The 41,561-nt window shown below is 73.8% G+C and carries 34 protein-coding genes and 1 pseudogene; 16 read left to right on the plus strand and 19 right to left on the minus strand.

All coding sequences use genetic code 11. The annotated features are described in order from the left end of the window. Both ACFWUQ_RS16830 and ACFWUQ_RS16835 read right to left on the minus strand, forming a co-directional pair. Window positions 1-255, minus strand: a pseudogene (locus ACFWUQ_RS16830) (hypothetical protein); the annotation flags it as partial. A 252-nt stretch (window positions 256-507) separates the two neighbouring features. Next, complete coding sequence (locus ACFWUQ_RS16835; protein WP_384538464.1) at window positions 508-3,618, minus strand: BTAD domain-containing putative transcriptional regulator; 3,111 nt, start codon at window positions 3,616-3,618, stop codon at window positions 508-510. Window positions 3,619-3,750: 132 nt separating this feature from the next. On the opposite strand from ACFWUQ_RS16835, the gene ACFWUQ_RS16840 reads away from it, so the two are divergent. The 3 genes from ACFWUQ_RS16840 (at window position 3,751) to ACFWUQ_RS16850 (ending at window position 5,865) form a co-directional block, all read left to right on the plus strand. Then, window positions 3,751-5,007: an amidohydrolase family protein gene (locus ACFWUQ_RS16840; RefSeq protein WP_384538465.1), complete on the plus strand. Its 1,257-nt coding sequence runs from the start codon at window positions 3,751-3,753 to the stop codon at window positions 5,005-5,007. Window positions 5,008-5,167: 160 nt separating this feature from the next. Then, window positions 5,168-5,452, plus strand: coding sequence for a type II toxin-antitoxin system VapB family antitoxin (locus ACFWUQ_RS16845; protein ID WP_384538467.1), 285 nt, complete (start codon window positions 5,168-5,170; stop codon window positions 5,450-5,452). Then, window positions 5,449-5,865, plus strand: coding sequence for a PIN domain nuclease (locus ACFWUQ_RS16850; protein WP_384538469.1), 417 nt, complete (start codon window positions 5,449-5,451; stop codon window positions 5,863-5,865). Before ACFWUQ_RS16845 ends, ACFWUQ_RS16850 begins: the two co-directional genes overlap by 4 nt. A 41-nt stretch (window positions 5,866-5,906) precedes the next feature. Here the strand turns inward: ACFWUQ_RS16850 and ACFWUQ_RS16855 are convergent, their stop codons facing one another. Then, window positions 5,907-7,160 carry a serine hydrolase domain-containing protein gene (locus ACFWUQ_RS16855; protein ID WP_384538470.1) on the minus strand — a complete coding sequence of 418 codons (1,254 nt, stop codon included), beginning with the start codon at window positions 7,158-7,160 and terminating at the stop codon, window positions 5,907-5,909. Between the two features lie 77 nt (window positions 7,161-7,237). Continuing rightward, window positions 7,238-7,477 (minus strand): hypothetical protein, encoded by a 240-nt coding sequence (locus ACFWUQ_RS16860; protein WP_384538472.1) that lies wholly within the window; start codon window positions 7,475-7,477, stop codon window positions 7,238-7,240. Between the two features lie 180 nt (window positions 7,478-7,657). On the opposite strand from ACFWUQ_RS16860, the gene ACFWUQ_RS16865 reads away from it, so the two are divergent. Both ACFWUQ_RS16865 and ACFWUQ_RS16870 read left to right on the plus strand, forming a co-directional pair. After that, entirely contained in the window at window positions 7,658-8,383 is a 726-nt protein-coding gene (locus ACFWUQ_RS16865) for a dienelactone hydrolase family protein (RefSeq protein ID WP_384538474.1), read from the plus strand. Between the two features lie 408 nt (window positions 8,384-8,791). Continuing rightward, window positions 8,792-9,646, plus strand: a complete 855-nt coding sequence (locus ACFWUQ_RS16870; protein WP_384538475.1) for a trypsin-like peptidase domain-containing protein — start codon at window positions 8,792-8,794, stop codon at window positions 9,644-9,646. Window positions 9,647-9,921: 275 nt separating this feature from the next. Here the strand turns inward: ACFWUQ_RS16870 and ACFWUQ_RS16875 are convergent, their stop codons facing one another. After that, window positions 9,922-10,368 carry an NUDIX hydrolase gene (locus ACFWUQ_RS16875; protein WP_384538477.1) on the minus strand — a complete coding sequence of 149 codons (447 nt, stop codon included), beginning with the start codon at window positions 10,366-10,368 and terminating at the stop codon, window positions 9,922-9,924. A gap of 1,043 nt (window positions 10,369-11,411) precedes the next feature. Here ACFWUQ_RS16875 and ACFWUQ_RS16880 point away from each other — a divergent pair. The 6 genes from ACFWUQ_RS16880 (at window position 11,412) to ACFWUQ_RS16905 (ending at window position 20,320) form a co-directional block, all read left to right on the plus strand. Further along, window positions 11,412-12,335, plus strand: a complete 924-nt coding sequence (locus ACFWUQ_RS16880; protein ID WP_384538479.1) for a hypothetical protein — start codon at window positions 11,412-11,414, stop codon at window positions 12,333-12,335. Between the two features lie 588 nt (window positions 12,336-12,923). After that, window positions 12,924-13,871, plus strand: coding sequence for an LLM class F420-dependent oxidoreductase (locus ACFWUQ_RS16885; RefSeq protein ID WP_384538480.1), 948 nt, complete (start codon window positions 12,924-12,926; stop codon window positions 13,869-13,871). A gap of 74 nt (window positions 13,872-13,945) precedes the next feature. Next, window positions 13,946-14,731, plus strand: a complete 786-nt coding sequence (locus ACFWUQ_RS16890; RefSeq protein ID WP_384538481.1) for an SDR family NAD(P)-dependent oxidoreductase — start codon at window positions 13,946-13,948, stop codon at window positions 14,729-14,731. Between the two features lie 120 nt (window positions 14,732-14,851). Then, on the plus strand, window positions 14,852-15,973 hold the full coding sequence (locus tag ACFWUQ_RS16895; RefSeq protein ID WP_384538483.1) for an LLM class flavin-dependent oxidoreductase: 1,122 nt from the start codon (window positions 14,852-14,854) through the stop codon (window positions 15,971-15,973). A gap of 1,135 nt (window positions 15,974-17,108) precedes the next feature. Beyond that, entirely contained in the window at window positions 17,109-18,848 is a 1,740-nt protein-coding gene (locus ACFWUQ_RS16900; protein WP_384538485.1) for an amidohydrolase family protein, read from the plus strand. Next, entirely contained in the window at window positions 18,845-20,320 is a 1,476-nt protein-coding gene (locus ACFWUQ_RS16905) for an aldehyde dehydrogenase family protein (RefSeq protein WP_384538487.1), read from the plus strand. Before ACFWUQ_RS16900 ends, ACFWUQ_RS16905 begins: the two co-directional genes overlap by 4 nt. Window positions 20,321-20,430: 110 nt before the next feature. Here the strand turns inward: ACFWUQ_RS16905 and ACFWUQ_RS16910 are convergent, their stop codons facing one another. After that, window positions 20,431-21,519 carry a DNA alkylation repair protein gene (locus ACFWUQ_RS16910; RefSeq protein ID WP_384538489.1) on the minus strand — a complete coding sequence of 363 codons (1,089 nt, stop codon included), beginning with the start codon at window positions 21,517-21,519 and terminating at the stop codon, window positions 20,431-20,433. Between the two features lie 314 nt (window positions 21,520-21,833). On the opposite strand from ACFWUQ_RS16910, the gene ACFWUQ_RS16915 reads away from it, so the two are divergent. Together ACFWUQ_RS16915 and ACFWUQ_RS16920 are read left to right on the plus strand one after the other, a co-directional pair. Then, window positions 21,834-23,393, plus strand: a complete 1,560-nt coding sequence (locus tag ACFWUQ_RS16915; protein WP_384538490.1) for an APC family permease — start codon at window positions 21,834-21,836, stop codon at window positions 23,391-23,393. 182 nt (window positions 23,394-23,575) lie between these two features. Further along, window positions 23,576-23,866, plus strand: a complete 291-nt coding sequence (locus ACFWUQ_RS16920; RefSeq protein WP_384538492.1) for a hypothetical protein — start codon at window positions 23,576-23,578, stop codon at window positions 23,864-23,866. Window positions 23,867-23,934: 68 nt separating this feature from the next. Here ACFWUQ_RS16920 and ACFWUQ_RS16925 read toward each other — a convergent pair whose 3' ends face one another. Together ACFWUQ_RS16925 and ACFWUQ_RS16930 are read right to left on the minus strand one after the other, a co-directional pair. Then, on the minus strand, window positions 23,935-26,340 hold the full coding sequence (locus tag ACFWUQ_RS16925) for a tetratricopeptide repeat protein (protein ID WP_384538494.1): 2,406 nt from the start codon (window positions 26,338-26,340) through the stop codon (window positions 23,935-23,937). Window positions 26,341-26,498: 158 nt separating this feature from the next. Continuing rightward, entirely contained in the window at window positions 26,499-26,930 is a 432-nt protein-coding gene (locus ACFWUQ_RS16930; protein WP_384538496.1) for a hypothetical protein, read from the minus strand. A gap of 152 nt (window positions 26,931-27,082) precedes the next feature. Here ACFWUQ_RS16930 and ACFWUQ_RS16935 point away from each other — a divergent pair, with 152 nt between their 5' ends. Further along, entirely contained in the window at window positions 27,083-28,675 is a 1,593-nt protein-coding gene (locus ACFWUQ_RS16935; protein WP_384538517.1) for a DUF4246 domain-containing protein, read from the plus strand. Between the two features lie 4 nt (window positions 28,676-28,679). On the opposite strand, the gene ACFWUQ_RS16940 is transcribed toward ACFWUQ_RS16935, so the two are convergent. From ACFWUQ_RS16940 to ACFWUQ_RS16950, 3 genes are read right to left on the minus strand one after another with little or no spacing between them, the layout of a single operon-like run. Next, on the minus strand, window positions 28,680-29,090 hold the full coding sequence (locus ACFWUQ_RS16940; protein WP_384538497.1) for a VOC family protein: 411 nt from the start codon (window positions 29,088-29,090) through the stop codon (window positions 28,680-28,682). Then, window positions 29,087-29,338: a DUF397 domain-containing protein gene (locus ACFWUQ_RS16945; RefSeq protein WP_384538499.1), complete on the minus strand. Its 252-nt coding sequence runs from the start codon at window positions 29,336-29,338 to the stop codon at window positions 29,087-29,089. Before ACFWUQ_RS16945 ends, ACFWUQ_RS16940 begins: the two co-directional genes overlap by 4 nt. Beyond that, a complete protein-coding gene (locus tag ACFWUQ_RS16950; protein ID WP_384538500.1) occupies window positions 29,335-30,171 on the minus strand; it encodes a Scr1 family TA system antitoxin-like transcriptional regulator in 837 nt (278 codons plus the stop codon). Before ACFWUQ_RS16950 ends, ACFWUQ_RS16945 begins: the two co-directional genes overlap by 4 nt. Window positions 30,172-30,300: 129 nt before the next feature. On the opposite strand from ACFWUQ_RS16950, the gene ACFWUQ_RS16955 reads away from it, so the two are divergent. Continuing rightward, complete coding sequence (locus ACFWUQ_RS16955) at window positions 30,301-30,741, plus strand: ATP-binding protein (protein ID WP_384538501.1); 441 nt, start codon at window positions 30,301-30,303, stop codon at window positions 30,739-30,741. A gap of 14 nt (window positions 30,742-30,755) precedes the next feature. On the opposite strand, the gene ACFWUQ_RS16960 is transcribed toward ACFWUQ_RS16955, so the two are convergent. The 6 genes from ACFWUQ_RS16960 to ACFWUQ_RS16985 all read right to left on the minus strand — a co-directional run bounded on the left by ACFWUQ_RS16960 (window position 30,756) and on the right by ACFWUQ_RS16985 (window position 38,911). Beyond that, window positions 30,756-31,304: a hypothetical protein gene (locus tag ACFWUQ_RS16960; RefSeq protein WP_384538503.1), complete on the minus strand. Its 549-nt coding sequence runs from the start codon at window positions 31,302-31,304 to the stop codon at window positions 30,756-30,758. A gap of 97 nt (window positions 31,305-31,401) precedes the next feature. Then, window positions 31,402-32,262, minus strand: a complete 861-nt coding sequence (locus tag ACFWUQ_RS16965) for a TIGR03619 family F420-dependent LLM class oxidoreductase (RefSeq protein ID WP_384538505.1) — start codon at window positions 32,260-32,262, stop codon at window positions 31,402-31,404. Between the two features lie 154 nt (window positions 32,263-32,416). Beyond that, complete coding sequence (locus ACFWUQ_RS16970) at window positions 32,417-33,529, minus strand: ADP-ribosylglycohydrolase family protein (RefSeq protein ID WP_384538519.1); 1,113 nt, start codon at window positions 33,527-33,529, stop codon at window positions 32,417-32,419. 540 nt (window positions 33,530-34,069) lie between these two features. Beyond that, entirely contained in the window at window positions 34,070-36,667 is a 2,598-nt protein-coding gene (locus tag ACFWUQ_RS16975) for a bifunctional FO biosynthesis protein CofGH (protein WP_384538506.1), read from the minus strand. Between the two features lie 40 nt (window positions 36,668-36,707). Beyond that, window positions 36,708-37,490: an SDR family oxidoreductase gene (locus ACFWUQ_RS16980; RefSeq protein ID WP_384538508.1), complete on the minus strand. Its 783-nt coding sequence runs from the start codon at window positions 37,488-37,490 to the stop codon at window positions 36,708-36,710. Between the two features lie 185 nt (window positions 37,491-37,675). After that, window positions 37,676-38,911, minus strand: a complete 1,236-nt coding sequence (locus ACFWUQ_RS16985) for a PLP-dependent aminotransferase family protein (RefSeq protein ID WP_384538521.1) — start codon at window positions 38,909-38,911, stop codon at window positions 37,676-37,678. A gap of 152 nt (window positions 38,912-39,063) precedes the next feature. Here ACFWUQ_RS16985 and ACFWUQ_RS16990 point away from each other — a divergent pair, with 152 nt between their 5' ends. Further along, window positions 39,064-39,915: a hypothetical protein gene (locus ACFWUQ_RS16990; RefSeq protein WP_384538509.1), complete on the plus strand. Its 852-nt coding sequence runs from the start codon at window positions 39,064-39,066 to the stop codon at window positions 39,913-39,915. Window positions 39,916-40,113: 198 nt separating this feature from the next. Here the strand turns inward: ACFWUQ_RS16990 and ACFWUQ_RS16995 are convergent, their stop codons facing one another. Continuing rightward, on the minus strand, window positions 40,114-40,326 hold the full coding sequence (locus ACFWUQ_RS16995; RefSeq protein ID WP_384538511.1) for a DUF397 domain-containing protein: 213 nt from the start codon (window positions 40,324-40,326) through the stop codon (window positions 40,114-40,116). Window positions 40,327-40,537: 211 nt separating this feature from the next. Further along, window positions 40,538-41,422 (minus strand): helix-turn-helix domain-containing protein, encoded by an 885-nt coding sequence (locus ACFWUQ_RS17000; RefSeq protein ID WP_384538513.1) that lies wholly within the window; start codon window positions 41,420-41,422, stop codon window positions 40,538-40,540. Window positions 41,423-41,561: the final 139 nt, after the last annotated feature.

A 41,561-nucleotide genomic window follows, 5' to 3' on the forward strand; every position in this document is an offset into this window, starting at 1 on the left:
CGGGGCACCGCGTCTGGCTTTCGCCCCTTGAGGCCGAGATCGTCTTCGGTGGTGCGTGGGCCAGTCCTTGGGGCGCGGGCCGGACGCGTGGTTGTCCAGCGTCTGGATCTCCTCGTCCGCGGCGTGGTTGTCGAGCGGCTTGTCCAGCGGCTTCTCGACCGGCGTGTCCAGCGGCTTGATCCCGACGCCCGAGGCGTGGTTGTCGAGGGGGCGGATGTCGCCCTCGGTCGGCAGGGTGTTCTCGTTCGTCGTCATCGAAATCTCCCGTTGGATGGGTAGGGCCCGTTCGGCGATTCCCCCGCGGACCGCCGAACGGGTGGTCCTCCAACCGACCCCGCGTCCCCCGACGCGCCGGGCCGATGCACCTATCGTGTCGGGTGGCGATAAACGAACGATGAACGCCTCGTTCATCGCCCGTCGATGCCCGTCGATGCCGTCGCGGTCCATCGAGGCCCGGCAGCCGACGCGGACGCGTCACGGCGCGGCAGTGGCGGGTGCGGAACCCGCTCAGGCCGCCACCTCCGACGCCAGCAGCGCCCGCACCTCGCCCAGTTCGGCCGATCCGAGCTGCGCGAACACCGTCTCCGCGTCCCGCCAGCAGGCCCGCGCGCGGTCCCGCTGGCCCAGCCGCCGCAGGGCCTTCCCCAGCACCGTCAGCACGGTCGCCCGCCGCCACTCGCCGCCGATCCCGCGCAGTGCGATGGCCTGTTCGGCGTGCGAGGCGGCCAGGGTGGGCCGGCGGGCGGCCAGATGGGCCTCGGCGAGCCGGAAGTGGGTCACGCCCTCCCACAGCGGCTGCCGGTTGTCGTGGAACAGCGAGAGGGCCTCGGCGAGCTGTGCCAGGGCCTCCCCGAGGCGCCCGGCCTGGGTCAGCGCGATGCCGAGCGCGTACCGGCCGTTGGCGAGGCGCAGGGTCAAACCCATCCGGTCGTATATGGCGATGCCCTGCTGCGCGAGGTCGATGGCGCTGGTGAGGCGGCCCAGCTCCACATGGATCCGCGACAGGTTGCACAGGGCGCTCGCCTCGCCGATGTTGTTGCCGTCGGCGCGGAAGTTGTCGATGGCCTCCCGCAGGTACCGCTCGCCGTCGGCGTGCCGGCCCTGGTAGAGGGCGATGATGCCGCGGTCGTTGGGCGCCCAGCAGCTGGGCAGCGGGTCGCCGGCCTCCCGGGCCAGCGCCGTGGCCTGGCGGGCCTCGTCGTCGGCCTCGGTGAACCGGCCGGTGAAGAGGTGGACCATGGTGAGGGTGGTACGGGCCCTGCCCTCGGCCCGGGGGTCCCCGGCGGCCCTGGCGGCGTCGCGCAGGGCCATGGCGGCGGATTCGTACTGCTTGGAGTTGGCCCCGGACTCGGCGAGGTCCTTGGCCGCCCACAGCAGGTCCACGGCCCGGCGCAGGACCCGCGCCTCGCCGGTCCGTACGGCGGCCTGCCGTACGCACGCCAGCAGGGGGTCGGCCTCGGCGTACAGCCAGTCCAGGGCGGCGCGCGGGTCGGCGAAGACCAGTCCGGGGTAGTGGGTGTCGGACAGGTGCGCGGGGAGCCGGTCGCCGGGGCGCTCCAGGGCGTAGACCCCGGAGGCGGTGGCCAGGTAGAAGTCCAGCAGCCGGTCCAGGGCGGCGTCGCGTCCGCCCGGCGGCAGCTCGTCGCGCTCGGCGCAGGCACGCGCGTAGAGGCGTACGAGGTCGTGGAAGCGGTAGCGGCCGGGGGCGGCGGATTCGAGGAGCGAGCAGTCGACCAGGGCCTCAAGGAGGTCCTCGGTGTCGTGCTCGGGCAGGTCGAGGACGGCGGCCGCGGCGGAGAGGGAGATGTCGGGGCCGTCGGCGAGGCCCAGGAGGCGGAAGGCGCGCTGCTGGGCGGGCTCCAGCTGGCCGTAGCCGAGTTCGAAGGTGGCTTTGACCGCGAGGTCGCCCGCCTGGAGCTCGTCGAGGCGGCGGCGCTCGTCGGCGAGCTTCGCGGCGAGGACGGAGACGGTCCAGGTGCGGCGGGCGGCGAGGCGCGAGGCGGCGATGCGGATGGCCAGCGGCAGGAAGCCGCAGGCGCCGACCACGTCGAAGGCCGCCTGGCGCTCGGCTCCGACCCGTTCGGCGCCGACGATCCGGGTGAAGAGCTGGAGGGCCTCCTCGGGGCTCATCACGTCGAGGTCGACGAGATGGGCCCCGGCGAGGCCCGCCATGCGGACCCGGCTGGTGACGAGGGCGGCGCAGCCGGCCGTGCCCGGCAGCAGCGGGCGCACCTGGGCGGCGTCCCGGGCGTTGTCGAGCAGGACCAGGACCCGGCGGCCGTCGAGGGTGGAGCGGTAGAGCGCGGCGCGGTCGGCGGGGGAGTCGGGGATGGCGGTGTCGGGAGTGCCCAGGGCGCGCAGGAAGGACCCGAGGACGGCCTCCGGCTCGGCGGGGCGGGCCTCGGTGCCCTGGAGGTCGACGTACAGCTGTCCGTCGGGGAAGTGCGGGCGGGCGGCATGGGCGACGTGCACGGCGAGGGTGGTCTTGCCGACGCCGCCGATGCCCGCGAGCGCCGAGACGGCCATGACCTGACCCGTGGCGCCGCCGGACAGGATGGCGCCGAGCTCGCCGACGAAGCTGGCGCGGCCGGTGAAGTCGGGCACGGTCGCGGGCAGTTGGGCGGGCCGCAGGTGGACGGACGCCGCGGCCGGCGCCGGGTCCTCGGTGCGGGCGAGGTCGGCGTCGGCATTGAGGATGCGCTGCTGGAGGGCGGCGAGCTCGGGGCGCGGGTCGACGCCGAGCTCGTCGGCGAGGAGCCGGCGGGTGTCGGCGTACACGGCGAGGGCCTCGGCCTGGCGGCCGCTGCGGTAGAGGGCGAGCATCAGCAGTTCGCGCAGGCGCTCGCGCAGGGGGTGCGCCGCGGTGAGTGCGGTGAGCTCGGAGACGGCCTCGGCGTGGTGGCCTACCTCAAGGTCCAGGTCGAGGCGGGTCTCCAGCAGCTGCAGGCGCCACTCCGCGAGCCGGGTGCGTTCGGTCTCGGCGTGCGGGCCGGGGACCCCGGCGAGGGGCTCGCCGTCCCACAGGTCCAGGGCGCGGGCCAGCAGCGTACGGGCCCCGCCGCGGTCCCCGCGGGCGCGGGCCGCCTCGGCGTCGGCGGCGAGGCCGCGGGCGACCCCGAGGTCGAGGGTGGCGGCGGAGCGCAGGCGGATGGCGTAGCCGCCGGACTCGGTGACGAGCTGCCCCGGGTCGAGCACTTTGCGCAGGCGGGAGGCGTACGTACGGATGGTGGCGAGGGCCTGCTGCGGCGGGTCCTCGCCCCAGATGGCGTCGATGAGTTCGGGCGCGGTGGCGGTGCGGCCGTCGCGGAGCAGCAGGGCGGCGAGCAGGGCGCGCTGCTGGGGGGTGCCGGAGGGCAGCGCCTCGGCGCCGCGCCAGGCGCGGATGGGCCCGAGGACGGCGAAGCGGGAGCCGGCGGCGGGGGCGGGGGCGGCGGGCGGAGCGGGGGTGGCGGGTACAGATGCGGCGGGCGCGGCGGGCGCGGTGGTGAACGGCCGGCCGCGGGTCGGGTTGCGGGTCGGGTCGCGGGTCGGGTCGGGCGCGGGGGTGTCGGCCTCGGTGAGGGTCCGGGCTGCTTCGGGGTGGTTCCGCTGGTGCGGGATGGCCGGTATGCCGTCCATCTGTGGTCCCCCCTGCCTTCCGTCGGTGTAAGGGCCAGTCTGCCCTGTGATGCACGTACACGTCAGCCCGTAGCGGACCCCGTGGCTCCCAAGTAGCTGACGGTTCGTCAGATTGCAGCTACCGTAGCCGGTATGGAGACCTTCCCGAAGATCATCTCGGTGGACGACCACACGGTTGAGCCCCCCCATGTCTGGCGGGACCGGCTCCCGTCCAAGTACCGGGACACCGGCCCCCGCGTCGTCCGCGCCCCCTTGAAGGAAATGACCTTCCTCGGCGGCAGGTTCGCTCCCGTCATGGGTGCCCGGGGCGACGACGGCCCGATCGGCGACTGGTGGGTGTACGAGGACCTGCACCGCCCCCTCACCCGCCTCGACACGGCGGTCGGGTACGACCGCGACGAGATCAAACTGGAAGTCATCACCTACGAGCAGATGCGCCCGGGGTCCTTCTCGGTTCCCGACCGGCTCGCCGACATGGACGTCAACCACGTCCAGTCCGCGCTCTGTTTCCCGACATTCCCGCGCTTCTGCGGCCAGACCTTCACCGAGGCCGCCGACCGCGAACTCGGACTGCTCGGGGTGCGCGCGTACAACGACTGGATGGTGGAGGAGTGGTGCGGCCCGGACGCCCGGGGCCGTCTCATCCCCCTCACCCTGATCCCGCTCTGGGACGCCGAACTGGCGGCGGCCGAGGTCCGCCGCAACGCGGCGCGCGGCGTGCGCGCGGTGGCCTTCTCGGAGATACCCCCGCACCTGGGGCTGCCCTCCGTGCACACGGACTACTGGGACCCCTTCCTGCGGGCGTGCGACGAGACCGGCACGGTCATCGCCATGCACATCGGCTCCTCCTCCCGCATGCCGTCCACCTCGGCGGACGCCCCGCCTGCGGTCGGCTCCACCATCACCTTCGCCAACTGCTGCTTCTCGATGGTCGACTGGCTGATGAGCGGCAAGTTCGAGCGCTTCCCCCGCCTCAAGATCATGTACGCGGAGGGCCAGATCGGCTGGATCCCGTACATCCTGGAGCGCGCGAACGTGGTCTGGGAGGAGAACCGCGGCTGGGGCGGCGTCGCGGACAAGGTGCTGCGCCCGCCGTCGGAGCTCTTCGCCGAGCATGTCTTCGGCTGCTTCTTCGACGACGCCTTCGGCCTGCGGAACCTGGACGCGATCGGTGCGGGCAACGTCCTCTACGAGACGGACTACCCCCACTCGGACTCGACCTGGCCCAAGTCCCGCGAGGTCGGCGAGGCGCAGATGGGGCACCTGGCCCCGGACGTGGTGGACCGCATCGTGCGCGGCAACGCGATCGACCTGCTGGGGCTGACGGCGGAGGGCCTGTGGGCGGGGGCGGGGGCGGTTCCGGCGCCGGCGCCGGCCGCCGGCTCGTAGGCGGGGCATAGTCCGGCGGCGTAGGCCACTGTCATGAACCTCCGGCATGGTTGGGGAATCGGGCCTCTCCTGGCTGCAGAAACGATATCTCTCCACATCGGTCTTGATATCGTCTAAGTGGACAGGGGCAGGTCGCCCCCGCCCGCCGAGGAGGTCCGCCATGGCCAGAACAGTCATCGACGTGGACGACGCCCTGCTGGCGGAGGCCGCCGAGATCTTCGGAACGAAGACCAAGGTGGCCACCGTGAACGCGGCCCTGCAGGACGTGGTCAACCGGCGCAAGCGGGAGGAGTTCCTGTCCTGGATCGCCGCCGGAGGACTGCCTGACCTGACCGGCCCAGTGGATTCGGCGGTCGAGAGCGACGCCGGGAGCGGGTCCGGGTCCGGGTCCGGGACCGGAGTGGAAGCGGCGGCGACGGAACACACCCAGGACAGGGCGGCATGACCGGGCGCTTCTTGATCGACAAATCGGCCCTCGCCCGGTATCCCAAGCCGGCCGTCCACGCCGTCATCCACCCCTTGCACACCGCGGGCGTGCTCGCGGTGTGCGGAGCCGTGGAGTGCGAGGTGATGTACAGCGCCCGTTCCAAGGCGGACGCGGAGCGCGTCCGTACGGGCCTGGGCGCCTTCGCGTGGCTCGCGACCCCCGACGAAGTCTGGGACCGAGCCCTGGAGGTGCAGAAGCACCTCATCGAGGCGGGGAACTGGAAAGCGGTCTCCGGCGTGGACCTGATCATTGCGGCGACCGCCGAACGCCACGGGGCGACCGTCCTGCACTACGACGGCGACTACGACATGATCGCGGAGGTCACGGGCCAGCCGATGCGCTGGGTCGTCCCCCGCGGCAGCGCCGACTGAGGAGCGCGGACCTGCGGGTCTGCGGGCCTGCGGGTCGCGGGTCAGCGGGCCGTCGGGGAGGGCGAGGGCGGGACGCTTGCGCGCAGGCGGGTCGGCGTCAGCGGGTGCTCGGGGACGAGCGCGGCGGCGATCCGCTGGGCCACGGTCTGGGCCTGGTTGCCCTCGGGGCTCTTGGGGCCCTTCGTCGTGGTGACCGAGATGGACAGCTTCTCCGCCGGCAGGTAGGCCTGCATGGCGGCGTACCCGGAGAACGACGGGTTCTGCAGGATCCAGCCGTTGAGGACGAGGACCCCCAGGCCGAAGTGCTCGGCCGCGTCGTGCGGCAGGCAGACGGTGGCGGGACAGCCGGCCGTCGGACCGCCGAGTTCCGCCGTCCCCGGGTCGAGCAGGGTCCGGAACGACGCGGCGGACAGCAACTCGCCGGTGCCGATCGCGCGGGAGGAGCGGTCGAGGTCGCAGATGTCCGTGGTGAGGACCGCACCGGGCGCCGTGGTCCAGGACGGATTCCAGTACGTGGACTCCTCGTAGGTGCCGCGCTCGGAGGTGAAGGCGTGCAGCACCGGGACGGGGATCTCCGCGGTGGCGCCGGCGGCGGTCTCGCCGAGCCCCAGCGGCCTCATCACCCGCTCGTCGAGCAGGCGTTCCAGCGGAACGCCGCTGATCTTCTCCAACGCGGCGCCGAGGAGCTGGAAGTTGGCGTGCGAATAGCTGAAGTTGGTGCCCGGTTCGTACCAGAGCGGCTGGTCGGCGGCGATGGCGATCACTTCGGCGGGGGTCCACTGCCGGAACGGCGCGGCCTCCAGGTCGGCGAGGAACTTCGGGTCCGTGACGTAGTCGTGCAGGCCCGAGGTGGAACTGCCCAGCATGCGCAGTGTGATCTTCGACGCGTGGGGTGCGTCGGGCAGCCAGCGGGCGAGGGGATCGTCCAGACCGGCCTTGCCCTCGTCGACGAGCTGGAGCAGGACGGTCGCCATGTAGGCGATGGCCACCGAGCCCGACCGGAAGTGCATGGCCGGATCGGCCGGGACGCCGGTCATGGACTCCCCGAGGGCCGAGGTGACGACCTCCTTGCCGTCCGAGGAGACCCGCAGGACCACGGAGTTCAGACCGAAGTCCCGACGCGCCCGCTCCGCGACGGCGACGACCTCCTTCGCCCGGCCCTCGGCGGGCCCCGGCGACGCGACACACGCCCGCGGCGCCCCGAGGGCGACCGCCGGCCCGGCAGCGGCCCCCGCGGGAACCGTTGCGGCCACCAGCCCGGCGATGCAGAGCAGCACCGTACGAGGACGCCTCATCCCCCCAGCATGGAACGCCCCCGCCCGACACGCACGTCGCGGCGGACGATGCCTCGCGGCGGCTCTTGATCCGGTGGCTACGCCCGCGGGGTGTGGATGAAGCCGAGGGAGGTCAGGCCTTCGGCCCGGCACAGTCGGTCGCAGGCGCCGCCGGCCTCGGTCTGGAGGAGCCGGCAGGCGGCGCCGTGGGACCGGCCCCAGTGCATCCTGGCCCGCCCCAGGACGCGGCCCGGACCTTGTCCGCGGGTCTCGGGCAGGACGGCGAAGTACTGGGGGAGGAGTCGGGGGCACCCGATCGCGTGCGGGCGCAGGTCCATGGGCCGATCGCGCCCACGATGCGGTCCTTGACGGCGGCCGCGAGGACCGGGCCGCCCCAGCCGGCCTGCATCTGGGTGTGGAGGAAGGCCGGGGCCGTCGGCGGCCACGCCTGTGGCCGCGCAGATCGATCGAGTCGAAACTCACGTGGGCGAACTCAAGGATCACTACCGTCCAGTCTCATGACGACGATTGCCACGCGCACGGTCGAGTACCCGGCCGACGGTCTGACGATGATCGGGCACCTCGCGCTCCCGGCCGGTATCGACCGCCGACCCGCAGTGCTGCTCGGCCCCGAGGGCACGGGGCTCAGCGACGTCGAGCGCCGCCGGGCCGACGCTCTCGCCGAACTGGGTTACGTGGCGCTTGCCTTCGACATCCATGGTGGGCGCTATTTGGACAACCCCGAGGAGATGCTGGCCCGTTGCCTGCCGCTGCTCGACGACCCCGACCGGATGCGGGGCATCGGCCGCGCGGCGCTCGACGTGCTGCGCGCCGAACCGCGGACCGACCCCGACCGCATCGCCGCCGTCGGCTACGGCACCGGTGGCGCGATCGCACTGGAACTCGGACGCGACGGCGTCAACCTGCGCGCGATCGGGACCGTCAACGCACTGACCACCGGCCGACCGGGCGAGGCGGCGCGCCTCCGCTGCCCGGTGTGGGCCGGGGTCGGGTCGGAAGACCCGATCATGCCGCCCGCGCAACGGGACGCATTCACGGCCGAGATGCAGGTCGCCGGCGTCGACTGGCGCCTCGTGGTCTACGGCGGCGCCCTGCACGCCTTCCACCACCCGCCGGTCGACCATCCCGTGCTCCCTGGCGTCGGTTACCACCCACGGCATGCGCAGCGAGCCTGGCACGACGTCGTCGACCTGCTCGCCGAGTGCCTGCCCGTGACGGAGTGATCCGGTCAGTCCGAACTCCGACTCACGAAGGGGCGTCCTCGCCCGCGGGTGTCGTCGCCTCGTGGAGACGCTCCTCTACCGGACCCAGGTGCTGGTCGTCGGCTCCAGCAGGCGTCTGTCGACCAGGTCCTCGGCGTTGATCACCCGTCGATGCTGTCACGACCGCGGGTCAACGCGGAGCCTCTCCGGCTTCGCGGTCCGGCCGCGCATCGCGGTGCTGGCCCAGTGGTTGCCGGCCCCTGCTGCGGTCCCGCGCAAGTCCCGGACCTTGCCCGGCAACCGGCCCGCGGCGGGGAGGCCCCCACCCCCGCCTCGACTTTCAGGCCACCCGCCCAGGCGCCGCCCTTGCGACTGGCCCCGCTCGCAAGGCATGCTTCGCCGGGGCAAAGCGGGAGGATCATCATGCCGGTGGACAAGCAGACCGCGGTGACAGCGGTGTTGTGTGCTGTCGCGGCGTTGGGGGCCTCCGCCGCCGTCGCGAAGTTGGCGCCGCCGCCCGAGGGCGTGCCCGCTGTGCGCGCGAAGGCCGCGCCGACGGATTCCCCGACGGACCCATCGACAGGCACATCGCGATCGCAAGCACCGAAACCGCAGCTCTCCGCCCGACCCGGCACCACGCTGCCACCGGCGGTCACCCCGCCGCCCGGTGGGCCCGCCGCCTTCACGGGTGCCCTCTTCACGAACGGCCTGGACAGTGATCACTTCTGCACGGCCACGGTCGTGCAGAGCCCCGGCCGGAACCTGATCATCACCGCCGGACACTGCCTCCTCGACGGGGACCAGAGCGGCGGTACGGCTGTCTTCGCACCCGCATACGCCAACGGCGTCGCTCCGTACGGCACGTGGAAGATCGAAGAGGCCTACGAGGACGACCGCTGGGCCGAGGGTACGGACGACGACTACGACCTCGCCTTCGCCCGCCTGGCCCCTGATGCCCAGGGCCGGCCGATCGAGGACGTGACGGGTGCGGCGGTGCTGGACACCAGCGGCCGCGCGGCCGAGGAGGTCACCGTCACGGGCTACCCGGCCGACCGCAAGGTTCCCCGTACGTGCACGGCCGTCGCGGTCCGCGAGAGCGACACCCAACAGCGCTTCGACTGCGCGGACTTCCCTGGCGGCACCAGTGGCAGCGCGTGGATCGCCCGCGACGGGAAGATCATCGGGATCCTCACCGGCGGGGACACGGACGACGTCTCGACCAGCACGGTCCTGGGCGAGTACGCGGCGTCGCTCTACGCGAAGGCGACGGCGCCGGGTCGGTAGCCCTGGGCACGCGTGGCCGCGTGGCCGCGTGGCCGCGTGGCCGCCTGGCGGCGGGCCGTTGGGAGCCGGGGTTTCGGGCCGCTGGGCCGCTGGGCCGCCGGGCCGCGGAGGTGCCGAGGCGTTGGGCTGCCGGGCCGCGGAGGTGCCGAGGCGTTGGGCTGCCGGGTCGCCGGATGCAACCGAGTTCCGCCGGCCGCCGGGCGCCGCCGGTCGGGCCGGGCCAGCCCCTGGCGGTCAGGCGGGGTACTGCCTCCCGGCCGGCGGCGGTCGACGCTTCAGGCCAGCAGGCCCAGGTGGACCGGCTCGGACGGGGCGTTGGCGAGGAGATCCGGCAGCCGGGGCGGCCAGAGGGGTTCGCCGAGGGTGGCCAGCCGGTCCGTGGAGAGCCACTGCCAGTGGATGCCGGGGTACTCCAGGACGGGTTCCCGGTGCGGGCCGGTGGTGACGTAGATGTGCTCGTGCTGGCGCACCGGTACGCCCTGGTGGGTGAAGTCGTGCTCCCACGTGCACAGGAGCCGCCCCGGCTCCAGGTCCGTCCACCCGGTCTCCTCGCGCAGCTCGCGCCGCACGCAGTCCTCGGGGCTCTCGCCGGGGTCTATGCCACCGCCCGGGGGCAGCCAGTGGATACCGACCTCCACGTTGTTCTCGCGGAACAGGAAGACCGATCCGGCGGGGGACAGGATGACAACGCGCGCGGCGTGACGTGGAGTTCGAGTTCGCATCAGATCAGCGTACGACGGCAGTCGCACGGAGGTGAGGGCCGCGCGCGCCTGCGCCGGCGGGGCTGTCGGGTGCGGTGGGGCCGGTACGAAGCGGCGTCGGGTCCGGTGCCGGGGCTCCGCCCCGTGCCCCGCGCCTCAAACGCCGGCGGGGCTTGGGGGTGCGGCGCGGCGGGGGCCGGTACGCAAGGGAGGGCAAGCCAGGGCCGGGACCGGGACCGTGGCGCGGTTTGGGCCCTGGGCCGGGCCCGGGGCTTCGCCCCGCCCTCTGGGGGCGCGGCGGGACCGGTATGCGAGCGGGCGCACGGGCAAGCTCGGCACTATCCGCACCGCCGCCCCGCTCCCGCCCCGTGCCTCAGACGGGGGAGGGGCTGGCAGACGGGCGGGCCGGTGCGGGATGGTCGGGGCCGCGGTCGGGGCTCTGCTTGCGCCGCGCACCTCGGGTGCCGGCGGGTCCCCCGGGAGTGCGGTGGAGCCGGTACGCACTGGGCAACTCCGGGCCGGGCGGGTGTAGGCCCGGGCCTGGGGCCGGGGCCGGGTTCGGCCCCGGGGCCGGGGCCTCGGGCCCCCTCCCCGAGCCCCGAGCCCCGCCCCCTCGCCCCGCCCCCTCGCCCCGGGCCCGGCCCCGGGCGGCGGTGGGCCTTCACCGGTGCGGCGCCGCAGGGTCGGTGCTTGAGGGTGTCGGGGGAGGCGTGTGGGGGATCGGGGGCTGTTCGATGGGGTGTTCGGGGTGGGGGGTGCATGCCGTGCGTCACAGTCGCGGGGGGTGGGTGGGGGGTCGGCCGGCCGGTGCTGTGGTGACGGGTGTGGGGACTTCGGGGGTGGTGCGGGGGCCGTTCGGGGTTGTGCGGGAGGGCGGTGCGCCGCAGGTCGGGCGTCGGGGCGCGGCTCGGGCCGCCCGCCTCGGTCGTACGCGTGTGCGGGGCCGGGGCGGTGGGGCGGCACGCTCCGGGGCCGTAGGACCCGGGGCTCGGTTCCGGCGCGGGACCGGACGCGGACGCCGTGGATCGCCGTTCCTGAAGATCGGCTCCTGTACGGTCGGTTCAATGAGCAAGCACGCCCGAGCCCGCTCCCGCGCGCCCCGCATCTCCCGTACGCCCGGAACGTCCCGGTCGGCCGGGCGTACGGAGCGTCGTTCGTCCCGCCGCGTGGCGCTCGCCGCCACCCTCGGCCTGCTGGCCTTCGGGGCCTCGTGGGCGTACGTCGCGCAGGACGCGGGCGGGATCGCCGGCGCCGCGACCGCCCAGGCCGGTACGGACGCCCGCACCCCGGACGCCGCCCGTGCCGCGCGCGACGCGAACCGCGACGCGAAGGGTGACGCCCGCAACGAAGCTCCGAGCGACGCCCGTCGTGACGCCGCCCGTGTCGCCCCCGCGAACCACCTGCAGGGCCTGACCGGCATCAGCGAGCAGACGGCCGGCCGGATCCCGGCCGAGTCCCGGCAGCTCATCCTGGTCACGGGCAAGGCCAAGGACTCCTCGGAGTCCACCGCCACCCTCTACACCCGTCCGGCCCCCGGTGCGGACTGGGTACGCGCCGACAGCTGGCCCGCCCGCAACGGCGCCAAGGGCTGGTCCACGGAGCGCACGTACGGGGACCTGACCTCCCCGCAGGGCGTCTTCGCGCTCACGGACGCGGGCGGCCTGCTGCCGAAGCCGCCCGGTACCCGGCTCCCCTACGACAAGGACGCGTCTTTCGTCGCCTCGGGCCGGGGGGTGAACGGCGAGTCGCTGGCGGGGTCCTTCGACTACGTCGTCGCGATCGACTTCAACCGCAGGCCGGGACGGTCGCCGCTGGACCCGGTCAAGCCGGAGGGCGAGCGCAAGGGGGGCAACATCTGGCTCCACGTGGACCACGACGGCCCCTCCCAGGGCTGCGTCGGCATCCCGAAGGACGCCATGCGCAAGGTGCTGGAGACCCTCGACCCGGCCGCGAAGCCCGTCATCGTGATGGGGCCGCAGGGCATGTGACGACGGGACGGGCCGCCAGCCCGTCCGCCAGCCTGTCCTGCCACCGGCGCCCGCCATGCCCGCCAGTGCCCGTCCTGGCCTCCGGCGCCCGTCCTGGCCGCCAGTGCCCGTCTTGGTCACCGGCCGCCCGTCCTGGTCACCGGCCGCCCGTCCTGGCGCCAGCGCCCGTCCTGACCGCCAATCCGCGGCCTGGCCACCGTTGTGCGTCGGGGGCGCGTGTCCGTCCTGGGCGCCCTTGGCTGCCCCGGTCCCCGCTGTGCGTCCCCGCCCCCGCTGCACGTCCTGACATCCGGCCGCTCGTACCGCGCGTTCCCGTACCCGTACTCGTACTCGTACCCATCCGTTCCGGTCACGCTGACCGGACGGCACGGGCGGGGCGCGTACTTCCGGCCGTACAGCCCTGCGGGCGCGAGCCCCGAGCCGCCTGCCCCGAGCCTCGGCGGCCCCGCCACCCCGCCCACGACGGGGCCCCGTCCGCCCCTACCCCTTGCCTGACGGTCCGTCAGCTACGACGATGGCCCGGCAACACGAAGACGGATACGAAGACGACGGCGACGGCGACGGCGACGAAGGCGAGGCGGGTCCCGCATGGCGCGCGTGTTCACGGAAGGTCGGCTGGTCTACGGGATGCAGCTCCCGATCCAGTCGCAGAGCACCATCTACGCCGAGCCCTGGGAGGCGTCGGCCACCGCCGCCGATCTCGCCGGGATCGCCCGAGCCGCCGACCGGGCCGGCTTCGGCTACCTGGCCGGCTGCGACCACGTGGCCATCCCCCGGCGCCTCGCCGGCCCCATGAGCACCGTCTGGTACGACCCCGTCGCCACGCTGTCCTTCCTGGCCGGGATCACCGAGCGCGTCCGGCTGCTGAGCCACGTGGCGATCCTCGGGCTGCGGCACCCGTTGATCAGCGCCAAGCAGTACGCCACCCTCGACCACCTGTCCGGCGGGCGGCTGATCCTCGGAGTCGGCGCCGGGCACGTCCAGGAGGAGTTCGAGATCCTCGGCGTGGACTTCGCCCGCCGGGGCGCCGTCCTCGACGAGACCCTCGACGCGCTGCGCGCGGCTCTGGGGCCCGAGGAGTACCCGGAGTTCGAGGGGGAGCTGTTCTCCTTCAAGGACCTCGGCCAGTTGCCCCGGCCCGCCCAGGAACGCGTCCCCGTCTGGGTCGGCGGCTCCTCCGCGCCCGCCCTGCGCCGCGCGGCCCTGCGCGGGGACGGCTGGCTTCCGCAGGGCGACCCCCGCCACGAGCTGCCCGGGCGGATCGCCCGGATCCGGGAGCTCCGGGCGCGGGCCGGGATCGGGGACCCCATCGAGTTCGGCGCGATCACCGAGGCCCTGTACGTGGGCGAGCCCGCCTGGGACACCGGCCGCCGCACCCTCACCGGCAAGGCGGAGGTGCTCGCCGAGTCCCTGCGCGAGTACCGGGCGCTCGGCGTCGACCAGATCCAGGTTCGCTTCCGCAGCCGCGACCGGGACGAGCTCGTCGACCAGGTCACCGCCTTCGGGGCCGAGGTGGCCCCCCTCCTCAACGACTGAACGAATGGACGGCCGTGCGACCGGACGACCGGACGGCTGGGCGCTGGCGGACGACTGAGCGACAGGAGCACACCATGGGCAAGCTGGACGGGCGCGTCGTCGTCATCACCGGCGCCGCGCGGGGCCAGGGCGAGCAGGAGGCCCGCCTGTTCGCCGCCGAGGGCGCGAAGGTGGTCCTCGGGGATGTGCTGGACGAGCAGGGTGCGGCCGTGGCCGAGGAGATAGGCGCGGACCGGGCCCGGTACGTACGGTTGGACGTGGGCCGCGAGGAGGACTGGGCGGCGGCGGTCGCGGCGGCGAAGGAGGCCTTCGGCCGCATCGACGGGCTGGTGAACAACGCCGGCATCCTGCGCTTCAACGAGCTGACCTCCACCCCCCTGGAGGAGTTCCAGCAGGTGGTCCAGGTCAATCAGGTGGGGGCCTTCCTCGGCATCAAGACGGTCGCCCCCGAGATCGGGGCGGCGGGCGGCGGCACGATCGTCAACACCTCCTCGTACACCGGCCTGACGGGTATGGCGTACGTGGGGACGTACGCCGCCACCAAGGCGGCGATCCTGGGCCTGACCCGGGTCGCCGCGCTGGAGCTGGCGGGCCGGGGCATCCGGGTGAACGCGATGTGCCCGGGGGCCGTGGACACCCCGATGGCCAATCCCGGACTGCTGGACCCCGCCGGGACGACCGACGAGGCGCGGGCGGCGATGGCGGACCTGTACAAGCGGGTCGTGCCGATGGGTCGGGTCGGGCGGCCCGAGGAGGTCGCCCGGCTGGCCCTCTTCCTGACCAGCGAGGACTCCTCGTACATCACCGGCCAGCCCTTCGTCATCGACGGCGGCTGGATGGCGGGCGTCAGCATCCTGTAGGTCTCGCCCCCGCAGACCCATCTGATGGAGCGTCAGGTATTGACGCTCGCGCCCCCGCGATGGAACAGTCGAGACATCGAATCTGACGCAACGTCAGAAATCAAAGGACGGTGAACCCCCTTGGAATTCGGGCTCTTTGTGCAGGGATACGTGGCTGAGGCGCGATCCAAGGTAGACCCCGAGGCGGAGCACAAGGCGCTGATCGAGGAGACCGAGTACGTCATCCAGGCCGACAAGTCCGGTTTCAAGTACGCCTGGGCGTCGGAGCACCACTTCCTGGAGGAGTACTCGCACCTCTCGGCGAACGAGGTCTTCCTCGGGTACCTCGCCCACGCCACCGAGCGCATCCACCTCGGCTCCGGCATCTTCAACCCCCTCGCCCAGGTGAACCACCCGGTCAAGGTGGCCGAGAAGGTCGCCATGCTCGACCACCTCTCCAAGGGGCGCTTCGAGTTCGGTACGGGCCGGGGCGCGGGCAGCCACGAGATCCTCGGCTTCCTCCCGGGCATCGAGGACATGAACCACACCAAGGAGATCTGGGAGGAGACGATCGCGGAGTTCCCCAAGATGTTCCTCCAGGAGGAGTACGAGGGGTTCCAGGGCAAGCACTGGTCGCTGCCGCCGCGGAAGATCTTCCCCAAGCCGTACGGCAAGGCGCACCCGGCCATGTGGTACGCGGCCGGCTCGCCGTCCTCGTACGCGATGGCGGCGCGCAAGGGGCTCGGCGTACTGGGCTTCAGCGTGCAGAAGGTCTCCGACATGGAGTGGGTACTGGAGCAGTACAAGACGGCCATCCAGGAGGCGAAGGCGATCGGGGCGTTCGTCAACGACAACGTGATGGTCACCTCGACGGCGATCGTCGCCGAGACCCACGACAAGGCGGTCGAGATCGCCGTCAACGCCGGGATGAACCGCTTCCAGTCGCTGGTCTTCCGCTACCACGACACCTTCCCGCGGCCGGAGGCGATCCCGCAGTGGCCGGAGCTGCTGCCGGAGTACAACGCGGAGATCATCGAGTTGCTGATCGCCGAGGAGCTGATGATCTGCGGTGACCCGGCGGAGGTGCTCGCGCAGTGCAGGCGCTGGGAGCGGGCGGGTGCGGACCAGCTGTCCTTCGGCCTGCCGACCGGGGTGTCGTACGAGGACACGATGACCACGATCAAGCTCCTCGGCGAGCACGTGATCCCGGAGATCGACACCGACCCGGTCCACCGCACGACCCGCTTCCGCGCCTCCGCCTGACGCGCCCCCCGCGCCCGCCCACCGACCCACCCCCGCCCCCCGGGCTCAACCCCGGGCCCCGGCCCCGGGACCCCCAACCCCGGGACCCCCGGCCCGGACCCCGGACCCCCAACCCCGGGACCCCCGGGCGGGGCCCGGACCCCCGACTCAGGCCCCGGGCGGGGCCCGAACCCCTGGTTCAGGCTTCGGGCTGGGGCCCGGACCCCCGACTCAGGCCCCGGGCGGGGCCCGGACCCCCGACTCAGGCCCCGGGCGGGGCCCGAACCCCTGGTTCAGGCTTCGGGCTGGGGCCCGGACCCGCGGCTCAGGCCCCGGGCTGGGACCCGGACCCCTGGCTCAGGCTTGGGGCTGGGGCTGGGGCTGGGGCTGGGGCTTTGGCCCGGGCCCGTGGCTCAGGTCTCGGGCTGGGGCCCGGACCTCCGGGTTCAGGTCTCGGGCTGGGGCCCGGACCTCCGGGTCCAGGTCTCGGGCTGGGGCCCGGACCTCCGGGGTTCGACCCGGGCGGGGGCCCGGACCTCCGGGCTCACCCCGGCTGGGGCCCGGTCCCCCGGCTGGGGCCCGGTCCCCCGGCTGGGGCCCGGTCCCCGGGCCGGACCCCGGTCCCCCGGTCTCGGTTCCGGGTCGGGGCCCGGAACGACGGTCTCCGACCCTGGCCGGGGCCCGGACCTCCGGTCTGCGGGCGGGAGCCGCAAGGTCTCCCGGACGGGGGCGGTGTCTTCCCGGACCGCCGCCGCCGTACGGGTCGGGGTCCCGCAGGCGTCGAGCCCGCGGTACCCCGGCGGTGACGGTCGGAGCGGGTACGGCAGCGGCCTGCCGTACCCACTCCGACCGGACGCACCCCCCACCCCGCCCGCAGCCGCCGACCCGCACCCGCCCGAAGCCGCCGACCCGCACCCCGGACCTCGCACCCGCCCGAAGCCGCCGGCCCGGACCCCGCATCCGTCCGAAGCCGCCGACCCGGACCCCGCCCCCGCCCGACGCAGTCGCCCCCGCACCCGCCCGCAGCCGCCGACCCGGACCCCGTGCACGCCCGACGCAGTCGCCCCGCGGCCTGCCCGCACCCCCACCCCGCCCGACGCAGTCGTACCGCCCGGCCCGACGCGAGTCGACCGGGCAGGAGGGAAACGGAACCGCCATGCTCGACCACCTCATTCGCGGAGCGACCGTCGTGGACGGCACGGGCGCCCCCGCGTACACCGCCGACGTCGGCCTCCGCGACGGCCGGATCGCCGTCGTCGCCCCGCCCGGTACCGTCACCGAGGCGGCCCGTACCGGCGAGGACGCCGCCGGCCTCGTCCTGGCCCCCGGGTTCATCGACCCCCACACGCACTACGACGCCCAGCTCTTCTGGGACCCGTACGCCACCCCCTCCATGAACCACGGCGTCACCACCGTCGCCGGCGGCAACTGCGGCTTCACCCTGGCCCCCCTCCATCCGGACCGCCCCGAGGACGCCGACTACACGCGCCGCATGATGAGCAAGGTCGAGGGCATGGCCCTCAAGGCCCTGGAGGACGGCGTCGACTGGACCTGGTCCACGTTCGGCGAGTACCTCGACGCCCTCGACGGCCGCATCGCCGTCAACGCCGGCTTCATGGTCGGCCACTGCGCCCTGCGCCGCCACGTCATGGGCGAGGACGCCGTCGGCGGGCAGCCCACCCCCGAGCAGCTCCAGCGGATGGTCGGCCTCCTCCACGACGCCATGGACGCCGGCGCCTGGGGCCTGTCCACCACCCGGTCCTCCACCCACTCCGACGGCGCCGGCGCCCCCGTCGCCTCCCGCCACGCCGACCCCGCCGAACTCCTCGCCCTGTGCCGCGCCGTCGCCGAGCACGAGGGCACGCAGCTGGAAGCGATCGTCGCGGGCTGCCTCGACCAGTTCTCGGACGAGGAGATCGACCTCCTCGTCGACATGAGCGCGGCCGCGGGCCGGCCCCTCAACTGGAACGTCCTGACCATCGACGCCTCCGTCCCCGAACGCGTCCCGCGCCAGCTCGTCCCGAGCGAGCGCGCCCGCCGGGCCGGCGGGCGGATCGTGGCGCTGACCATGCCGATCCTCACCCCCATGAACATGTCCCTGGGGACCTTCTGCGCGCTCAACCTGATCCCCGGCTGGGGCGATGTCCTGGGCCTCCCCGTCCCGGAGCGGATCGCCAGGCTCCGCGACGCGGACGTCCGCGCCGAGATGCTGCGCCGCGCCGACAGCAAGGAGGCCGGCGTCTTCCGCCGCCTCGCGAACTTCGGGCGGTACGTCATCGGCGACACGTACAGCAAGGAGAACGAGGGCCTCTCCGGCCGCGTCGTGAACGACATCGCCGCCGAACGCGGCCAGGACCCCTTCCACTGCCTGGTGGAGATCTGCGCCAACGACGACCTGCGTACGGTGCTCTGGCCCATGCCCACCGACAACGACCCGGCCAGCTGGGCGCTGCGCCAGGAGACCTGGCAGCACGAGGACGTGATGCTGGGCGGCTCGGACGCGGGCGCGCACCTGGACCGGATGTGCGGGGCCCCGTACACGACGCGGTTCCTCGGCGACTGCCTGCGCGGACGCAAGCTGGTGCCGCTGGAGCAGGCCGTACGGATGCTCACCGACGACCCGGCCCGGCTGTTCGGGCTGCGCGGGCGCGGCCGGATCACCGAGGGCTTCCACGCGGACCTGGTGCTCTTCGACCCGCGGCGGATCGACGCGGGCCCGGCGACGCTGGTCCACGACCTGCCCGGCGACAGCCCGCGGCTGGACGCGCGGGCCGTCGGCATCGTCTCCGTGCGGGTCAACGGCGTGGAGACGATCCGCGACGACGAGGTGACGGGCGCCGTGCCGGGCATCGTGCTCCGGTCCGGCCGGGACACGAGGACGGTGAGTACGCGATGAGGGACGCGCGGAGCCCCCAGCGGCTCTTCATCGGCGGCGAGTGGGTGGAGCCCGCGGGCGGGCACTACGAGGTCGTCGACCCGGCGGACGAGTCGGTGGTCGGGGTGGCGCCCGAGGCCTCGCGCGGCCAGGTCGAGGACGCGGCACGCGCCGCCGCCGAGGCGTTCGGGAGCTGGTCCCGTACGCCGCCCGAGGCGCGGGCGGCAATCCTGGACCGGGCCGCCGACATCATCCAGCGGGAGTACGAGCCGTGGTCCGCGCTGGCGCGCGCGGAGACGGGCGCTCCGACGGGGATCGCGCGCGGGATGCAGGTGGGGGTCGGGGCGGCCCGCTTCCGGCGGTACGCGAAGGGCGCCCTGGAACCGGTCGAGCGCGGTCTGCCGCCGCAGGTCACCGAAGCCGGCCCGATGGGGCGGGCGAGCGTGCTGGGCGCGCTGGAGGTGCGCCAGCCGGTGGGCGTCGTCACCTGCATCACCTCGTACAACAACCCGTGGGCCAATGCGGCGGGCAAGGTCGCCCCGGCCCTGGCCATGGGTAATACGGTGGTGGTCAAGCCCGCCCCGCAGGACCCGCTGTCGGTGTTCCGGATGGCGGAGGCGCTCGCGGAGGCGGGGGCGCCGGCGGGGGTGGTGAACGTCGTCGGCGGGCGGTCGGTGGAGGTCGGCGAGGCCGCCGTGGACTCCCCGTACGTGGACATGGTGTCCTTCACCGGTTCCACGGGCGTCGGGCAGCGCATCGCGGAGGTCTGCGGCCGGACGATGAAGCGCCAGCTCATGGAGCTGGGCGGCAAGGGCGCCGCGATCGTCCTGGAGGACGCCGACCTGGATGCGGCGGTGACGGGCATCGGGACGACCTTCTCCTTCTACTCCGGCCAGATCTGCACCGCCCCCACCCGGGTGATCGCGCACCGGGCCGTCTACGACCGGCTGATCGAGAAGCTGACGGGCTACCTGGCCTTCATGCGGGTCGGCGATCCGGCCGCCGCGGGGACCGTGGTCGGCCCGGTGATCTCGGCGGCGCACCGGGACCGGGTGGAGGCGTACATCGAGCTGGGCCGCAAGGAGGGCGCGCGGATCGCCCACGGCGGCGAGCGCCCGGTGGTCGGCGGCGGCCGGGGCTTCTACGTGGCGCCCACGCTGCTGGTCGACTGCACGAACGACATGCGGGTGGTGCGCGAGGAGATCTTCGGCCCGGTCGTCGTGGTGGTCCCCTTCGACGGGGACGAGGACGAGGCGGTGGCCCTCGCCAACGACAGCGACTACGGGCTGATCAGCTACGTGTGGTCGGGGGACGCGGCGCGCGCTTTCCGCGTGGCGCGGCGGCTGCGGGCGGGCGGGGTGGGGGTCAACACCGTCGGCCGGAACATGGAGGCCCCGTTCGGCGGCTTCAAGCGGTCCGGCGTCGGCCGGGACGTGGGCTCGTACGCCCTGCACGCGTACAGCGAGACGCAGTCGATCGTCTGGACCGGCTGAGCCGGGGCCCCGCCGGCGCCCGCGGCCCGGCGGGGCGGTGACGCGGGCCGCGGCAGGCGCGGCAGTGACGGCGCCCGCCGCGGCCCGCCCGCGGCGGGCCGCCGGGCGGCTCACCCCGCGTCCAGCACGAAGGCGGCCTCCCCGCGGACGCGGCCGTTGACCTGGAGCTGCACCAGGTGCTCGCCGGAGTGGTAGCGGCGGGTGGTGATCGGCTTGAAGGAGTGCCGCTTGGTGCCGCTGAGGGTGGCGCCCGGGGCGAGGGCGCGGGTGGCGAGCTTGAAGACCTTGGGGGTGCGGGCGCCGTTCGCCTTCGTGTGGTGCACGACGTAGTCGACCACCAGCTCCGCCGGGAGCGCGCCGGTGTTGGTGACGGCGTAGTCGAAGACGAGGTACTCGCCGACGGCGACCCGGGAGGTCGTGACGACGGGCCCCCGCACAGCGACCGGTACGTCCGGGGAGTGGCCGAGCAGGGTCAGCGCGTCGGGGCGGCCGGCTTTGACCAGGGTGCGCAGGCCGTGCCGTACGACGCGGTCCGTGGTCGCGGCGGGGGCGGCCAGCCAGCGGGCCGCGGTCTCGACCGCGAGGGCGGGATGGTCGCGGCTGATGTCGTTGAGGTGGTTGGCGACGGAGCGGCGGACGTACGCGGACTCGTCCGCGTGGAGGGCGTCCAGCACCGGCAGGGCCGGGCGCGGGTCGGCGACGAAGGCGGGCAGGCGCGGGGCCCACGGCAGCCGGGGCCGGGTGCCCTCGCTGGCGAGGCGGCGCACGTGCGGGTCCGGGTCGGCCGTCCACTGCCGTACGACGGCCAGGGCGCGGGCCGGGTCGGCGCGCAGGAAGGGGCGGACGGCGGATTCCGCGGTCAGCCGGGGCGTGAGGTCGTGCAGCAGGGCCAGAGCGGGCTCGAACACCTCCAGCCCGCGGACGGCGACGGCCTCGTCGACGGGGAAGGTCATCCAGCCGGTGAAGGCGGGGTCGGCGAGGGCGGTGCGCACGACGGCCTCGAATCCGGGCCAGTCGGCGGGGAGGTCGGCGAGCACGGCGTCGCGGACGGCGGCGACGCGGCCGCTGTACGTCAGTCCGTCGAGAGCGCCGGCGCGGGCCAGCAGGGCCGGTGCGGAGCGGCGGCCGCCCGCGCGGGCGAGCAGCCGGGCGAGAGTGGTGACGGTGTCCGCGCTGAGGAGCTCATCGGCCGTGGGCATGGGATCAGTCTCGCGGACGCGCGGCGGCGCGCGGTCCCGGGCGGCCACCCGCGGCGGTGGGACTGCCGTTACCACCGGTCACCGCAAAGTCACGAGGGAAACTTTGGAACCACGCAAAACGGACATGGCTGCGGTTTCCGTATGGTGAAAGCCCGAGCGCCGCGCCTGCTGATTCATGGACGGGCATCGAGATGAACCTTGTATTGCGGGCTCATGAACGGGATCAATCTCGGAATTCCAAGGCGTTCCCGGGCTCCCGGTTCCGGACCGAAATCCTCCAGATGTGGAAAACGCAGCGTCTAACGTCCTGACCCATGACTCAGCTGGACGTTCGGCCTCAGGCCGGAGACACGGTAAGCGGCGTCGCCGAGGGCGATGTTCGCGGCAAGGGCCTCAACAAGGGCTCCGTCGGCCTCATGGGAAGCGCCGTCATCGGCATCTCCACCGTCGCCCCCGTCTACTGCCTCACCTCGACCCTCGGCTCCACCGCCGGCGAGGTCGGGATGCAGATGCCGGCCATCTTCCTCGCCGGCTTCCTGCCGATGCTCCTGGTGGCCTTCGCCTACCGCGAGCTCAACAAGGCCATGCCGGACTGCGGCACCTCCTTCACCTGGACCGTCAAGGCCTTCGGCCCGCGGATCGGCTGGATGTGCGGCTGGGGCCTGGTGATCGCGACGATCATCGTGCTCTCCAACCTGGCCGGCGTCGCCACCTCCTACTTCTGGCTCCTGGCCGGCGAGATCACGGGCAACCCGTCGATCGCGGCCCTGGACGACAACAAGCTCGTCCACATCGGCACCTGCCTCACCCTCATCGCCGTCGCCACGGCGATCAGCTACCGCGGCATGACCGCCACCAAGGGCGTCCAGTACGCGCTGGTCGGCCTCCAGCTCGTCGTCCTCGCGGTCTTCGTCGCCATGGCCTTCCAGAAGGCCTCCGCCGGCGCCTTCGACACCGGCCTGGACTTCTCCTGGTCCTGGATGAACCCCTTCGCGGTCGAGTCCATGGCGGCCTTCACCGCCGGACTCTCGCTCTCGATCTTCATGTACTGGGGCTGGGACGCCTGCCTGGCCACCAACGAGGAGACCACCGGCTCCACCAAGACCCCCGGCCGCGCCTCGCTCGTCGCGATGGTCGTCCTGGTCGGCTCCTACCTGGCCACCGGCGTCGCCGCCCAGATGGCCGTCGGCTCCGGCGGCGAAGGCCTCGGCTTGGCCAACGAGGAGACCTCGGACAACGTCTTCGCCGCCCTCGCCGGCCCGGTCATGGGCCCCGCACTCGGCATCCTGCTCTTCGTCGCCGTGCTGGCCTCGGCCGCCGCGTCCCTGCAGACCACCTTCATCCCGGTGGCCCGCACGGTCCTCGCCATGTCGACGTACGAGGCCCTGCCGCCCGCCTACGCCAAGGTCCACCCCCGGTTCAAGACCCCGGGCCGCGCCACGGTCATGGCAGGCGTCGCCACCGGCGTCTTCTACACGGTCATGACCCTGGTCAGCGAGAACGTCCTCACCGACACGATCTTCGCGCTCGGTCTGATGATCTGCTTCTACTACTCGCTGACCGCCTTCGCCTGCGCCTGGTACTTCCGCTCCGAACTGCGCCGCTCCACCCGCGACCTGTTCTTCAAGGGCGTCTTCCCGGTGCTGGGCGGCCTGCTGCTCGCCACGGTCTTCTGCAAGACCCTCATCGACATGTGGGACCCGGCCTACGGCTCCGGCTCCACCGTCCTCGGCGTCGGCAGCGTCTTCATCATCGGCGTCGGCCTGCTCGCCCTCGGCCTGGTCATCATGCTCGTCACCGCACGCCGCAGCCCGGCCTTCTTCCGCGGCGAGGTCCTGACGAAGTCCACCCCGGCCCTGGTCGTCGAGGACTGACCCCCGCCCTTCCCGCCCCCGCTGTGTCATCCCGCGGCCCCGGATCGATCCCCCGATCCGGGGCCGCCGGCATGTGTGGACGGCGGCGGTCAGGCCCGGCCGATCCGCCCCGGGGCCGATCCGGGGCCGATCCGGGGCGGGCGGGGGGTGACCAGGGGAGCGGGCGGATCGTTGGGCGGGGCATGAATGCCATGAAGCGCACCCTGTCCGCCCTGGTCCTCACCGGCGGCGCCGCCCTCGCACTCACCCCCGCCGTCGCGCACGCCGACGAGCCCGCCGCCCAGGCGCCCCCCGTCGCCCAGCGCGTCACCGAGATCGTCGACCACCCGGGTCAGGCCGTCCAGGACACCAGGACGGCGCTCGCCGTCACGGCCGCCGCCGCCGGGTCCGCGACGAAGTCCACCAACGCCTCCCTCGGCAGTGCGGGCGGCGCCCTCGACGCCGGCCTCCCCAAGCCCCCGCAGGTCCGCTGACCCCTGCGGCGCGGTGCACCGGGGCGGACGGGCGGCACCCGGCCCCGTACGCCCCGGCGCGCCGCGCCTCACCCCTCCGCGGGCCGCGACAGCCGGTCGGCCTCGTCGTGGCGGCCGAGGTTGCGGTAGACGGCGACGAGGTTCCCGCGTGCGAGACGGGTATCGGGGTGGTCGTCGCCCAGGAGCCGTACGTAGCCCTCCAGGGCCCGCTCGATGAGGCGCAGGGCGTCGTGGTGCCGGCCGAGGTTGCTGTGGGCGCCGGCGAGGTTGTTGCGTGCCAGGAGGGTCTCCGGGTGGTCGTCGCCCAGAAGGCGCTCCCGGGCGGCCAGGACCCGCTGCGTCAGGTCGAGGGCTTCCTGGTGCCGGCCGAGGTGGCCGTAGGAGGTGGCGAGGTTGTGGCGCGCGCGGTGGGTGTCCGGGTGGTCGTCGCCGAGGAGCCGTTCGCGTGCGGCGAGGACCTCCTCCAGCAGATGGAGGGCCTCGCTGTACTGCCCGAGGTCGTTGTACGTGGCGGCGAGGTTGTTGCGCGCGGTGTGGGTGTGCGGGTGGTCCGCCCCGAGCAGGCGGTCGTAGTCCGCCACCACCCGCCGCATGAGGTGCAGGGCCTCGTCGTCGCGGCCGAGGTCGCTGTAGGTCCCGGCGAGGTGGCTGCGTACGAGGTTCGTGTCGGGGTGGTCGTCACCGAGGAGCCGGACCCGGTTGTCCAGCACCTGCTCATGCAGGTGGAGCGCCTCCTGGTAGCGGCCGAGCGCGCCGTACGCGGCGGCGAGGTTGGCGCGGACGAGGTCGATGTCGCTGTGGTCGGCGCCCAGCAGGTCCTCCGCCTTGGTGAGCAGCTCCTCCCAGTGGGTGAGAGCGGCGTGGGGGAGCCCGTCGGCCAGCAAGCTCTTGCCCGCCTGGAACAGCAGGGAATGGGCCTCGCCGTCCCAGAGGTGCCCGCCGGCGTGGTGGGCGACCGTGTCGGCGTTGGCGCGCAGGACGGCGTTGAGGTCGGCGCGGGTGCCGTCGACGGGCGGCCAGATGTCGAGCAGCGCCTCCGCGGCGGTCTGCGCGAGGACCACCCGGAGGGCTCGCCGGGTGGTCTCCCGGACGGCCCGCGCGGTGAGGGCGTGGACGCGGACCTCGTGGTGGGTGGTGCGCGAGTCGTACGTGAGCAGGGCGTAGCGGTGCAGGACCAGCAGGGTGTCGCGGACCTCCTCGGCGCGGACCTCGGCGGCGCGGACCTCCTCGGCGCGGACCTCGGCGGCGCGGGCCGGATCGGCGTCGGCTGTGTCGGCGACCGCCTCCGTGAGGTGGGCCAGGACCGTCTCGCTGTCCCACAGGGCCGCGGGATGGCCGGCCGGGTCGAGGAGCGCTGCCAGTTCCAGGACCGGCCGCGCCAGCCCGCGGGGTGACGCCGCCTCGGCCGCGGTGAGGGACAGCAGCAGGGTCGCGGTGATCGGGCGGCCGTAGTTCTCCGTGTCCGCCCACGCCGGCAGCAGCTCGGCGAGCCGGCGCTCGCGCAGCAGGTCCAGGTACGCGCCGCAACCGAGCTGCTGGTCGAGGACGTACGCCGCCGCGTGGCCGACCGCGAGCGGCAGGTGCCCCAGCTCCGCGGCCAGTCGGCCCTGGCTGCCGTCCAGGAGGTGGCCGGCCCCGTCGGCGGCCAGCCGGTGTTCGAGGTACGCCACGGCCTCGGCGGCGGTGTACACGTCCACGTCCACCCGGCGGCGCCCCTGCCCGGTCAGCCGGCCGTCCTTCAGCCGGGTCGTCGCCAGCACCCACCCGTTTCCCGGCCGCGCCGGAGGCCACCAGGGCGCCACGGCGGCGGGGTCGGTGACGTCGTCGAGGACCACGAGCCACCTGCGCCCGGTGGTGGCGAGCCAGTCCAGCAGCGCCCGGGCGTCCTGCTCGGGGTCGTCCCCCAGGGCGCCGGGGGCGCGGACCAGGCGGGCGGTCCGGGCGTAGAGGGTGGTGAGCTGCTGGATGTCGGCCGCGGGGACCCACAGGATCAGGTCGACCCCGGTGAGGACGGCCTCATGGGCGTAGGCGGCGGCGAGTTGGGACTTCCCCACACCGCCGGCCCCTGACAGCACCTGCGCCAGTACCGCGTCCTCGCCCGCCGCCCGCGCCCCGTCGACCGCCGCCCGCAGCGCGGGGCGCTGCTGGAACGAGGACGCGAGCAGCGGCGGGGCCCCCACCCGCAGCGGCCAGGTGACCTCCGGTCCGGGCAGGGTGAAGTGCTGGGTGGTCATGTACGTGGTGACGCTGCTGTGCGGGCCGAGAGCACTCCCGCTGATGTCGCGGCCGGCGGCCACCGCGTGCGCGCCCGCCGCCACGGACGCTCGCGCGGGCCCCGTCCCCGCCCCGGGCAGGGCGGGCGTCCCCGGGCCGCGTTCCGGCCGCGTCTCCTCCCGGGGGCGCCGCTCCGCGACGGATCCGGCCCCGGCCTCGGGCCCGCCTCCGGCCTCGGGCCCGCCTCCGACGCCGGGCACGCCTCCGGCCCCGGCCTCGGTTCCGGTCCCGGTCGAGGCCGCCGTCGAGGCCCCGGCGTTGGTCCCGGACCCCGGCGAGGCCCCTGACCCGGCCCCTGGTTCCGTGGCGGGCTCGGCCGCGGCGGGCAACCACCGGGGCCGACGGGGGCGCCACCGCGTCACCGGACCTCGCTGCCGTCGCCGAGGGCGCTGCCGGCGATGTCGCCGCCCGCGGCGACGCCGCCCGGCTCGGCGCGCACGTCCGCGGCCGGGCCCGAGCCCGGAGCGGGAGCGGCGGCCGGGGGCTGGGCGTGCACGCGGGAGTTCGCGCCGAGGGCGCTGCCGGTGATGCTCCCGCCCGCCGCCACACCGCCCTGCCCGGCCCGCACCACCGGTGGCGCCGGCACGGGCGGCGCGGGCGCTCGTACGAGGGCGATCACCGCGACCGTGAGGCCCGCGGCGGCCAGGACGGCCCCGATCAGGGTCCCGACCTTGTCGGCCGTGTCGAGATCGACCACCAGCACGACCACGACCAGCCCCACCGCGACCAGCCCGGTGACGACGGCGGCCGCCCGCACCGCGATACGGGCTCCGCCCGAAACACCCGCCATGGCAAGCCTCCTTGGGACCACCGACAGCCTTCCCAGGGAAGGCTAGTGCTGTGACCGGAAAGGTTCACCATGTCGCGACGCCCGGCACGGCAACTCGCCGCACTGCGCGGGCCGGATCGCCCGCGGCCACCCTCGGCCCCGTGCCGTGCGGGGTGGTCCCGGGGCCGCCGCGGGGGTGTCAGCGCCCCGGGCTATCCTTCCCGGCACCGCACACCGACCGTGAGGATCCCTCAGCAGTGACCGGCCTGTCCGCCTTCCCGCTTCCCTTCCAGAGCACCCGTTCCCCGGCGTTCACGACGCCCCGGACGTTGCGGGAGCTGCAGATGATGCAGTGCAGTTCGCACCTGCGCGCCAAGCCCGCGTGGTTCGACAAGATGAACGACGCCGACATCGCCGCCCGGTGGACGCAGGAGGCGATGGCGCAGGGCATGACCGAAGCCCAAGTGCGCTACGTCCTCGCCGAACTGGAGCACTACGCCGCCTTGCGGGACGCGCGCACCGGCATCGAAGTCTCCGCGGTCGACGGCGTCTGGCAGTCGGACACCCTCGTCGACGAGCAGCTCAGGACCCGGCTGCGCGAGGCGGTCCGGGTCCTGGAAGAGGTCCCCGAAGCGGCGCGGGACTGGCACCCCGGATCCGACGGCCAGGTGCTGGACCTCGTCCATCCCTCCCTGTTCTGTCTGGTGAGGGAGGCGAGCGGAGGTCCCGAGCAGGCGTGGCAGAACCCGACGACCCACTACGCGAAGTACGAGTTCTCGGAGCGGTTCCAGTGGCTGCCCACGGACGTCGACGTCAGCGAGGACGGAGCCGTCGCCTTCCGCTCGTACGTCAACAACGTCCACCCCGAGGAGCACCGCGCACTGGAGTCCGTCCTGCCGGACCTGTTCGCGCGCCTGCTCCCGCTGTTCGAGAACGTGCTCACCGATCTGCGGCACCCGCGGCCCCTGCGGATCGAGGCCGACCCCTACAGCTGGTACGACTCCGAGCCGGAGTACCCGCACAAGTCGTCCTACCCCGACAACGACGCCTACGTGGAGGCCCGCGACGCCTGGGACGAGGCGTACGAGGAGTGGTTCGAGAACCGCCAGCCGATCGTCCCGGACGCCCCGGAGTTCAGCCCGCCCGCCCTGCCCGACGCCTCCGCGCGCATCGACCTGCGCGGGCGCCGCCTCCAGGTCATCGTCAAGCTGGCCACCGTCCACCTCACCCCGGACCAGCCGGAGTACGCCGGCGGTTCCTGGCACGTCGAGGGCATGCTGAACGAGCGGATCGTCTCGACCGGCATCTACTACTGGGACAGCGAGAACATCACCGAGAGCCGGCTGGGATTCCGCGCCGCCCTCGACGACCCGCGCTACGAACAGAACGACGACACCGGGCTGCGCGAGGTCTACGGTCTCGAAGACGAGGACGCCCTGAACCAGGCGCTGGGCGCGGTACCGACCCCGGGAGGCCGCTGCCTGGCCTTTCCCAACGTCTTCCAGCACCGCGTAGACGCCTTCCGCCTCGCGGACCCGACCCGCCCGGGCCACCGCAAGATCCTCGCCTTCTTCCTCGTCGACCCGACGCAGCGGATCGTCTCGACCTCGGACGTACCGCCGCAGCAGCCCTGGTCCGACACCACGACCATGACGCTGGAGCAGGCCAAGGCGTACCGCGAGGAGCTCATGCAGGAACGGAAGTTCTTCGTCGACGAACACAACGAACAGCTCTACGAACGCGAGTTCTCGCTCTGCGAGCACTGAACCCCTACGGCATGGTCGAGCCCCAGGTGCGGGAGCAGAGCACGAGGCGGTAGCCGTCCGGGTCCTCGACGGTGACGCCCCACTCGTCCCAGTACGGGTTGTGCGCGGCCACCCGCGTCCCGCCGTGCTCGATGAGCCGCCGCACGAGGGCCTCGTCGGGAGCCGCGCCCAGGTAGACCACGAAGAGGTCGTCGACGGTGGGCGCGGGCGTGACGGGGTTGCCGGCATCCCGGGTGAGCTCGAAGTGCCAGCCGCCCCCGGCGGGCCCGACCATCAGCAGGTCGTGCTCGCCGGGCACGCTCTTCGTGCTGCGCCACTGCACTTCGAGGCCGAGCCCGCCGACGTAGAACCGCTCGGCGGCCGCCAGGTCGAGAGAGGGCCGGGCCACCCGGATATGGGTACGTGAATCGATCATGCGGTGGAGCGTACGACCCCCCCGAGGAAGCCCGCCCACACTTCCGGGCTGACGGCCAGCTGAGGGCCGGCCGTCACCTTGGAGTCCCGCACGTGCACGGTGTCGGCGCAGGCGGCGACCTCGACGCAGTTGTCGCCGTCGCCACTGCTGTAGGTGGACTTGTGCCAGGACAGGGCGACCTCCACGCAGCTGTCGCCCTCGCTTCCGCTGTAGCTGCTCTTGTACCACCGCAGTTCGGAGCTGTTCACAGGGAACCTCGCAATCGCATCAACAGGCCCGCGCTGTCCGCCGGGTTGAGGGCCTGGATGCGAAGTTTGGCATACCGCTGGTGGAGGAGGCTGAGGTCTTTCGGGTCGGAGAGTACCCGGCCCGACTGCTGTCCCTCGCTGTACCCCACCCACTCGTGTTCCTCGGTTTCGAGGAGACAGAAGGGACCTCCGAGACCTGCGTGCTCCGGGCTGATCGACGGCATGATCTGCAGGTCCACGTTGGGTGGCCGGGAGCACTCCAGCACATGGTCGATGAGCTGGCTGGTCACCTCTGCGCCGCCGGTCTGCCGCAGGATCACAGCTTCCTCGATGATGAAACTGAAGACCGTGTACGGAGTGCGGGTCAGGAGCTGCTGCCGGGCAAGGCGGGCCGCTATGCGCTCCTCCACATCCTCCGCCGTGGGCGGTGGAAGTACGTCGCCGATGAGGGCCCGCGCGTACGACTCGGGCTGCAACAGTCCCGGGATCGACCGGCACTCGTAGGTGTTGAGGGTGACGGCCACCTCCTCCAGTTCCGCCCACCGGCGGAACCACGTCGCCAGCCCGCGCCGCCGGGACAGCTGCTTCGCCGCGATGCCGATGACGCCGAAGGTGTCCAGCACCGCCTCCGTCTTGGTGATGAACTTCTGCGACGGGTGGCGGCGGCCCTGCTCCACCGAGCCGACGTACTGCACCGAGTAGCCGATCAGCGCGGCCAGCTGCTCCTGCGTCCGGCCCGCCCGTTTCCGCGACGCCTTGACCGTCTCGCCGAAGCTGCGCAGGTTGTCGTCCGGTTCGACCTCGTCGTCACCGCTGTCGTCGGCACTCACCATGGCGGTCACCTCCCCGACAGGAATGTTCACGCACCGTGACTTCCACTGTCCAGGGAATGGACTCGTACAGTTGGTTTGTACGAGTCCGGGTGGTGTTGAACGAGGCAGGCCACGCGGGACGTTGGAGCCATGACCGCACCTTCCGGCCCGGCCCGGACCCTCGTACGCATGTTCACTCAGCGTTTCAGCAGCACCCGCCGCGGGGCCCGCCTCGCCCGGCAGCTCGCCCTCGTGGAGCTGCACGAGTGGGGGATCCCCGAGTCCACCGAGCTCGCCGCCGACGCGGGGCTCCTCGTCGCCGAGCTCGCCGCCAACGCCGTGGCCCACGGGCGCGTCCCGGGCCGGGACTTCGAGCTCCGGATGACCCTGCTGGAGGGTGTCCTGCGCGTGGAGGTGTCCGACGCCCGGCGGGACCGGCGGCCCGCCGTGCAGCCGCACGCCTACCAGGCCGAATCCGGGTACGGCCTGCGCATCGTGGACGCCGTCGCCGCCGACTGGGGGGTCATGGACCGCCTGGTCGGGAAGACGGTCTGGGCGGAGCTCCCCCGCCGGGCACCCCGGCGTACGTAGGCGCGCGGCCCCCGTCAGAGGCGCCGGCGGGGGGCTTCGTCGTCCGGACGGTCGGGACTCGCGAAGTGGAACGGTACGCCCAGGTGGGCGGCCAGAGCCGTACCTGCCCGGGTCGCGACGGCCGCCGACGGGTGGAGCGGGCCCGCGTCGGCGCCGGCCAGGGCGCGTACGGCCGGGTCCCGGTAGACCGCGGCCAGGCAGGTCTCCCCGGCCGGTCCGTCCGATACGGCCAGCAGGTTCACGAACCAGTCGTGGACGGTGTCCCCGTCCCAGACGGCCTCCACCGCCACCACGCGGCCCGCGACGCCGTGGGCGAGGGCGGCGAGCGAGGCCAGGTCGAGCGGGGAGTCCGGCGTACGGGCCACCCGGTCCCCGAAGTGCTCGTAGCGCAGGCGGACGATCCGCTGCGCCGCGATGAGGTCGACGCCCCGGGCGCGGCCGGCCGTCCGCGCCAGCAGGACCGCCTGCAGGTAGCCGTCCTGGAGGACGTATCCGTCGACCTGGTCGCGGATGCCGGCCGGGAGCGCCGCCCACTGGTCCTCGATGTCCGCTCGGTTGGTCATGGCGTCATGATCGGCGGACCGGGGCGGATCGTCGAGGGGATTACGGCGGCCGGGGGCTTGCGGCGCCCGGCGGAGGGCGCCGTGCCTCCGGCGGGCGTCAGAGGTACTGCGCGAAGCCGTCCAGGGTGCGCAGGACCTCCGCCTCGGGTGCCGAGGGGAGTTGGAGGACCACTTCCTCGATCCCGAGGTCGGCGTAGTGGCTCATCTTGCCGGGGTTGGGCTGGACCGCGTACGGGACCACCTGGAGCGCCTTCGGGTCGCGCCCGGCGCTCTCCCAGGCCCGGCGCAGTACCGGGAGCGACTCCGTCAGGCCGCCGCCCCCGATCGGCAGCCAGCCGTCGGCGTGGTCGGCGACGGCGGCGAACAGCTTCGGGCCGGCCTGGCCGCCGACCAGGGTGCGGGGGCCGTGCAGGGGGACGCCGGGGCGGAGCTCGCGCGGGGCCTGGGCGGGCTTCGGGTGGGCGTGGCTGGCGCGCACGGAACCGAACGTGCCCGCGTACGCGGTGGGTTCCGGGGCCCACAGGGCGCGCATCAACGCCATCCGGTCGGCGACCAGTTCGCGGCGCGTACGCCACTCGACGCCGTGGTCGGCGGCCTCCTCGACGTTCCAGCCGTAGCCGACGCCGAGCGTGAGCCGGCCGCCGGAGAGGTGGTCGAGGGTGGCGACCTGCTTCGCGAGGCCGATGGGGTCGTGCTGGGCCACCAGCGTGATACCGGTGCCGAGGTGGAGCCGCTCGGTGACGGCGGCGGCCTGGCCGAGGGCGACGAAGGGGTCGAGGGTGCGCCCGTACATCTCGGGGAGTTCGCCGCCCATGGGGGCCGGGGTGTCGCGGGAGACGGGGATGTGGGTGTGCTCCGGGAGGTACAGGCCGGAGAAGCCGCGCTCCTCCAGGCTCCGGGCGAGACGGACGGGGGAGACGGTGCGGTCGGTGAGGAAGATGGTCGTGGCGATCCGCATGCGGGGGCACCTCCGGTGTGGTGTGGGAGGGCCAAGGTACGGCGTCCCGCCCGAGGCCGGCAGAGGGCCAGGAGCCCGGACCGCGGGCCGGTGGGCGGCGGGGCGGGTCGGGCGTGGGGGCGGCCCCCGCGTGGGGCGGGTGCTGGGCGGGGGGTCAGCCGCGCGGGTAGCGGGCCAGCCAGCCGGGGGTTGAGAAGGACGGGCCGTGCAGGGCGGGGCCCTGGGTCATCTCCAGGGCGAAGTCGTCGGCGAGTTCCAGCAGCGTGGCGCGGCCTTCGAGGCCGGCGAGCCAGCCGGCGGGGAGGGCGGTCTCGCCGTGGAGGGCGCCGAGCAGGGCACCGCACAGGGCGCCGGTGGCGGCGGAGTCGCCGCCGTGGTTGACGGCGAGGCGCAGCCCGCTCGGGACGTCCTCGGCGACCAGTGCGCAGTAGACGGCGACGGCGAGGGCGTCCGCCGCGTCGCCCGGGCGGTCCGACAGCAGCGCCTCGACGGCCTCGGGGCCCGGCGGAGCCTGGGTGACGGCGGCCAGGGCGCGCTGCAGGGCGTCGGTGACGGGCTGCCGGCCCGGGCGGGACCCCAGCAGGCCGAGCGCGCGCTGGACGGCCGAGTCGAGGGAGTCGCCGCGGGTCAGCCCGTGCACGATGACGGCGAGCGCCCCGGCCGAGAGGTACGCGGTGGGGTGGCCGTGGCTCTGCGTGGCGCACTCCACGGAGAGCTGGAGGACGAGGGAGGGCTCCCAGCCGACCAGCAGCCCGAAGGGGGCCGAGCGGACGGCGGCGCCCGCGTCGTGGGCGGCCGGGTTCTTGGGGTGGTCGAGGGTGCCGAGTACGTCGTCGGCGAAGCCGGTCAGGCTGGCGCGGTCCGGGGCGCGGCGGGCGTACAGCCACTCCTCCTGCGCGAGCCAGCCGTTGTCCTCGCGGCGCTCGTCGGGGCCCCAGTCGCTCTGGGTGGCGGCCCAGCGGAGGTACGCGCGGTGGATGTCGGTCGGCGGGTGCCAGTTGCCGGTGTCCCGGCGCACGTGGGCCCGTATCAGCCCGTCCACGGTGAAGAGGGCGAGCTGGGTGGCGGCGGTGACCGCGCCGCGCCGGCCGTGGGACGGCGCGGGCTCGGTCAGCCCGGCAGAGCCGTGGGCCTCGCGGACGCCGCCGAGGGAGAGGCCGGCGAGCGGTGCGCCGAGGGCGTCGCCGATGGCGGAGCCGAGGAGCGTGCCGCGCACCCGGCTGCGGAAGTCCTGCTGCTCGACGCGGCCCCACAGCGCGGTGGCCACGGCGGCGGCCCGCAGACCGTGCCCGTCGGTGCGGGCGCGGCCCCTGCCGGGCGCGGGTGCGGGTGCGGGCGCGGGCACCGGAGCGCCCGGTACGGGACCCGCCGCGACCGGAGCGCCCGGGACCGGAGCGCCCGGCACCGGACCCGCCGCTACCGGAGCGGCCGGGCCCACCGGCACCGCGGCGGCGTGGCCGTGGCCCCCCAGGGGGGCCGTGGTCGTGGTCGTTCCGTCCGCCGTGCCCTGAAAGGCGACCGCTTCCGCACTGGTTGTCGCGTCCACCGCGCTCACCGTCCCCTGGCCCGTGCCTGCCACCGCCCCCGCGACGGCACTGGCGCGACTGTAGTGGACAGCTTCGGTCGAACTCGGAACGAGTCCGTCAAGCGGTCCGTAAGAGGGCGCAGAACGGCCGGAATCCGAATACTTCCAGCCGCACCCCTGGCTCATGACACATGTTGCCACGCGCCGTACGGGGCGCCGGTTTCAGCCACACCTCACGCATCCCGCGCTCGCGCCCACCGCCCCGATGTGTCCGGCCCGAGGCTACGGCGTGTCCAGGACGGGGAGGAGGGCCGGGAGGTGGCCGTCCGAGGCGTGGGCCGCGGCCTGGCGTTCGGCGGGGACCTCGCCGTAGAGCGTCGTACGGGCCCTCGCCGGGCGGCCCGCGGCCTCGGCCACCGCGATCAGGTCCCGGACCGACTTGTAGGAGCCGTAACCGGAGCCCGCCATGCGGGAGATGGTCTCCTCCATCAGGGTCCCGCCCAGGTCGTTCGCCCCGGAGCGGAGCATCTCTGCCGCACCCTCCGCGCCCAGCTTCACCCAGCTCGTCTGGATGTTGGTGATGTGCGGGTGCAGCAGCAGCCGTGCCATCGCCGTCACCGCCCGGTTGTCCCGGACCGTCGGGCCCGGCCGGGCGATGCCCGCCAGGTAGACCGGCGCGTTCGTGTGGATGAACGGCAGCGTGACGAACTCCGTGAACCCCGCCACACCGTTCGCCAGGGCCTTCTCCTGGATCCCGGTCAGCGTACGGAAGTGGCCGAGCCAGTGCCGGGGCTGGTCCACGTGCCCGTACATCATCGTCGACGAGGACCGGATCCCCAGCTGGTGCGCGGTGGTCACGACATCGATCCAGTCCGCCGTCGGCAGCTTGCCCTTGGTGAGGACCCAGCGCACCTCGTCGTCCAGGATCTCCGCGGCCGTGCCCGGGATGGAGTCCAGCCCGGCCTCCCGGGCCGCCGTCAGCCAGTCCCGTACCGGCATCCCCGTACGGGTCGCGCCGTTGACGACCTCCATCGGGGAGAAGGCGTGCACGTGCATGCCCGGGACCCGTTCCTTCACCGCGCGCGCGATGTCGAAGTACGCCGTCCCGGGCAGGTCCGGGTGGATGCCGCCCTGCATGCACACCTCGACCGCGCCGACGTCCCACGCCTGCGCGGCGCGGTCGGCGACCTGCTCCAGGGAGAGCGTGTACGCGTCGGCGTCCGTGCGCCGCTGCGCGAAGGCGCAGAAGCGGCAGCCGGTGTAGCAGACATTCGTGAAGTTGATGTTCCGCGTGACGATGTACGTGACCTCGTCGCCCACGACCGACCTGCGCAGGTCGTCCGCGATCCGGCAGAGCGCGTCCAGGGCCGGACCGTCCGCGTGCAGCAGGGCCAGGGCCTGCGCGTCCGTGAGCTTCGTCGGGTCGTCGGCGGCCCGCGCGAGCGCGCCGCGCACGTCCGTGTCGATGCGCTCCGCGCGCATCCCGGGCGCCGCGGCCTCCCGCAGGGCCTCCCAGTCGCCGTAGACGTGGTCGAAGTCCTCGCGGCGGTCGCCCGTACGGCCCTCGGTGTCGACGGCGGTGTGCAGGTCGGTGCGCCCGTAGGCGGCGAAGCCCTCGTCGGGCTCCTGCCACGGCCGGCCCCGCACCGGCGCGCCCTCGTCCGCGAGACCGGTGTCCGCGTCGGCCAGCGCCCGGACGTGCGGCAGCAGCCGGGGGTCCAGCCACGGTTCGCCGCGCTGCAGGAACTCCGGGTATACGGTGAGCCGTTCGCGCAGCTCGAAGCCGGCGGCGGCGGTGCGCTCGGCGAGCTCCTCGATGTGCGGCCAGGGCCGCTCGGGGTTCACGTGGTCGGGGGTGAGCGGCGAGACGCCGCCCCAGTCGTCGATGCCCGCGCCGATGAGCAGGGCGTACTCGGCGTCCACCAGGTTCGGCGGTGCCTGTATCCGGGCGCTGGGGCCCAGGATGTGGCGGGCCACGGCGATGGCGGCGGCCAGCTCCTCCAGTTCCGCGTCCGGCATCCCGCGCATGGCGGTGTCCGGCTTGGCGCGGAAGTTCTGGACGATGACCTCCTGGATGCCGTGGTAGCTGCGCTGGACGCGGCGGAGCTCGAAGAAGGCGTCCGCGCGCTCCTCGTACGTCTCGCCGATGCCGATGAGCACGCCCGTGGTGAAGGGCACGTTGGAGCGGCCCGCGTCCTCCAGCACCCGCAGCCGCACGGCCGGCTCCTTGTCGGGCGAGCCGTGGTGGGGGCCGCCGGGCTCGGACCACAGGCGGGTGGCGGTGGTCTCCAGCATCATGCCCATGCTCGGCGCGACGGGCTTCAGGCGCTGGAGGTCGGACCAGGACATCACCCCGGGATTGAGGTGCGGCAGCAGGCCGGTCTCCTCCAGGACCCGGATCGCCATGGCGCGCACATAGGCGAGGGTGTCGTCGTAGCCGTGCGCGTCGAGCCACTCGCGGGCCTCGGGCCACCGGTCCTCGGGGCGGTCGCCGAGGGTGAACAGGGCTTCCTTGCAGCCCATGGCCGCGCCCCGGCGGGCGATGTCGAGGACCTCGTCGGGGGACAGGTACAGGCCGTGGCCGGCGCGGCGGAGCTTGCCCGGGACGGTCACGAAGGTGCAGTAGTGGCACCGGTCGCGGCACAGCCGGGTCAGGGGGATGAAGACCTTGCGCGAGTACGTGATGACGCCGGGCCGCCCGGCGGCGGCGAGGCCCGCGTCCCGTACGCGCGCCGCGGAGGCCGCGAGGTCCTGGAGGGCCCCGCCGCGCGCCTGGAGCAGGACGGCCGCCTCGGTCGCGTCGAGCGCGACACCGTCGCGGGCCCGCCGGAGCGCGCGGCGCATCGCGTTTTCGGTCGGGGCGTCACTCGGAGTGGTCATGGGCCGAGCATACGATCCGCGTCCGCGGGGGCGGCGCGGGTCACCGCATCAGCTCACCGGCGTTGACCAGCAGCGACTGGCCGGTTATCGCCCTTGCCCGGTCGGAGGCGAGGAAGACGGCGGCGTCGGCGACGTCCCCGTCGGTGGCGAGGTCGGGGAGGGCCATGCGCTCGGTGAGGCGGGCGTGCACCTCGGCCTCGGGCACGCCCTCGGTGTGGGCGGTGAACGTGACGAACGCCTGGACGGGCGGCCCCCACATCCAACCGGGCAGGACGGTGTTGACCCGGATCCGGTGCGGGCCGAGCTCGCGGGCCAGGGAGTACATGGCCGAGGTCAGGGCGCCCTTGGACGCGGCGTAGGCGGCCTGCTGGACCTCGTTGGGGGCCGCGACCGCGGACTGGGTGCCGATGATGACGACGGAGCCGCCGGCACGTTTGAGCGCGGGCAGGCAGGCCCGTGTCATCCGCAGGGTGCCGAGCAGGTTCACGTCGAGGATCTGCTGCCAGGTGCCGAAGTCGGCATCGGCGAGACCGCCGAAGTACGAGTCCCAGGCGGCGACGTGCACGACCGCGTCCAGGCCCCCGAACCGCTCCCGCGCGAGCGCGGCCAGGGCCTCGCACTGAACCTCGTCGGTGATGTCGGTGGGGAGGTGCGCGGTGTGCGCGCCCCCGGGGTCGATCTCGGCCGCGCATTTCGCGAGGTTCGCCTCGGTCCGGGCCCCGAGCACGGCGTTCCCCCCGTCCCGCACGACGGCGGCGGCCACCTGGTGCCCCAGCCCCGCCCCGACACCGGAGACGAGGACGGTCTTCCCTTGCAGCAGCATCGCGGGACCTCCGGGGCAGTGGTGCGGGCTCGGGCGGGCCGACCGGCACCGACCTGAACTGACGGTGCGTCAGGGTAGGGGAGCGCGGCGGGCTTGGGAAGGGGAACGGGGCGGGCTCGGGGAGGGGAGCGCGGCGGGCTCGGGAAGGGCCGGCCCCGTGCCCGCCCGGCGTGAGCGGGAGGGCGTCAGAGCGCTGCCCCCGCCGCCAGGGCCTTCGCCAGGCGCGTCGCGCCCTCGGTGATCTCCGCGGGGGTGTGGGTGGTGAAGGAGAGGCGCAGGGCGCGGGGGTCCGGGGCGGTCGCGAAGAAGGGCGCCCCGGGGACGAAGGCCACGCCGTGCGCGACCGCGGACCGGAGCAGGACCGTCGCGTCGTGGCCCTCGGGGAGTCGGGCCCAGAGGAACATCCCGCCCTCCGGCAGGTTCCACTCGCAGCCCGCCGGGAGGGCCCGGCCCAGGGCCGCGTGGAGGGCGTCGCGGCGCGCACGGTAGGCCGTGCGGACGGTGGCGATGTGGGCGTCCAGGTCCACGGTGCGCAGGTAGTGCGCGGCGGCCAGCTGGTCCACCGTGGAGGTGTGCAGGTCGGCCGCCTGCTTCGCGACGACCGCCGCCCGCCGCAGCGCCGCGGGCGCCCGCAGCCAGCCCAGCCGCAGCCCCGGCGCCATGACCTTGGAGAAGCTGCCGAGCAGGGCCGTACGGTCCTCCGCCCCCGGATGGGCGGCGAGCCACGGCAGGTCGCGGCCCTCGTAGCGCAGTTCCCCGTACGGGTCGTCCTCCACCAGCCACAGTCCCAGCCGCGCGGCGGTCGCCGCCACCGCCGCCCGGCGTCCGGTGGGCAGGGTGCGGCCCGTGGGGTTCTGGAAGGTGGGGACGGTGTAGAGCAGCTTGGGGCGCTCCCGCGCGACGAGCTCGGCCAGTGCCTCGGGGATGATGCCCCGCGCGTCGCAGGGCGCGGGCACCACCCGCGCTCCGGCGAGCCGGAAGCACTGGAGGGCCGCCAGGTAGGTCGGGTTCTCGACGAGGACGACGTCCCCCGGTTCGACCAGCGTGCTGGTGATGAGCGTCAGGGCCTGCTGGGAGCCCGAGGTGATGACGATGTCGTCCGCGTCCGTCGCCAGCCCGCGCGCCGTGGCCCGCGCCGCGACCGCCGCCCGCAGTTCCGGGGCGCCCTCGGTGGTGGAGTACTGGAGGGCGCGCCGCGCCGAGGTCGCGAAGGCGGCGTCGTACGCGGCCCGCAGGCCCTCGGAGTCGAAGAGCTCGGGGGCGGGGAGCCCGCCGGCGAAGGAGATGATCCCGGGGCGTTCGGTGAGCGCGAGGATCTCGCGGACGGGGGACCCCTCGACGGAGGTGGCGCGCGAGGCGAACGGGGGCGGGGGCGCCGCGGAGCCGGCTCGCCTGTCGGGTGCCGTGCTGTCGGGGGCCATGCCGGCGGGCTCGGCGGGAAGGGGCACAAGGACTCCTCGGGTGGTGGGTGCGCGCAGCGTAGCCGCGAAAGGTGTAGCCGGCATGTATGTATCGCATGCTGAACCCGGCCGCGGGACTCCCCATCTGACGTGGCATCAGCTAGACCGGTCCCATGACGACAGGAGAGCAGCACCCCGACACCCGCGTCGACGACTACGCCGAACTGGCGGCCGTCGGACCCTACGGGGTCCGCCCCGGCCACGCCCTGATCACGATGGTGGAACCGCACCCGGGCCACGAGTTCGCGTACAACCGCTGGTACGAGGACGACCACTACTACGCCGGCGCGATGGCCATGCCCTGGATGTACGCGGGCCGCCGCTGGGTGGCCACCCGGGAGCTGCAGGAGCTGCGCTACCCCGAGAAGTCGGCGGTCGCCCAGCCCGTGACCGCCGGGTGCTACCTGTCCACGTACTGGGTCACCGAGGGCCGGTACGACGAGCACATGAAGTGGACCGTCGGCATCAACAAGCGGCTGAACCGCGACGGACGCGTCTACCAGGACCGCACCCACGTCTTCACGTCGTTCCAGGACCACGCGGCCACCGTCTACCGCGACGGCGCCGCCGGCCCGCGCGACCACCACGCGCTGGACCACCCCTACGCCGGGCTGGTCCTCCAGGTCATCGACGCCGACGGCCCCGAGCAGCGCGCCGAGCTGCTGGAGTGGTTGCGCTCACGAGCGCTGCCGAAGCGGCTGCACCAATCCGCGGCGGCGATGGTGACGGTCTTCCGGCCGACCCCGCTGCCCGGCGACCGGATGGCGTACGTGAAGCAGGTCGAGGGCGTCGACACGCGGCTCACGCTGCTGTGGTTCCTGGAGGCCGACCCCCGCCGGTGCTGGGACCGCTTCCAGGGGCTGGACGCGGAGGTGGCCGGAGCGGGGCTGGGCCGGGTGGAGCTGGTGGCGCCGTTCCTCCCCACGGTGGTGGGGACGGACCGCTACGTGGACCAGCTGCGGTAGCCGCCGGGCGGCGGCCAGGCGCGCCGTGCGGGCTGCCGCCTCGCGCTCACCGAGTCACCGGCGCGTGCGGTCCCGGACACGGCCGAGCCCCCTCGGCCAGGACGGCGGCCGGTCGAGGGGGGCTCCAGTCAGTGCTGCGCGCGGTGTTCGGAGGTGCTGGCCGTACAGAGGGGACAGGGAGGGCATGTACCGGGAAGCTCAGGCGAGACGCCCCAGCCGACCTTCGGTGACATCGGCGACGAACGAGGTCCAGGAGCCCGGCGCGAAGGTGAGGGACGGGCCGTCCTGCACCTTCGAGTCACGGACCGCGATGGCTTCCACGGCGGGGGACTTGACCTCGACGCAGGCGCCGTTCCCGCCGGAGTAGGAGGACTTGATCCAGTTCTCGGTGCCGCCCTGACGAATAGCCATGTTGTTCTCCGGTTCAGCGAGTAGTGCCGGTGGGGGCGTCGGCCGGAATTCGGTCTTCCCCGGCTGACTCGATCGACGCTACCGGCACCGCCCGACGGGTGAAGAGGTCATTCACCCGACCGAGTGGCATATTCCATGCAACCCTTCTGCGCTCGGGGACTGACGGTGTACGGTGCTGCGCCGCCCCGCCACCTGCCCGTTTTCCCCGCCGCTACCCGCCCTTGCCCGCGTAGCTCTCGATGATCTCGGCGATGAACTGCCGGGTCTGCTCGACGTTGAGGGCCTGGGCGCGCAGGTGCTCGTACATGACGCTGTACTTCTGCACGTCGTTGGCCTTCTCCAGGTACAGGTCGCTCGTCACGCCCTCGATGTAGACGACGGTCGAGTCGGAGGCGTCCGGGAATTCCAGAATGGCGTACTGGCCGTTCATGCCGGGGTGCGCGCCCATCGCGAAGGGCATCACCTGCACGGTGATGTAGGGCTGTTCGGACTGCTCTATCAGGTACTCCAGCTGCCGGATCATCAGCTGTGCGTCCCCCACGTGCCGGCGCAGGGCCGCCTCGTCGATCACCGCCCACAGGCGCAGCGGGCCCACGTCGGGATTGTTGTTCTCGGTCTCCGAGAGCCGCTTCTGCCGGTGCATGCGGACCTGGACGCGCTTCTCCACGTCCAGGGGCGCGGTCTCGGGCAGCGCGCCGCGGATGAGGGCCTGGGCGTACTCGGGCGTCTGGAGCAGGCCCGGCACCATCTGGGGCTCGTAGGTGCGCAGGCTGGCGGCGTCCGTCTCCAGGCCGATGTAGACGCTGTACGGGATGTCGCCGAAGGCGTGCCACCAGCCCTGCTGGCGGGAGTCCTTGGCCATCTGCATGAGGGAGTCGACGAGTCGGCGGTCCTCGACCTCGTACACGTCGCACAGGTCGCGGACGTCGCGCTGGCTGATGGAACGGCGGCCGTTCTCCAGCCGGCTGATCTTCGACTGGGAGACGAGGAGGCGCTCGGCGACCTGCTCGGCCGTCATGCCCTTGTCCTCGCGGAGCTTGCGCAGCTCCATCCCCAGTCGGCGGCGTCGGACGGTGGGATTGACATTGGACGCCACGTGAACGGCACCTCCGCCTTCTTCTGTCGCTTCTCGCTGCGTGTCTGATGTTGAGCAGACTGCCACCGAAGCGGGCGGCGCCGCTGGGGAACGGCCGGGAAAACAGACGCGCGGGGTGACGGGACCGGCGAACCGGCCC

The organism is Streptomyces sp. NPDC058662, from assembly GCF_042716255.1.
Classification (GTDB): domain Bacteria; phylum Actinomycetota; class Actinomycetes; order Streptomycetales; family Streptomycetaceae; genus Streptomyces.

Bases quoted from the DNA above. Each gene is read 5' to 3' on its own strand.
- ACFWUQ_RS16900 (WP_384538485.1), top strand. From the start codon at position 17,109: ATGCTCGACCACCTCATTCGCGGAGCGACCGTCGTGGACGGCACGGGC.
- ACFWUQ_RS16920 (WP_384538492.1), top strand. From the start codon at position 23,576: ATGAATGCCATGAAGCGCACCCTGTCCGCCCTGGTCCTCACCGGCGGC.
- ACFWUQ_RS16960 (WP_384538503.1), bottom strand. From the start codon at position 31,304: ATGACCAACCGAGCGGACATCGAGGACCAGTGGGCGGCGCTCCCGGCC.
- ACFWUQ_RS16955 (WP_384538501.1), top strand. From the start codon at position 30,301: ATGACCGCACCTTCCGGCCCGGCCCGGACCCTCGTACGCATGTTCACT.
- ACFWUQ_RS16930 (WP_384538496.1), bottom strand. From the start codon at position 26,930: ATGGCGGGTGTTTCGGGCGGAGCCCGTATCGCGGTGCGGGCGGCCGCC.
- ACFWUQ_RS16995 (WP_384538511.1), bottom strand. From the start codon at position 40,326: ATGGCTATTCGTCAGGGCGGCACCGAGAACTGGATCAAGTCCTCCTAC.
- ACFWUQ_RS16890 (WP_384538481.1), top strand. From the start codon at position 13,946: ATGGGCAAGCTGGACGGGCGCGTCGTCGTCATCACCGGCGCCGCGCGG.
- ACFWUQ_RS16950 (WP_384538500.1), bottom strand. From the start codon at position 30,171: ATGGTGAGTGCCGACGACAGCGGTGACGACGAGGTCGAACCGGACGAC.
- ACFWUQ_RS16855 (WP_384538470.1), bottom strand. From the start codon at position 7,160: ATGAGGCGTCCTCGTACGGTGCTGCTCTGCATCGCCGGGCTGGTGGCC.
- ACFWUQ_RS16990 (WP_384538509.1), top strand. From the start codon at position 39,064: ATGACGACAGGAGAGCAGCACCCCGACACCCGCGTCGACGACTACGCC.
- ACFWUQ_RS16840 (WP_384538465.1), top strand. From the start codon at position 3,751: ATGGAGACCTTCCCGAAGATCATCTCGGTGGACGACCACACGGTTGAG.
- ACFWUQ_RS16905 (WP_384538487.1), top strand. From the start codon at position 18,845: ATGAGGGACGCGCGGAGCCCCCAGCGGCTCTTCATCGGCGGCGAGTGG.
- ACFWUQ_RS16915 (WP_384538490.1), top strand. From the start codon at position 21,834: ATGACTCAGCTGGACGTTCGGCCTCAGGCCGGAGACACGGTAAGCGGC.
- ACFWUQ_RS16835 (WP_384538464.1), bottom strand. From the start codon at position 3,618: ATGGACGGCATACCGGCCATCCCGCACCAGCGGAACCACCCCGAAGCA.
- ACFWUQ_RS16975 (WP_384538506.1), bottom strand. From the start codon at position 36,667: ATGACCACTCCGAGTGACGCCCCGACCGAAAACGCGATGCGCCGCGCG.
- ACFWUQ_RS16940 (WP_384538497.1), bottom strand. From the start codon at position 29,090: ATGATCGATTCACGTACCCATATCCGGGTGGCCCGGCCCTCTCTCGAC.
- ACFWUQ_RS16865 (WP_384538474.1), top strand. From the start codon at position 7,658: ATGACGACGATTGCCACGCGCACGGTCGAGTACCCGGCCGACGGTCTG.
- ACFWUQ_RS16885 (WP_384538480.1), top strand. From the start codon at position 12,924: ATGGCGCGCGTGTTCACGGAAGGTCGGCTGGTCTACGGGATGCAGCTC.
- ACFWUQ_RS16910 (WP_384538489.1), bottom strand. From the start codon at position 21,519: ATGCCCACGGCCGATGAGCTCCTCAGCGCGGACACCGTCACCACTCTC.
- ACFWUQ_RS16980 (WP_384538508.1), bottom strand. From the start codon at position 37,490: ATGCTGCTGCAAGGGAAGACCGTCCTCGTCTCCGGTGTCGGGGCGGGG.
- ACFWUQ_RS16850 (WP_384538469.1), top strand. From the start codon at position 5,449: ATGACCGGGCGCTTCTTGATCGACAAATCGGCCCTCGCCCGGTATCCC.
- ACFWUQ_RS16965 (WP_384538505.1), bottom strand. From the start codon at position 32,262: ATGCGGATCGCCACGACCATCTTCCTCACCGACCGCACCGTCTCCCCC.
- ACFWUQ_RS16880 (WP_384538479.1), top strand. From the start codon at position 11,412: ATGAGCAAGCACGCCCGAGCCCGCTCCCGCGCGCCCCGCATCTCCCGT.
- ACFWUQ_RS16860 (WP_384538472.1), bottom strand. From the start codon at position 7,477: ATGGACCTGCGCCCGCACGCGATCGGGTGCCCCCGACTCCTCCCCCAG.
- ACFWUQ_RS16875 (WP_384538477.1), bottom strand. From the start codon at position 10,368: ATGCGAACTCGAACTCCACGTCACGCCGCGCGCGTTGTCATCCTGTCC.
- ACFWUQ_RS16845 (WP_384538467.1), top strand. From the start codon at position 5,168: ATGGCCAGAACAGTCATCGACGTGGACGACGCCCTGCTGGCGGAGGCC.
- ACFWUQ_RS16985 (WP_384538521.1), bottom strand. From the start codon at position 38,911: ATGGCCCCCGACAGCACGGCACCCGACAGGCGAGCCGGCTCCGCGGCG.